At 42.8% G+C, this 57,671-nt stretch carries 49 protein-coding genes and 3 pseudogenes (1 of these 52 running past the window's edge); 35 read left to right on the forward strand and 17 right to left on the reverse strand.

The annotated features are described in order from the left end of the window. Window positions 1-266 precede the first annotated feature (266 nt). Window positions 267-476 carry a DUF2986 domain-containing protein gene (locus ACED45_RS11230; protein ID WP_086714063.1) on the reverse strand — a complete coding sequence of 70 codons (210 nt, stop codon included), beginning with the start codon at window positions 474-476 and terminating at the stop codon, window positions 267-269. 97 nt (window positions 477-573) lie between these two features. On the opposite strand from ACED45_RS11230, the gene ACED45_RS11235 reads away from it, so the two are divergent. Continuing rightward, window positions 574-1,089, forward strand: coding sequence for a GNAT family N-acetyltransferase (locus tag ACED45_RS11235; RefSeq protein WP_285954470.1), 516 nt, complete (start codon window positions 574-576; stop codon window positions 1,087-1,089). Window positions 1,090-1,091: 2 nt separating this feature from the next. Next, window positions 1,092-1,487 carry a nitrous oxide-stimulated promoter family protein gene (locus ACED45_RS11240; RefSeq protein WP_371714055.1) on the forward strand — a complete coding sequence of 132 codons (396 nt, stop codon included), beginning with the start codon at window positions 1,092-1,094 and terminating at the stop codon, window positions 1,485-1,487. Between the two features lie 107 nt (window positions 1,488-1,594). Here ACED45_RS11240 and ACED45_RS11245 read toward each other — a convergent pair whose 3' ends face one another. Further along, a complete protein-coding gene (locus ACED45_RS11245) occupies window positions 1,595-2,992 on the reverse strand; it encodes an MATE family efflux transporter (protein ID WP_371714056.1) in 1,398 nt (465 codons plus the stop codon). Window positions 2,993-3,042: 50 nt separating this feature from the next. Here ACED45_RS11245 and ACED45_RS11250 point away from each other — a divergent pair, with 50 nt between their 5' ends. The 3 genes and pseudogenes from ACED45_RS11250 to ACED45_RS11260 all read left to right on the forward strand — a co-directional run bounded on the left by ACED45_RS11250 (window position 3,043) and on the right by ACED45_RS11260 (window position 4,926). Continuing rightward, a complete protein-coding gene (locus ACED45_RS11250; RefSeq protein ID WP_371714057.1) occupies window positions 3,043-3,936 on the forward strand; it encodes a helix-turn-helix domain-containing protein in 894 nt (297 codons plus the stop codon). Window positions 3,937-4,056: 120 nt separating this feature from the next. Next, a pseudogene (locus ACED45_RS11255) lies at window positions 4,057-4,443 on the forward strand (winged helix-turn-helix domain-containing protein). A 147-nt stretch (window positions 4,444-4,590) separates the two neighbouring features. After that, complete coding sequence (locus tag ACED45_RS11260; protein ID WP_327784940.1) at window positions 4,591-4,926, forward strand: helix-turn-helix domain-containing protein; 336 nt, start codon at window positions 4,591-4,593, stop codon at window positions 4,924-4,926. A gap of 141 nt (window positions 4,927-5,067) precedes the next feature. On the opposite strand, the gene ACED45_RS11265 is transcribed toward ACED45_RS11260, so the two are convergent. Beyond that, window positions 5,068-6,219 carry an MFS transporter gene (locus ACED45_RS11265; protein ID WP_048662820.1) on the reverse strand — a complete coding sequence of 384 codons (1,152 nt, stop codon included), beginning with the start codon at window positions 6,217-6,219 and terminating at the stop codon, window positions 5,068-5,070. Between the two features lie 263 nt (window positions 6,220-6,482). After that, window positions 6,483-7,514 carry an AraC family transcriptional regulator gene (locus tag ACED45_RS11270; protein WP_146490427.1) on the reverse strand — a complete coding sequence of 344 codons (1,032 nt, stop codon included), beginning with the start codon at window positions 7,512-7,514 and terminating at the stop codon, window positions 6,483-6,485. Window positions 7,515-7,903: 389 nt separating this feature from the next. Between ACED45_RS11270 and ACED45_RS11275 the strand changes: the two genes are divergently transcribed. Together ACED45_RS11275 and ACED45_RS11280 are read left to right on the forward strand one after the other, a co-directional pair. Then, the gene (locus ACED45_RS11275) at window positions 7,904-9,490 is read left to right on the forward strand and encodes a long-chain-fatty-acid--CoA ligase (protein WP_371714058.1); all 1,587 of its coding nucleotides are present in this window, start codon (window positions 7,904-7,906) and stop codon (window positions 9,488-9,490) included. Then, window positions 9,483-11,150, forward strand: coding sequence for a GMC family oxidoreductase (locus ACED45_RS11280; RefSeq protein WP_371714059.1), 1,668 nt, complete (start codon window positions 9,483-9,485; stop codon window positions 11,148-11,150). The genes ACED45_RS11275 and ACED45_RS11280 overlap by 8 nt, the downstream gene beginning before the upstream one ends. 109 nt (window positions 11,151-11,259) lie before the next feature. On the opposite strand, the gene trxC is transcribed toward ACED45_RS11280, so the two are convergent. Continuing rightward, window positions 11,260-11,694 (reverse strand): thioredoxin TrxC, encoded by a 435-nt coding sequence (gene trxC, locus ACED45_RS11285; protein ID WP_048660138.1) that lies wholly within the window; start codon window positions 11,692-11,694, stop codon window positions 11,260-11,262. 122 nt (window positions 11,695-11,816) lie between these two features. Here trxC and ACED45_RS11290 point away from each other — a divergent pair, with 122 nt between their 5' ends. The 5 genes from ACED45_RS11290 to ACED45_RS11310 all read left to right on the forward strand — a co-directional run bounded on the left by ACED45_RS11290 (window position 11,817) and on the right by ACED45_RS11310 (window position 15,828). Then, window positions 11,817-12,914, forward strand: coding sequence for a ketoacyl-ACP synthase III (locus tag ACED45_RS11290; RefSeq protein ID WP_017097618.1), 1,098 nt, complete (start codon window positions 11,817-11,819; stop codon window positions 12,912-12,914). 22 nt (window positions 12,915-12,936) lie between these two features. Then, window positions 12,937-13,401 carry a GNAT family N-acetyltransferase gene (locus tag ACED45_RS11295; RefSeq protein ID WP_371714083.1) on the forward strand — a complete coding sequence of 155 codons (465 nt, stop codon included), beginning with the start codon at window positions 12,937-12,939 and terminating at the stop codon, window positions 13,399-13,401. A gap of 99 nt (window positions 13,402-13,500) precedes the next feature. Then, complete coding sequence (locus ACED45_RS11300) at window positions 13,501-14,733, forward strand: glycosyltransferase (RefSeq protein ID WP_048662816.1); 1,233 nt, start codon at window positions 13,501-13,503, stop codon at window positions 14,731-14,733. Between the two features lie 202 nt (window positions 14,734-14,935). Next, window positions 14,936-15,397, forward strand: a complete 462-nt coding sequence (locus ACED45_RS11305; RefSeq protein ID WP_065677066.1) for a YeeE/YedE family protein — start codon at window positions 14,936-14,938, stop codon at window positions 15,395-15,397. Further along, entirely contained in the window at window positions 15,397-15,828 is a 432-nt protein-coding gene (locus ACED45_RS11310; RefSeq protein ID WP_371714060.1) for a DUF6691 family protein, read from the forward strand. Before ACED45_RS11305 ends, ACED45_RS11310 begins: the two co-directional genes overlap by 1 nt. Before the next feature lie 99 nt (window positions 15,829-15,927). Here ACED45_RS11310 and ACED45_RS11315 read toward each other — a convergent pair whose 3' ends face one another. After that, entirely contained in the window at window positions 15,928-16,803 is an 876-nt protein-coding gene (locus ACED45_RS11315; RefSeq protein WP_146490433.1) for an endonuclease/exonuclease/phosphatase family protein, read from the reverse strand. A gap of 303 nt (window positions 16,804-17,106) precedes the next feature. On the opposite strand from ACED45_RS11315, the pseudogene nrdD (ACED45_RS11320) reads away from it, so the two are divergent. The 6 genes and pseudogenes from nrdD (ACED45_RS11320) to ACED45_RS11345 form a co-directional block, all read left to right on the forward strand. Further along, window positions 17,107-17,964 (forward strand): annotated as a pseudogene (gene nrdD / locus ACED45_RS11320) (anaerobic ribonucleoside-triphosphate reductase); the annotation flags it as partial. A 249-nt stretch (window positions 17,965-18,213) separates the two neighbouring features. Further along, window positions 18,214-20,355, forward strand: a complete 2,142-nt coding sequence (gene nrdD / locus ACED45_RS11325) for an anaerobic ribonucleoside-triphosphate reductase (protein WP_371714061.1) — start codon at window positions 18,214-18,216, stop codon at window positions 20,353-20,355. A 6-nt stretch (window positions 20,356-20,361) separates the two neighbouring features. Continuing rightward, window positions 20,362-20,832 carry an anaerobic ribonucleoside-triphosphate reductase-activating protein gene (nrdG, locus tag ACED45_RS11330; protein ID WP_371714062.1) on the forward strand — a complete coding sequence of 157 codons (471 nt, stop codon included), beginning with the start codon at window positions 20,362-20,364 and terminating at the stop codon, window positions 20,830-20,832. 24 nt (window positions 20,833-20,856) lie between these two features. Beyond that, window positions 20,857-21,888 (forward strand): hypothetical protein, encoded by a 1,032-nt coding sequence (locus tag ACED45_RS11335; protein ID WP_371714063.1) that lies wholly within the window; start codon window positions 20,857-20,859, stop codon window positions 21,886-21,888. Window positions 21,889-21,893: 5 nt separating this feature from the next. Further along, the gene (locus tag ACED45_RS11340; RefSeq protein WP_371714064.1) at window positions 21,894-24,122 is read left to right on the forward strand and encodes a ThiF family adenylyltransferase; all 2,229 of its coding nucleotides are present in this window, start codon (window positions 21,894-21,896) and stop codon (window positions 24,120-24,122) included. Further along, a complete protein-coding gene (locus ACED45_RS11345; RefSeq protein ID WP_371714065.1) occupies window positions 24,119-24,616 on the forward strand; it encodes a hypothetical protein in 498 nt (165 codons plus the stop codon). Before ACED45_RS11340 ends, ACED45_RS11345 begins: the two co-directional genes overlap by 4 nt. Window positions 24,617-24,809: 193 nt before the next feature. Here ACED45_RS11345 and ACED45_RS11350 read toward each other — a convergent pair whose 3' ends face one another. Continuing rightward, entirely contained in the window at window positions 24,810-25,874 is a 1,065-nt protein-coding gene (locus ACED45_RS11350; RefSeq protein ID WP_371714066.1) for a lipase family protein, read from the reverse strand. Between the two features lie 113 nt (window positions 25,875-25,987). Here ACED45_RS11350 and ACED45_RS11355 point away from each other — a divergent pair, with 113 nt between their 5' ends. Together ACED45_RS11355 and ACED45_RS11360 are read left to right on the forward strand one after the other, a co-directional pair. Further along, window positions 25,988-26,692: a hypothetical protein gene (locus tag ACED45_RS11355; RefSeq protein WP_371714067.1), complete on the forward strand. Its 705-nt coding sequence runs from the start codon at window positions 25,988-25,990 to the stop codon at window positions 26,690-26,692. 10 nt (window positions 26,693-26,702) lie between these two features. Beyond that, window positions 26,703-26,990 carry a hypothetical protein gene (locus tag ACED45_RS11360; RefSeq protein ID WP_017097606.1) on the forward strand — a complete coding sequence of 96 codons (288 nt, stop codon included), beginning with the start codon at window positions 26,703-26,705 and terminating at the stop codon, window positions 26,988-26,990. 420 nt (window positions 26,991-27,410) lie between these two features. Here the strand turns inward: ACED45_RS11360 and ACED45_RS11365 are convergent, their stop codons facing one another. The 5 genes from ACED45_RS11365 to ACED45_RS11385 form a co-directional block, all read right to left on the reverse strand. Continuing rightward, window positions 27,411-29,822: an AAA family ATPase gene (locus ACED45_RS11365; RefSeq protein ID WP_371714068.1), complete on the reverse strand. Its 2,412-nt coding sequence runs from the start codon at window positions 29,820-29,822 to the stop codon at window positions 27,411-27,413. Further along, window positions 29,809-30,366: a hypothetical protein gene (locus ACED45_RS11370; protein ID WP_371714069.1), complete on the reverse strand. Its 558-nt coding sequence runs from the start codon at window positions 30,364-30,366 to the stop codon at window positions 29,809-29,811. The genes ACED45_RS11365 and ACED45_RS11370 overlap by 14 nt, the downstream gene beginning before the upstream one ends. A 6-nt stretch (window positions 30,367-30,372) precedes the next feature. Further along, window positions 30,373-30,882: a hypothetical protein gene (locus ACED45_RS11375; RefSeq protein WP_371714070.1), complete on the reverse strand. Its 510-nt coding sequence runs from the start codon at window positions 30,880-30,882 to the stop codon at window positions 30,373-30,375. A gap of 97 nt (window positions 30,883-30,979) precedes the next feature. After that, complete coding sequence (locus ACED45_RS11380; protein WP_371714071.1) at window positions 30,980-34,819, reverse strand: hypothetical protein; 3,840 nt, start codon at window positions 34,817-34,819, stop codon at window positions 30,980-30,982. Next, complete coding sequence (locus ACED45_RS11385; protein ID WP_371714072.1) at window positions 34,819-36,324, reverse strand: tyrosine-type recombinase/integrase; 1,506 nt, start codon at window positions 36,322-36,324, stop codon at window positions 34,819-34,821. The genes ACED45_RS11380 and ACED45_RS11385 overlap by 1 nt, the downstream gene beginning before the upstream one ends. A gap of 114 nt (window positions 36,325-36,438) precedes the next feature. Between ACED45_RS11385 and nrdD (ACED45_RS11390) the strand changes: the two are divergent. Both nrdD (ACED45_RS11390) and nrdG (ACED45_RS11395) read left to right on the forward strand, forming a co-directional pair. Further along, window positions 36,439-37,707 (forward strand): annotated as a pseudogene (gene nrdD / locus ACED45_RS11390) (anaerobic ribonucleoside-triphosphate reductase); the annotation flags it as partial. A 154-nt stretch (window positions 37,708-37,861) separates the two neighbouring features. Further along, the gene (gene nrdG / locus ACED45_RS11395) at window positions 37,862-38,332 is read left to right on the forward strand and encodes an anaerobic ribonucleoside-triphosphate reductase-activating protein (protein WP_371714073.1); all 471 of its coding nucleotides are present in this window, start codon (window positions 37,862-37,864) and stop codon (window positions 38,330-38,332) included. 118 nt (window positions 38,333-38,450) lie between these two features. Here nrdG (ACED45_RS11395) and ACED45_RS11400 read toward each other — a convergent pair whose 3' ends face one another. After that, window positions 38,451-39,836, reverse strand: a complete 1,386-nt coding sequence (locus ACED45_RS11400) for an MATE family efflux transporter (protein WP_371714074.1) — start codon at window positions 39,834-39,836, stop codon at window positions 38,451-38,453. A gap of 132 nt (window positions 39,837-39,968) precedes the next feature. Here ACED45_RS11400 and ACED45_RS11405 point away from each other — a divergent pair, with 132 nt between their 5' ends. The 4 genes from ACED45_RS11405 (at window position 39,969) to ACED45_RS11420 (ending at window position 44,837) form a co-directional block, all read left to right on the forward strand. Continuing rightward, entirely contained in the window at window positions 39,969-40,805 is an 837-nt protein-coding gene (locus ACED45_RS11405; RefSeq protein ID WP_371714075.1) for an AraC family transcriptional regulator, read from the forward strand. 217 nt (window positions 40,806-41,022) lie between these two features. Beyond that, the gene (locus ACED45_RS11410) at window positions 41,023-42,207 is read left to right on the forward strand and encodes an amino acid aminotransferase (RefSeq protein ID WP_213864950.1); all 1,185 of its coding nucleotides are present in this window, start codon (window positions 41,023-41,025) and stop codon (window positions 42,205-42,207) included. 11 nt (window positions 42,208-42,218) lie between these two features. After that, on the forward strand, window positions 42,219-42,905 hold the full coding sequence (locus ACED45_RS11415) for a putative ATP-dependent zinc protease (RefSeq protein WP_057622204.1): 687 nt from the start codon (window positions 42,219-42,221) through the stop codon (window positions 42,903-42,905). A gap of 324 nt (window positions 42,906-43,229) precedes the next feature. Further along, on the forward strand, window positions 43,230-44,837 hold the full coding sequence (locus ACED45_RS11420) for an ABC-F family ATPase (protein WP_080967416.1): 1,608 nt from the start codon (window positions 43,230-43,232) through the stop codon (window positions 44,835-44,837). Window positions 44,838-44,997: 160 nt separating this feature from the next. Here the strand turns inward: ACED45_RS11420 and ACED45_RS11425 are convergent, their stop codons facing one another. After that, window positions 44,998-45,522, reverse strand: coding sequence for a hypothetical protein (locus ACED45_RS11425; protein WP_019822713.1), 525 nt, complete (start codon window positions 45,520-45,522; stop codon window positions 44,998-45,000). Between the two features lie 99 nt (window positions 45,523-45,621). Continuing rightward, a complete protein-coding gene (locus ACED45_RS11430) occupies window positions 45,622-45,999 on the reverse strand; it encodes a YgiW/YdeI family stress tolerance OB fold protein (protein WP_061016947.1) in 378 nt (125 codons plus the stop codon). A gap of 296 nt (window positions 46,000-46,295) precedes the next feature. On the opposite strand from ACED45_RS11430, the gene ACED45_RS11435 reads away from it, so the two are divergent. From ACED45_RS11435 to modC, 4 genes are read left to right on the forward strand one after another with little or no spacing between them, the layout of a single operon-like run. After that, a complete protein-coding gene (locus ACED45_RS11435; RefSeq protein ID WP_371714076.1) occupies window positions 46,296-47,774 on the forward strand; it encodes a cobyric acid synthase in 1,479 nt (492 codons plus the stop codon). 43 nt (window positions 47,775-47,817) lie between these two features. Then, a complete protein-coding gene (gene modA, locus ACED45_RS11440; RefSeq protein WP_285954481.1) occupies window positions 47,818-48,576 on the forward strand; it encodes a molybdate ABC transporter substrate-binding protein in 759 nt (252 codons plus the stop codon). Beyond that, window positions 48,577-49,275, forward strand: coding sequence for a molybdate ABC transporter permease subunit (modB, locus tag ACED45_RS11445; protein ID WP_146490443.1), 699 nt, complete (start codon window positions 48,577-48,579; stop codon window positions 49,273-49,275). Next, window positions 49,272-50,378, forward strand: coding sequence for a molybdenum ABC transporter ATP-binding protein ModC (modC, locus tag ACED45_RS11450; protein ID WP_285954482.1), 1,107 nt, complete (start codon window positions 49,272-49,274; stop codon window positions 50,376-50,378). The genes modB and modC overlap by 4 nt, the downstream gene beginning before the upstream one ends. A gap of 379 nt (window positions 50,379-50,757) precedes the next feature. Here the strand turns inward: modC and ACED45_RS11455 are convergent, their stop codons facing one another. Continuing rightward, complete coding sequence (locus ACED45_RS11455; protein WP_004731036.1) at window positions 50,758-51,195, reverse strand: DUF3069 domain-containing protein; 438 nt, start codon at window positions 51,193-51,195, stop codon at window positions 50,758-50,760. A 131-nt stretch (window positions 51,196-51,326) separates the two neighbouring features. Here ACED45_RS11455 and ACED45_RS11460 point away from each other — a divergent pair, with 131 nt between their 5' ends. Both ACED45_RS11460 and ACED45_RS11465 read left to right on the forward strand, forming a co-directional pair. After that, entirely contained in the window at window positions 51,327-52,298 is a 972-nt protein-coding gene (locus tag ACED45_RS11460; protein ID WP_171387816.1) for a diguanylate cyclase, read from the forward strand. A gap of 77 nt (window positions 52,299-52,375) precedes the next feature. Beyond that, entirely contained in the window at window positions 52,376-53,407 is a 1,032-nt protein-coding gene (locus ACED45_RS11465) for a Solitary outer membrane autotransporter beta-barrel domain (protein WP_371714077.1), read from the forward strand. A 32-nt stretch (window positions 53,408-53,439) separates the two neighbouring features. On the opposite strand, the gene ACED45_RS11470 is transcribed toward ACED45_RS11465, so the two are convergent. After that, window positions 53,440-54,681, reverse strand: coding sequence for a GGDEF domain-containing protein (locus ACED45_RS11470; protein ID WP_060981306.1), 1,242 nt, complete (start codon window positions 54,679-54,681; stop codon window positions 53,440-53,442). Window positions 54,682-55,175: 494 nt separating this feature from the next. Here ACED45_RS11470 and ACED45_RS11475 point away from each other — a divergent pair, with 494 nt between their 5' ends. From ACED45_RS11475 to pntA, 3 genes are all read left to right on the forward strand, one after another. Continuing rightward, window positions 55,176-55,544: a late competence development ComFB family protein gene (locus tag ACED45_RS11475; protein WP_371714078.1), complete on the forward strand. Its 369-nt coding sequence runs from the start codon at window positions 55,176-55,178 to the stop codon at window positions 55,542-55,544. 39 nt (window positions 55,545-55,583) lie between these two features. After that, on the forward strand, window positions 55,584-55,865 hold the full coding sequence (locus ACED45_RS11480; RefSeq protein WP_060981308.1) for an HlyU family transcriptional regulator: 282 nt from the start codon (window positions 55,584-55,586) through the stop codon (window positions 55,863-55,865). 299 nt (window positions 55,866-56,164) lie between these two features. After that, a protein-coding gene (gene pntA / locus ACED45_RS11485) for a Re/Si-specific NAD(P)(+) transhydrogenase subunit alpha (protein ID WP_123300859.1) crosses the window boundary here: on the forward strand, window positions 56,165-57,671 show its 5' portion. Its footprint extends 41 nt past the window's final position; 1,507 of the gene's 1,548 nt are visible here — the first part of the coding sequence; its start codon is at window positions 56,165-56,167; its stop codon lies off the right edge, out of view.

The following is a 57,671-nucleotide window of genomic DNA, read 5'->3' on the forward strand; positions in this document are numbered from 1 at the left end:
AGATGATCTGATCGTAGCTTTAAGCATTAGTTCCCTGATTTAGGAAACAAAGCCTTGTGGATTCTGTTGATCGTTGGGGTAGAGCAGGAATCAACGCAAAAGCACCGTTTGCTCGTTGGGAAGTGCAACCTTTCAAAGGTTAGGTGGCTAAAATAAGTGAGCTAATAAACCGCTCGATCAAAAAAGCAACCCAAATAGAGGCTGCTTTTTTTGTTTTTGTTCATCTGCTCTGTGTATTGAGCTAGACAAGGGCTGCGAGTATAAACTTACTCTGCAGTTTTTGTCTCTTCAGCTTCAACAGTTGTTTCGACTGTGCCTTCAGCCTGCTCTTGAGCTGCTTTAGCCTGTTCTTCAGCTTCCATTTTTGCACGGTCAGCTTTAGAAATGTAGCGAGGCTTGTTGCTACTATGCAGTTTAGAATTCGCCTGTTTCTGCTTCTTTTTTAGAATTTGATTGATTTTTTTCTTACGGTTCATTGCTGCATAGCCTTGTATTTAGTTTAGGCGGTGGAGGATAATCATTTTAGCTCTAGAACTCAATATTTACATGGTATTCACCAAGGAAAATATCACTATGCAGGCAGTCGAGACCGAACGCTTACGATTAAGAATGATCACACCTCAAGATGCGGCGTTTATTCAACGATTATACAGCTCAGAAGATTTCCTGCGTTACATTGGTGATAAGGAAATCAGCGACACTGAAAAGGCTGTCGAGTACATCGAAAACAACATTCTTAAGATGCATGAAGAGAAGGGTGTTTGCCTATTGATGGTCGAAATAAAGGATTCCTTAACCCCAATTGGTATTTGCGGATTAATTAAAAGAGATAGCTTAGACTCGCATGATATTGGCTATGGCTTTGTTCCTGAAGTGTATGGGCAAGGGTTTGCTCATGAAGCGGCAAAAGCAATAATCGAACAAGCTAAGCAGAATGCTGACATCGATCATTTAGTTGCCATCACTACCTCTGATAACATTCGAAGCATCGCACTACTGACTAAACTGGGTTTTGCGTTCGAGCGAGTTGAAGACGTGATAAGTGAAAGCGTTAATCTCAATCTGTACAGTCTCTCTCTGGGTAGTTAATCATGTTCCAACATAACAATATTCTACAAGGCGAACTCGCGACGGAGTACAAAACCGTTATTGCGATGGTGCACATCTACTGTAAAGATCACCACGGTGCAGTGCGTCCGAATGGCGGGTTATGTGAAGAGTGTGAGCAATTGTTGCGCTATGCCGAAACACGACTTGATCGCTGCCCTTATGGCGAAGCAAAACCGACCTGCAATAAGTGTCCGATTCATTGCTATAAGCCCGACCCTAAAGAGCAGATGCGTTTAGTGATGCGTTATGCCGGGCCAAGAATGTTACTCAAGCATCCGATTTTAGCGATCAGGCATTTGATACATGAAAAACGAAAAGTGCCCGAGAAGCCGCTGCCGAATGTGTCGAACCGCCATATCCGAATGAACAAGAAGTAACGTATTGTTTGCCGTACAAAACGGTTCAGAAACAAGAAAGGTCTGATTTCTCAGACTTTTTTGTGTTTATATTCGATACCTAAAACTAGAACCTTGAACGTAAGAGATTACGCTGCTTGAGGTTGTTCGTAGGTCACCGTCAGGTTGTTGATCCAGCGTCGGCTTAGGTAACGATGAGAACAAATTGCCAGTTTCACCACTTCTTCTACCAACATCAAACCATAGATGTATTTGAAATCCCATCCAGCGACAAACGCGCCGTAAACACATACTGGAATGCCCACCATCCACATCGCGATGAAGTCCATACGCAGGCAAAATGCATTATCGCCACCAGCGCGAATAATGCCATTGATGATCACCATGTTCAGCATGCGGATCACCACAGCAAAGCACATGATCATCATTGCTGGCGCGGCGAGTGGATACAGTTTCTCGTCTGTTAAGTTCAGCCAACTCAACACGTGCTCTTTGCCTAGGAAGAGAAGAAGGCCAACAACTGCGCCAAACCCAATCACAGCTTTTATGAACGTCAGACCCATGCTCATTGCATCATCAAATTCATCACGGCCGAGTGAGTGGCCAAGCAGTACAGAACACGCCACTGAGATACCAAAGAAGATCGAGTAACACAGCGATTCAAATGGTGCGAGCATCGAAAACACCGCAAGCTCAGTCGTGCCCATGTGACCGAAAATCATTTGATATGCCATGGTACCCATTGCCCACAACACAGCATTCATCGTCAACGGCAAAGCAATGCGACGGTAAGACAACCACAATGACGGGCGATGTGGTGAGCTCGGTGTCGTTAATAGCCAATGTTTACGCATACGCATGTAGCTATACATCAAGCCCACTTGAATCAATCGCGCTAAGGTTGTCGCCAATGCCGCACCTGCGACGCCCATTGCTGGAATGCCGAAAGCACCTTTAATAAGAATGAAGTTAAGCGCAATGTTGAGTGCGATGGTAACGCCACCTAATAACAGCGGAGTTACGGTGTCACCTGATGAGCGCATGCTTGCCTCTACCACGACAACAATGTGAGTCAGAAGTAGAACAGGGAAGCCATACCATAGGTAAGTTGCGCCAAGTTCAATCACGGTTTGATCGCTGGTTTGCAACATCATTAAAAACTGAGAACCAAGAGTGATGATTGCAGTAACAGGCAGCAGAACTTTTAAGCCAAATATCATCGCAATCGATGATACCGTTCGTGCGCTTTTTCGGTCATTTTTCCCCCAGTATTGAGCGACTAATGTACCGTTTGCTGAGGCCAACCCTGCCATAATCATAATAGCAACGAAGTGCCATTTTGACGCAATTCCCACAGCTGCAGCTGCTTCCATACCATAATCACTGACCATTAATACGTCAGCAAGGGCAAGAATAGCCACCAGCGCACTTTGCAAAGCAACAGGCAAGCCAAGTTTAACGATACGAGGAAAGATGCTCTCTGGCTTGTTATTCATAGATGAGTTAGGGTTGATGTTAGTTGTCATAAGCTCTCCGATTTATGGCAGAACTATAGTGATTTGAGTGAAGTAACAACATGTTTAAAAAACAACAAAACCTGTGCAAATCCGTCATTGATTCAATGAGACCAAAATCAACTTGGCATGATGATGTTTTTCTCGCTGAACAGTGCAAAGAACGTTTTTTGACCGTTGAAGATATTCCAGAGATGAAAAGCTTTGGTGTTTATATGGGCGGCATGGCGAAGCTATATGATGGTTATTGGTTTGAGCGTGAATCCGTTAATGTTCATACGTTGATTTTCACTATGGAAGGTGGTGGTGTTCTAACAACCGCAACATCGGTACAAGCGATTACGCCTTATACACTCGTGGTTCTTCCTGCTGAAACCCCATTTCGTTTTGAACTCGATCATCAATATAATTATTGGAAAATGGCGTGGATGTTGACGCCTGATACTAAGCAGTGGCAGCACATCGCAAGTTTAGGTCAGGGGATTGTGCCGTTCGGAGAGTGTGAGCAGATCTGGTCATTAATGAACTTGGTGTACTTTGAGATAGGCGGTAGAGCCAGTTACCGTAAGTTACTCTTGAGTGAAATTATTCGAACCTTGACGGGGTTTGAGCCTAAGTCGACCAGCACCACTGCACGTGTTCAAGCGCTTTATAACGAGATTGAAAGCAGTCTGCACCAGCCATGGACAGTAGCAGGGATGGCCGAAAGAGTGTTCATCAGTGAAGAGCAACTCAACCGAGTCACCAAGACGCTATTTAACCTGTCACCACGCAGCAAATTGATTCAATTACGTATGGATAAAGCCACCAGTCTACTGAAATATCAAGATTGGTCTGTTTCTATGATTGCTAATCGCTTGGGCTACAAGGATCCTTATAACTTTTCGCATCGTTTCAAAAAGCATTTCGGCTTGTCACCCAGTCAGTATCGAAAGAGTCATCGACTGCGCGGTTAGCTTCGCTTGCTTCCTCGTTCAATTACGCAAGATCAAACTTTGCAGTAATATTACGGTATTGAGCTATCTATCAATTTAGTATTTTTAATCTATTCGGTACTATTAGAAATATCTAAAAACATGAATGCATATGCAGTGTGAGGAATAAATGCAACAAGCTATCGGTAAGGTGAATGATTTTACTCTTCCATCAAAGCTCACTTTAAATAATAAAGAGTTTCAATCATGCACGAAAATTGTTCGAAAACAGGGCTGTGGATCAATAATAGGAACGCTTTCTGAGCCTCATCGTAAAGTGCTTTTCTATCTTTACCTGAACAGAGGTCAAGTAGTTAGCAAGCAAATATTGAAGAGCGTAGGCTGGGCTGGTAAAGCTGTGACATCTGCTTCTGTTTTGGTCGCTATTTACGAAATAAGAAGGATTCTTGACTGTCGTTGTATTCAAACAATTTCCAACGAAGGGTATGTCATGGAGTAATAAATAATCTCCTATTGATATCCTATTAATATTTTAATAATAAAAATTTAATCTCTTTACCGTACGAATTCCATTGATTATCGTCAAATCTAAAACGTCCACATATAAGCGACGTTATATAAATACGAACAAATCTGACATTGTCGCTGGCTATATAGTAAGGGAATGATATAAAAATGGACTCTTATCCTGTAATAGAAACGAACCATTCTGAAAACAACGTAATACTTGAATTAAACGGTAAAATTGTTGAACTCAACACCAAACTTGTTCGCAACGTAGAGAACGGCTACGTACTGGCTACCATGCCTTTGGCATACCGAAAGATCATTCTATTTATGAATCGACATAGGGGTGAATTGTTCAGTGTTAGTCAATTAAAGAAGATTGGCTGGGAAAGTGAGAAAGTGACCAACTCATCTGTGATTGTTGCGATATCCGAAATAAGATCGTTATTCGGAGATGGATTAATCATTACCATCACTGGTGAAGGTTACGTATTTCAACCTTAACTTTCTAAAATAATAGACGTTATTGTTATTTGTTGTCGATCTTTCTTACCGTTGGCATAAAACAAAAAGGGCTCTTCGCTTAGACATGAAGTCTTAACTCAGAGCCCTGATGACACGTCTCTTGTGTCTGTCTATTTGAGCTTACTCGCCTGCAATCTGTAGGTGAGAGCGCTTTAGACTAGCAATCAACATGTAGATCGTTGTAGCAAGTAGAGACGCGAACAGGTATGTGAATAATCCTGCTTGTGAATCCATAAAGCTGTCTGCAACGATTGGTCCGGCAACAGAACCGATGCTGTAGCAAAGTAGCATGATCTGAGTCACTGACACCAAGTAGCTTGGGTCAAGGTTTCGGCAACCCAAGTTAATCGCGATTGGGTATAGCGCAAATGTCGCCATGCCTAATACGAACAAGCTCATGCCTAGTACGTAGAAATCGTGATTGATAGTCAGCACACCAATGCTTGCAACGCCTAGCAGGCAGAACAGAGCCATTAATAACACTTGTCCTATGTGGTGAGATAACCAAGTCACCATCGGCTGTACAGCCATGCCACCCATGATAACCAAAGCCATCAAACCGCCAATGTCTTCGTGCGCAATGTTACGTTGAGCAAGTTCAACTGGCATCAAGCCGTAAATCGCACCTAGAGTTAATCCAGACACAATGCAGCCAATTAGCGCGCTGTGGCTTAATTTGCTGATCTGCTTTAAAGACAAAGATTGCGCATCGTGGATCTGTGGTGGTGTTGCTTGTCCGTACATCAGAACAATGATCGCACCAAACAGAAGGGTGAACATTGCGATGAAAGGTACACCACCAGTAATACCTAGGTAACCGATACCAAGCTGACCAACTGCAGAACCACCGTACAGTGAGCACATGTAGATAGCGAGACGTTTTGCGCGTTGTGATTCGTCACCGCTCATTAGCCAAGACTCTACAATCACAAAGATACCTGCAACCGCTACACCAGCCACAAAGCGAGCTAATAGCCATACAGCTTGGTGTGGGATCAATGGCAATACAAGGATCGTTGCGATGAACACACTCAATGCGATTACGAACGCGTCTTTGTGACCAACACGCGCAATGGCACGTTCAATCAATAATGTACCAGCCAGTAGACCTGCATAGAATGCACTCGCCAACCAACTCGATAGATCTTTGTCTAAGCCATACTCAGACAGCATTAATGGTAATGAACTCATTAAGTAGCCTGAAGCGATCGCGTAAAAAGACAATGCAATAACAGGAACAGTTATGCGAGTTGTTGGTTGGATGTTGTCCAATGCAGGAGCCTCTAAATAGTAAAAGAAACGATGAATTTTCCGCGACTATGGGGGAGAAACTGAATTGGGTAAAACGAATAAAAATGGTCGTTAAGATAAAAGAAATTTATCGACTGACTAAGCTAAAATACCGTTGCGAAATTTGGTCATTTGACGAGATTTTATGTGGTCAAAAAGCCGTTAAACCCTTGTTCATTGGCTATTTAATTAAGAGGGTGAAAACAAATTTATTTGTAGCGTTGAAATTAAATTTGAAGTGCAGTTTACGATAAGAGCGCTTCTTTACGGTATTGGCGTGGCGAGTTACCACTCCACTTACGAAAGGCATGTCGAAAGTTAGCACTATCAGAAAAGCCAACTCGTTCAGATATCTCTTCAATACTCATTTGAGTTGAAGAAAGGTAGTGCCGGGAAAGGTGATAGCGAACATGATCAAGTATCTTCTGATAGCTTGTATCAGCAGCCTTTAGGTGACGGCGCAGTGTTCGAGAAGACATGCCGAGTTCTGAAGAAATGGATTCTATCGAAGGGTAACATCCCGGCCTTTCAATCAGCATCTGTGAGACTTTCTCTTTGAGGCTGGTGGGTGCGCTGACTTTTGCCAACATGTCATCACACGACTTTAAGCACATCTGTAAAGTGATGGTATTGGCGGTAGGAAGAGACGAATACAAGGTGGTCGCGTCAAACTCCCATTCAAGACGGTCACTATTGAATTCAACCGGGCAACCAAAAACTTCTGTATAAAGATCCCCGTATTCAGGTTTTGGATAGGGGAATCGGATCACTTGAGAAGGAAAGGGTTGTTGCAAGACTTCTTCGCACAAACTGTGTATCGCCGCGAACCAGTATTCACAACAAAAGGGCAGTAAAGAATCAAGTTCGATCAGTTGCTCTGCCCGAAAGTAGCCAACGTTGTCTTCTACTGACATGGTCTTTCTAAGAACTGGGCCAGCAAGTTGCAGATACTTGAACCCAATCAGTAAAGCATCCAACAGCGTTTCGCTACTGAATACCGCATAACCCAAAACACCAAAGTCACTAAATCGTGCTTGTTGGCCGACTCTTAACCCTAAACCACCTTCATCTGTGTTCGCTAACGCATTACTGAACACAGCAAGCTTTTGCGCCAAAGTGATGTGTGTATCAGGTGTGTTGAGTTGGAGAGCATCGATGTTACTGCCTTCGAGTAACTCTTCGATACAGAGAGCAGGTGATAGGTAACGATGCAGCAACTGAAGATCCAGAATGCCGAATGCTTGCATATCGGGTTCGTAAACTGCGGTGTATTCCATAAGCTGCCTCTTGTTGAATATCGATATTTTAACCGAACTTTTAACATTTATGCCTGTTGCTTGTTCTCACTTTCGCAAGCTTGTTCCAAATTTTGGTTTATGTGTGCAAGGTTTTATTGGGCTTGCGCAGGCTTTGTCCGAATTTCACCGGTTTTTGTCTTTTTGAAACCTGTTCGAAATGTTACCAAAATGTTGTAATTTCTTGGGTTGCACATTGGAGCGTCTCAGACATTTTGCTCAATCACTACTATTTTGCTCAATAAATACTCTTACCTACATGACACACCAATGTGCAGAATTTGATAGCAACAAAGACAACACTTATTACAACGATTAAAACGTCTAAGGCGAATGTGACCGCTAGGTCAAGCCGAATAAGGAGATCATGGATGCACAATCTTGCTGTTAACTTGGAGCGCAGCGCTTCGCTTTTTCCAACTAAAGCCGCTCTGCGTATGGGATCGGATGAAGTCAGCTTTTCTCAGTTAGAACAACTTTCTGGAAACGTGGCCGCGAACCTTAAAAGGCTCGGGTTAAAAAAGGGAGATAAGGTCGCGCTGTCGTGTCCGAACGTCACGTATTTTCCAATCGCTTATTACGGGATTCTAAAAGCGGGCTGTGTGGTGGTGCCTTTGAATGTGTTATTCAAGGCCAGAGAGATCGCTTATCACCTTAATGATTCAGATGCGAAAGCTTATTTATGCTTTGAGGGCAGTGAAGAGTTACCTATCGGACGCTATGGATTACAAGGTTTTGTCCAGGTCGATAACTGCGAACATTTCGTGTCTATGCCAATACCAAACGGCGCAACATCCTTGCTTTCAGAAAACCATGAGCAGCATGAATCAATAGCTGATTGGTTAGCACAACCTTTGACTCCTTTTGAATCTGTGGCTTGTCATGGCGATGATACTGCTGTGATCCTTTATACCTCTGGTACGACTGGGCAGCCAAAAGGGGCTGAGCTTTCCCACACCAACATGCAAACCAATGCGATGTCTTCGCAGTATCTTATGAGATTGGAATATAGCGATACCACAATGGCCACACTTCCTCTATTCCACAGTTTTGGCCAAACTGTGATGATGAACGCGAGCGTGTTAACGGGCTCTACCATGGTGTTGATTCCGCGCTTTGAGCCGTCCTTGGTGATCGAGCAGATCATTAACCATAAAGTCAGTGTGTTTGCGGGCGTTCCTACTATGTATATTGCGCTTCTAAAAGCTGGAGAAGAGTCTTTAGAGCGCTCAGAGCAAGTCAAACACAGCTTGAGGCTTGGTGTGTCTGGTGGTGCTTCGATGCCACTTGAGGTTATTCGACAGTTTGAATCTCGTTTCGAATTACCAGTCTTAGAAGGGTATGGGCTCTCAGAAACGGCGCCGGTTGCGACCTTTAACCATATTGATGGCGATCGTTTGACGGGCAGTGTGGGTCAGCCTTTATGTGGCCACCTCATTAAGATTACTGATATACAAGGCAACTCAGTCGCTATGGGGGATTTGGGAGAAGTCTGCATTAAAAGCCCAAGTGTCATGAAAGGTTATTATCAACGACCTGAAGCAACGGCAGAAGCGATCAGAGACGGCTGGTTTTTAACGGGTGACATCGGACGCGTCGATGAGCACGGTAACTTGTTTATTGTTGATCGTGTTAAAGACATGATCATTCGTGGTGGTTACAACGTTTATCCACGAGAAATTGAAGAAGTATTGATGTGTCACCCTGATGTGGAGATGGTGGCGGTGGTGGGCGAGCACCATGATCAGTTGGGTGAAGAGATTCACGCCCATGTTGTACTTCACGAGCATACCCAGTGTGATAGCAAAGCCTTGATGGCTTGGTGTCGTGAGCAACTCGCGGACTACAAATATCCTCGTAAGGTGTTTATTCGTAGCGCCTTACCCATGACTGCTACCGGAAAAGTCTTAAAACGAGAGCTACACCCTTTAGAAGTTGCGGAGGCAATCAATGGATAACTATGACTTTATCATCGTAGGTGGCGGTTCGGCTGGTTGTGTGATGGCTTCTCGATTGTCGGAAGACCCTAATGTGACGGTTTGCTTGTTAGAAGCTGGCGGTAAAGATACGAGCCCATTTATTCATACGCCGGTTGGCGTTGTGGCTATGATGCCGACAAAGCTCAATAACTGGGCTTTCGAGACAGTCGAACAGCCGGGTTTAAATGGTAGGAAGGGCTATCAACCGAGGGGCAAGACTCTCGGTGGTTCCAGCTCTATCAATGCCATGATGTACGCCCGTGGACATCGTTATGACTATGACACATGGGAGAGCTTAGGCAATGCTGGCTGGAACTATGAATCGTGTCTGCCTTACTTTAAAAAAGCAGAAAATAACGAAGTTCACCAAGATGAGTATCACGGCCAAGGTGGTCCTCTTAATGTGGCAAATCTTAGGTCGCCAAGCCCGATGTTGGAGCGGTATTTAACTGCGTGTGAGTCGATAGGTGTGCCACGCAATGAAGATATAAATGGGGCTGCTCAGTTTGGTGCAATGCCGACTCAGGTCACTCAGCTGAATGGCGAACGGTGCAGTGCTGCCAAGGCTTACCTAACTCCAAACCTGTCACGATCGAATCTTACCGTCGTGACCAAAGCAACCACACATAAGGTTTTGTTTGAAGGTAAGAAAGCGGTAGGTGTTGAATACGGCTCCAATGGCAAACGTTATCAGATCCGATGCAACAAGGAAGTCATTTTGTCTGCAGGTGCTTTTGGCTCTCCCCAATTGCTATTACTGTCTGGTGTCGGTTGTAAAGCTGAACTAGAGACGCATGGTATCGAACAAGTTCATGAATTACCCGGTGTGGGCAAGAACCTGCAAGATCATATCGACTTGGTTCACTCCTATAAGTGCAGCGAAAAGCGCGAAACGTTCGGTATTTCATTGCAAATGGCATCTGAAATGACCAAAGCACTGCCCTTATGGCACAAAGAACGCCGTGGTAAGATGAGCAGTAACTTTGCAGAGGGAATCGGCTTTCTTTGTTCAGATGATCATATCGCGGTGCCTGATTTAGAGTTTGTATTTGTCGTTGCTGTTGTGGATGACCATGCCCGAAAAATCCATACCAGTCATGGCTTTACCTCTCATGTCACATTGTTGCGTCCCAAAAGTAATGGCACTGTAACGCTCAATAGTAGTGATCCCTATGATCCACCTAGGATCGACCCTGCGTTTTTCAGCCATCCTGAAGACATGGAGATCATGATTAAAGGGTGGAAAAAGCAGTATCAAATGCTAGAAAGCGAAGCGTTCGATGATATTCGTGGCAATGCTTTTTATCCTGTTGATGTCAATGATGACAAGGCTATAGAGCAAGACATCCGTAACCGAGCTGATACCCAATATCACCCTGTTGGAACCTGTAAAATGGGGCCTAATAGTGATTCATTAGCCGTGGTAGATAAAGATCTCAAAGTTTATGGATTGGATAACTTGAGAGTCATTGATGCTTCGGTAATGCCGACACTGATTGGGGCAAACACTAATGCGCCAACCATTATGATTGCTGAAAAAGTCGCTGATCAGATTAAAAGCCAATACAACTTAGATAAGAAAGACAGTGTAAATAAGCAGGTCGCGAATGAGAGCGCAGAACACGAAATGACTGGTTAGCCGGAAAGGTTAGAGAAAACAGGCAGATTTACAATAGGTTAGGGAGCCTTATCCATTAAGGTTCCTTAACCTATTTTGTTTGTTGATTGCTGAAAGAATCGAAACAAACTTACTTCGTTAGAGCTTGATTAAGCCATTGATCAAATTGACCTTTTGGTAACGCACCGTTGATCGTGTCGACACGTTTACCGTCTTTAAAGACCATGACCGTCGGAATACTTCTGATTTGATACATTGCAGCAAGCTGTTGCTGAGCTTCAGTATCAATCTTAACGAATCGAACATCTCCAGAGCGTTCTTTTGCAACGTCGCTGAACACAGGCGCGAAGCCTACACATGGGTTACACCATGTCGCCCAGAAGTCGACAACTACAGGCTGTGAACTGTTCAAGATAGATTGGAAATTAAGTGACGTTCCCTCGATAGGAGCGCCATCGAGCAGTGCTGTTTTGCATTTACCACAAGTTGGGCTTTCTGAAATTCTTTCTGAAGGAACTCGGTTTAAGCCATTACAAGAAGGGCAGCGTGTGTTGAATGTAGACATAACTTTCTCTTTTTATTGTAACTCCGTGGCTAACGTGATTTACGAATCACGCACGGAGCGCTTATACTGTTTAAAACTAGAATACGATACTTAAATAAAAACAAACAATAAACAGGTAAATGATGACAAAATTTTACGCCGAAATTACTGGCTGGGGAAAGTGTCTGCCACCAGCCGTGCTGTCCAATGATGATTTAAGCACTTTCATTGATACGTCTGACGAGTGGATTCGTACTCGAACTGGTATCGAAAACCGTCGTATCAGTCATGTAAATACCTCTGAGCTAGCGACTGTTGCTGCTCAACACGCAATGGCGTGCGCTGGCCTTACTGCCGAAGATATCGATCTCGTGATCATCGCAACGTGCAGCCCTGATTCTCTTATTCCAAATACTGCGTCTAAGGTTCAACAGAACCTAGGTATCAAGAGCGCAGCGGCTTTTGACCTTAACGCAGCATGTACAGGCTTCATTTACGGTGTTGAAACCGCAACTCGATTGATTCAAGCGGGCAACTACCGCAATGCAATCGTTGTCGGCGCAGAACGTCTTTCATTCTTCATCGACTGGACCAAGCGTGATACTGCGGTTCTATTCGGTGATGGCGCTGGCGCTGTGGTTCTATCTCGCACTGAAGAACAAGTTGGCCTGCAAGAAGCGCAGATAGGTTGTGACGCAGAAGGCCGCGATATTCTAGCAGTGCCAAAGTTCGGTACATCTATGGATCGCTTCGCTGCTGACAACGGTTACTGGGACTTTGATTTCGTAGGTAAAGAGATCTTCAAACGTGCGGTTAAAGGCATGGGTGCAGCAGCACATACAGTATTGAGCCGTACTGGCATCTCAACAGACAACATTGACGTTGTGATTCCACACCAAGCAAATATCCGAATCATTCAAACTCTGTGCGATATGGCGGGCATTGAACGTGAGAAAGCGTTCGTGAACATTCAAAATTACGGCAACACGTCGGCTGCGACTGTGCCAATTGCATTGTGTGAATCGTTAGAGCAAGGCTTTGTTAAACCGAACTCAAACATCCTTGTAGCGGCATTCGGTGCCGGTTTAACTTGGGGTGCTGGTCATATTAAATGGGGTAGCCGTGTTGAACCGTTAGGTCAGTCGGACGCTAAGCTTCCAGAAGCAGATAAGTCGGCTTTAGAGCTTTTGGAAAGAGCCATTTTACACTGTAAAACGCGTCCTAATTCTGAGAACGAGTAGCAACATGGCGCAAGTTCGTTTTATGGCAAAAGCCGACCTTGATGGTGCGGTTTTAGTTCACCAAGCTACTTTTGTTCGACAGCAAAACTCAAAAGATTGGTTACAATGTAACTTAAGCGCTTCACCACGCTTTCTTAACTTCGTTGCAGAGAGCGAAGGTGAGATTGTTGGCTACATAATTTGGGTGCAAAAGAGTGGGTTTAGACCTGAAGCTGTTTTAGAACTAGAGCAACTTGCCGTGTTACCAAGTGCGCAGGGGAAAGGATTGGGAAAAAAACTGATTCTGGACTCCTTGCCGCAAGTGAAGCAGAAGCTAGCAGAGCAAGGCTCGACGCTAAAACATGTATTAGTGACCACCAGAGCTGACAACTTTGCACAAAAGCTTTATCAATTGACGTTAGGTGCAGAGGTCAAAACCACGATTTCAAACCTGTACTCTGCTGATGAAGTGCTTATGATAGCTCGCAATGTAGGTGAGCGAATCTGATCGCTGAGTTCTTAGAACCAATTATAATCAGCGGTATAAATTGATTTACGTTTAATTAGGGACTTCTACAGTCCCTTTTGTTATTTCTTAGGAAGTGTTTTGAAGAAAGTTTTAGCAATTGGCTACGTTTGGCCAGAACCGAATTCATCGGCGGCTGGCAGCCACATGATGTCTCTTTTGCGTCTATTTAAGAGACAAGGTTGGTCTGTTGAATTCGCAACGCCAGCTCAAGAAACCGAGCACATGATCGACCTCTCAGAAGAGGGCATCACAAGCCAATCTATTCAGCTAAATTGCGATAGCTTTGACCAGTACATCGAAGAGCTGCAACCTGATGTTGTAATGTTTGACCGCTTTATGATGGAAGAGCAATTCGGCTGGCGCGTTGAGAAGGTATGTCCGAATGCCTTTAAGCTACTGGATACTGAAGATTTACAATTCCTACGCAATGCTCGACATGAAGCAGTTAAGAAAGAGACAGAGTTAACGAAAGAATACCTGTACAGTGATTTGGCGAAACGTGAAATTGCCGCGATTCTGCGCTGTGATCTTTCGTTGATCATCTCAAGCTACGAGATGGAACTGCTCCAATCTGAGTTCAATATCGATCCAAAGCTGTTACATCATCTGCCGTTTATGGTTGATCTTAATACGTTACCTGAAAGCACAAAAAGTTTTGAAGAACGTAAGCATTTCATGACGATAGGTAACTTTAGACATGCGCCTAACTGGGATGCGGTGCTTCAGTTACAGAAGATTTGGCCGAAGATTCGTAAGCAGTTGCCTGACACTGAGCTTCATATTTACGGTTCATACCCGCCGCCAAAGGCAACCGCTTTGCATAACCCTAAAACCGGTTTCCACATCAAAGGTTGGGCTAAAGATGCTCAAGAAGTGATGGAACAGGCACGTGTTTGTGTTGCGCCATTACGTTTTGGTGCGGGCATTAAAGGTAAGCTGCTTGATGCGATGAAGCTGCAAACTCCAAACGTGACGAGTGAGATCGGCAGTGAAGGCATGCTACCACAAGGCAAACTGCAATGGCCGGGTGCGGTGGCAGATGATATCGACGAGTTTGTTGAACAAGCTGTCGCTCTCTATAAAGATGAAGATAAGTGGCTTCAAGCTCAAAGCCAGTGTCATTCAATTCTTGAAGCGTACTATGAACAGAATCAACTGGGCGACAAATTGATCGAGCGATTAATTGCGCTAGATTCTGAGCTTGATTCGCATCGACTGGATAATTTCTTCGGTTCAATGCTAAAGCACCACAGCATGGCAAGCACTAAGTACATGTCGCAGTGGATTGCGGAGAAGAATAAGATTAAATAACGGTTCTTTACCACAGACAGAAGAAATCTTAAGCCCTTAGGTTAACACCTAGGGGCTTTTTTCATGGGGGAAGCTTTTTGATTACTGATTTACAAACCGAAACATACTGGTATTACATTAGCATTGACTAATTTATATTTATTAGTAAACTCTAATTTAAATAGCGGTGAGTTAGATTCGAGTTTGTGGATAGGAGAGGCCAGTGGTTAGTTTTATTCCTTGGGATGCTTTTTTCGGTGGCATGTTGTTAGGTGTGTCGGCCATTGTTTTAATGTTGGGCATTGGTCGAGTTGCAGGTATTAGTGGCATTGTCAGCCGTTTATTACCAGTTCGCACCAGCAACAAAGAAAGCAAAGACACGGATGCAGAAAAAACTGAAAAGCATTGGCGTATCGCGTTTGTTGTTGGAATGGTAGTTAGTGGTTGGTTGTTAATTCCTACCGGTTACCAACTCCCTCAATTGGAAGAGATGAACCTTTTGGTAGTCGTTATTGCTGGTCTGTTAGTCGGTTTTGGCACTAAAACGGCAAACGGCTGTACTAGTGGGCATGGCATTGTCGGCATGGCGCGTTTGTCTAAACGCTCCATTATCGCAACGTGTGTATTCATGGGTGTGGCAATAGCAACCGTGCTTATCAAGAACCTGATAGGGTTGGGGGCATAATGAAAAATTCTTCATTTAGTATCGTTGTTGGTTTACTTGCTGGAATCTTGTTTGGCTCGGGTATGATCATCTCAGGTATGGTTGATCCAAAGAAAGTACTTGGCTTCTTAGATGTGACTGGCAATTGGGATATCAGCTTGGCATTCGTCATGGGCGGTGCGCTACTGGTGTTCGCTCCGTTTTATCACCTAGTCATTAAAAAGCGCGCTAAAGCAATCAATGGCGAGCCGTTAGATAGCCGTAACAACCCGCTAATCGACAGAAAACTGATTCTAGGTTCAACAGCGTTTGGACTCGGTTGGGGGCTCGCAGGCTTTTGTCCAGGGCCTGCAGTTACAAGTCTTAGTGGCGGTAACCCAACTGTGTGGGTGTTTATGATAAGCATGCTGGCGGGAATGTGGTTGGCAGGTCGAACGAATAAAATTTGTTAACGTTAAACCTATCGCTGACCGCATAGGCTTGATATGAGTATTGAGAGGCTGACGCTCTTTAATCAGAAGCCAGTCAGCCTCTTTGTACATTTCTATCTATTATTTAATAGTCGTTGATACTGGGCAATGGTCACTGAGTTTGTAGTCCAACACATCTTGCGTTTCAAATACCTTCTGCTTTGCAGGTGATGCACTCAATGAATCGCTAACGACAATGTGGTCAATCACAGAGCGGAATTGGTGTGTGCGGTGGTTATTACGATTTGAGCGAACCTTACAATCCGCACGGGTCTTTCTTGTCGCCAAACGAGCATCCGTGTTTTCAGTTAAATCCTTCCACATCCAATCTCTTGAGTAGGATAGGTTATGGTTGAAGTCGCCTAAGATCGCATAGTCTTCACCGTTACGTTCTCTTTGTTGTATCCACTTATTCAGTTGTTGAGCTTGGTCTTTTAGGCGTGAACAATCGCGGTTAGACTTATACGCGCCGCTGCAGCCTGCCTTTAAATGTACAGACAACATGTGAATTGGTTTCGAGCCTGTTTCAACGACCACGTAACTGGCAAACCTAAGCTTGCTGTTAGTATTCGATTCCAGAGGAAAATCAGCGTAATCGGTGAGTGTGATTCCTTTACGAACTGCGAAGCCTGTGTATTGGTTCACTTCTTTGAACTGATGGTTACTGTTTTCTGGTAATGCTCGGTCAGACATCAATATCTTGTATTGATCGCCAGCCACGCGCTGAATGGCATTTACGTCATCGACTTCTTGAAAGGCGACCACATCCGCATCTAAGGATTGAAAGTATTCTTCAAGTTTGTCGAAATCAGTTTGATCACGTTGGGCAGAAAACTTATTCACAGCCTCGTTGGTTGATAACCATTCGATATTCCAACTGGATATGGTCAAAGGTTCAGCAAATGTCTGGCTACTGAGTAAGCAGCCTAACATTATCCAGTTTTGAAGTCGTTTCATCCCAAATATCCCTGATTTTGTCGTCCAATATAGTTGAGCCGTTATCCTACAACACTTACCAAAAATTCAACTCTTTTTAGCAGTTTTTTTATTGTTACATTGTTTCTTTTCGACTTGAGAACTAGCGTAATAATATTGAATTGATCTTAGTCAGCGTGAGAGTTTTATTGATCTAAATCAATACTCAAAGTTGGTGGTTCTCGTTAAATACGCCACAATATCTAGTGTTAGTTAAACGATAAATCGCTCTATATAGTGTGTTTGTGGATAAGTCTGTGAATACCTCAAGAGTAAGGAGAAGTGGTGAAATCAATCGTAATCAAGCGTGATGGCTCAAGAGCTCCATTCAGTAGAGATCGCATCCAAGCTGCAGTGGAAGCAGCATCAGACAAAGCCGATAAGGAAATTGCTATTTATGCACTGAATGTGGCATTAGCAGTTGAGTTGAAGCTCGAAGACTACGATGAAGTTCATATCTCTGAAATTCAAACCATGGTCGAGAACGAGCTAATGCAGGGACCATACAAGTCTCTGGCTCGTGCTTACATTGAATATCGTCATGACCGCGACATCGCACGTGAAAAGCAAAGTGCTTTAACTCGTGAGATCGAAGGTTTGATCGAAGAAAGCAATGTTGATCTGATCAATGAGAATGCCAACAAAGACGGCAAAGTTATCCCAACTCAGCGTGACTTGCTGGCGGGTATCGTGGCTAAACACTATGCGAAAACTCACATTTTGCCACGTGACATCGTACAAGCTCACGAGTGTGGTGACATTCACTACCACGATCTAGACTACGCACCGTTCTTCCCAATGTTTAACTGTATGCTTATCGATCTGAAAGGCATGTTAACGCATGGCTTCAAGATGGGTAACGCGGAAATTGACACTCCGAAGTCGATCTCTACGGCGACTGCGGTTACAGCGCAAATCATCGCGCAAGTGGCGAGCCATATTTATGGCGGTACTACGATTAACCGTATCGATGAGGTTTTAGAGCCTTACGTGATGGCGAGTTACGAGAAGCATTTATCGTTAGCGAAAGAGTGGGACATTCATAGCCCAGAAGCTTTTGCTATCTCTCGTACAGAGAAAGAGTGTTACGACGCGTTTCAGTCATTGGAATACGAAGTAAACACGCTGCACACTGCTAACGGGCATTATGTTGTAAAGCACTTTATGAAAATTATATGTGTGTGTGCGTACTATCTAGAGCAAGGGGATTTCACCTTAGCCCTTCAAGCCTCTAAAATGTTGGATTTCTCAACAATAGAGAATTCATTTCACCTGGCTGAGTTGGCTGTTTTTTCGGGAGAGTGCTCTCGTGAGTTTCAAAAGAAACAAAACTTACAAAAACAAGCCTTTCAAATTGCAGCTCAGAAGATAAAACTATAAGGAGAAATGAATATGATTATGAAGCAACACGAATTAGCAGTTGTGGTTAAACGTGACGGTGCAAAAGCAACCTTTAACGCACAACTCATTAAGAATGCTGTTCAAGCAGCAGCAGAGAGCATCAACAGCCCTAAGCGCGAACTTGGCGATATTGTAGCCGCTAACGTATGCGAGAAGATGAATGGTAAAGTCGAAATAGAGATTTCCAAGATCCAGTCTCTGGTCGAAAAAGAATTAATGCATGTAGATGAAGATGTAGCTCGTGCTTACATTGAGTATCGTCATGACCGTGATATACAACGTGAAAAAGCAAGTGCATTAAGTGCTGAAATTTCTGGTTTGGTTGATCAAAGCAACGCTGATCTACTGAATGAAAATGCAAATAAGGATGGCAAAGTAATTCCCACGCAGCGCGATCTTCTTGCAGGTATTATCTCTAAGCACTATGCAAAACACCACATGCTACCGCGTGATATTGTTCAAGCACATGAGATTGGTGAGATCCATTACCATGATCTGGATTACTCTCCATTCTTCCCGATGTTCAACTGCATGATTGTAGATCTAGAGAACATGCTGAAGAACGGTTTCCGAATGGGTAATGCAGAAATCGACACACCTAAGTCAATCCAAACAGCAACAGCCGTTACTGCCCAAATCGTAGCGCAAGTAGCTAGCCATACTTATGGTGGTACTACATTGAACCGTCTAGATGAGGTACTAGCACCTTACGTTACAGTAAGTCATGAGAAGCATCTCAATACGGCAAAAGAGTGGGATGTACCAAATCCTGAGGCTTATGCACGTAAACTTACAGAAAAGGAAGTTTACGATGCATTCCAATCTCTTGAGTACGAGATCAATACGCTTTTCTCAAGTAATGGGCAGACTCCGTTCTTGAGTGTGAACCTTGGCCTAGGGACAAGTTGGGAATCTAAACTCATTCAAAAGTCAATTTTCCAGAATAGAATCAAAGGATTAGGTAAAAACAAGAAGACTGCGGTTTTCCCTAAATTGCTATTCACAATCAAAGATGGCATCAACCTTAAAAAAGAAGATCCAAACTACGATATTAAGGAGCTTGCTCTAGAGTGTGCCTCAAAACGTATGTATCCAGACATTCTGAACTACGACAAAGTAGTGGAAGTTACTGGTTCATTCAAAGCACCAATGGGTTGCCGTAGCTTCCTAGGTCGTTATGTAGATGAGAATGGCAATGAAGTTCACGAAGGACGTAACAACCTCGGCGTAGTGAGCCTTAATCTACCTCGGATGGCTATTGAGGCTAATGGTGATGAAGCGAAATTCTACGAAATCATGGAAGAGCGCACTGAACTTGTTCGTCGTGCTCTCGAAACACGCATTGACAGACTCCGTGGCGTAAAGGCACGAGTCGCACCAATCCTATATACAGAAGGCGCTCTGGGTGTTCGACTGAACCCAGATGACGAAGTGTTGGACATCTTCAAGAATGGTCGTGCTTCAATCTCGATGGGATACATTGGTATTCATGAGACCATCAACGCTCTTTACGCTAAAGATGGTGAGCATATTTTTGATGATGAAACTCTTCGTCAGAAAGGTATCCAGATCGTTAAGTTCCTCAAGAACAAAGTCGATGGTTGGAAAGAGCAAAGTGGCTGGGGCTACAGCTTATACAGCACGCCTTCTGAAAATTTGTGTACTCGATTCTGCGCACTAGATACTAAAGAGTTCGGCGTACTAGATAGCGTGACTGACAAAGGTTACTACACGAATAGCTTCCATCTTGATGTGCAGAAGAAAGTTAATCCATACGACAAGATTGACTTCGAGATGCCATACCCTGAACTAGCGAGTGGTGGTTTTATCTGTTACGGCGAGTTCCCTAACATGCAGCGTAATATCGAAGCGCTAGAGAATGTGTGGGACTACAGCTACGACCGAGTTCCTTATTACGGCACTAACACGCCAATTGATGAGTGTTATGAGTGTGGTTTTGCAGGTGAGTTCGAGTGTACGAGCAAAGGTTTTACTTGTCCGAAGTGCGGCAATCATGACCCTAAAAAAGTATCAGTCACACGTCGTGTTTGTGGTTATTTAGGTTCTCCTGACGCTCGCCCGTTTAATTCAGGTAAGCAAGAAGAAGTTATTAGACGTGTTAAGCACATGTAGTATATTATGAATTACCATAAATATCAGCAAGTTGATGTTGTGAATGGTGAAGGTACACGTTGCACTCTGTTTGTAGCAGGGTGCGAACATAACTGCCCAGGTTGCTACAACAAATCAACGTTAAACCCCAATTCTGGTCATCTATTCACTCAAGAGATAGAAGAGCAGATCATCACAGACCTAAAAGATACGCGTATTAAGAGGCGTGGACTGTCACTATCAGGAGGTGATCCTTTACATCCAGCAAATATTGCTAGCATACATAAACTGGTTGTTAGGGTGAAAGAGGAATGTCCTGACAAAGACATATGGATGTGGACTGGCTACACCATCGATGAGCTATCTTCAGAACAAAAAGCGATAGTTGAACACATAGATGTTCTGATTGATGGGAAATTCGAACAAGAGCGATATGATTCTGAGTTACTATGGCGTGGCTCAAGCAATCAGGTAATTCATCGCTTTAAAGACATTTAAATTAATGATAGACAAGGAGCTGTCATGGCAGATTATATTAAATACTTACCCGTCGATAACGGTGATAGCATTTTGATCAAGTCGGGTTATAAGTCGGTTCTTACAGATATTAAATACCGCTCTTCTGATGATGATGTATATGATATTTTTGATGATATTAAAAACGCATGCTCAGACAACAAGCTAAGCCTTTTTGTGTCGACTCATCAAGACCAAGACCATGTGTTAGGCTTTTCCGATGTATTTCATTGTGGTACTCCAGATAACTGGAAAAACGATGGGAAAACGCTACTAGTTTGTGAGATTGCATGTTCTGAACGAGCATTGACAGAAGATAAAACAGACCAGTCAAGAGCGATATTAAACGAAATTCGCCGTCGCAATCGACTTAAAGGCACTAAGGATGCTGATAAGGACGGGAATCGTTTAAATATCGTCAAAGAAGGTGGCAGCCTTTCGATAGGCACTAAACTTAAAGGTAAGGTTTTAGCGCCAAATAGCGAAGAGGTTGAAGGCGAAAGCAGAAATAATAGCAGTGTTGTGGTGCGTTGGATCTATAGTGGCGAAAAGAACAATACAAAGATACTTTTAGGCGGCGACGCTGAATGTGAGGTATGGGAGCGCCTTGATTCTGACTATGAAAAAGAAGATCTTGATTGGCATTTGTGCTCGGCACCACATCACTGTAGTTTGACTCCTTTTGCAAAGAAAGATGACAAAACAGATAAAAACAGTGACTACGTAGATAATGACAAGGCGATTAGCGCCCTTAGTCATCCATTAGGCAAAGCATTTGTTGTTTCTTCTTCCAAGAAAATTAAGCGTGATGATGATAATCCACCTCATTACAAAGCTAAGAATAAGTGGATCTCAATATTGAAGACTTCTGAGAGCGATGAATCTAAAGAACGTTTCTTTTGTACAGCAGACCACGAAGGAGAAACAGCACCGATAGTTTTTACATTAAGTGATAAAGGTATAACCCTAGAGAAGAAGACAAAGAGCAGTAATGCTACTAAAGCGTCCGCAGTCAACAAGCCTACAACATACGGATAATTGAAATGCCAACTCTACCTGATTGGATTGGTTACGATGTAAGGGTATTAGAGCAGCACGAAGAAGTGCTGCTTTCTTCTGTTAAGGTATTGGAGCATACGATTGAGGTTTGTTTTGATATCAAATTCCCGCATTATCCTCAAGCTTGCGACAAGCGTATTCATAATCCAGAACAAATCAAATTAAGTTACTCAAAAACTGACGTGAGAAATGCACCTGATATTCTAGCGATGCGGAACGACTTCCCTAGAGATCTACCTCACTTAAATCCAACTAAGGTGACTTCTCCAGCTTCAATTTGCCTATGGCGAAAAGGTGGAACTGACGCTTTATACATGCAAAAAGGTATCGAAAGTCTTATTGATGTACTTCGAGAATGGTTAGTTGATGCATCTTTGGGGGATCTAAATACTGATGGATGGGAGCCATCCCCTCGAACGAGCTGTGCAAGCCTAGTTGTGAATGCACCTAAGTTGCAAGAGATGGTGTGTAATCATAAAAATGAAGGGATGTTACTTAAACTCAGTACAAAGGTCTTTTTTAGTAGGTTTAGGGAGACGCTATTTGGTGTTTCTGCCTGCAATTCAGATATTAACCTCAAAAACATTAGCAGTTATGTAAATGCAAGAAAAAGTGGTCAATGTGCTACGCAACAGGCAAGTATAGATGGAAAAAAGCTGGAAGATCTAAGTACGTTTGTCATTGTACCCAATCATGATCGTGTAGATGATGTTAACGACTGTCGAGAAATAGAATCTTTAGCTGACCTTAAAGCGTTTACTTGTGATGATAGGTTTAACAGTTTTGCTGATATTTTAGAGTCTGAGTTCTCTCGCTTCAATGAAGATCGAGCAGTTATTATTGTTATTGCTAAACGTAGACCTAAGGCGTTGATCTCCGAAATTATGGGACTTTCTCAAAATGAAGATCATAGAAAAGTAGAGTTACTTCCATTTCTAATCCACTATCGTAGACGAAAAATTCAGGTAGATTTTCTGTCATTACGTTCTCGAATGAGACCGAGAGAGTTAGCTCAAATTTCAGGGGTTGAATCTAACGAAAGTTCGGTTGGTTTTATTGGCGCAGGAGCTTTAGGGTCTGCTATCTCAGATCAGTTGGCTAGATCTGGTGTTTTCAAAATTAAGCAATGGGATAGGGATAGTATAGAATTACACAACTCTGCTCGTCATGTTTGTATCGATCCTACTTTTGAAACACCCGTGCTATCCACTAAAGCAAGAATGGTTGCTGATCGGTTAAAACAGTTGAGTGAAGAACATCGAAAGGGGGTTGAAGGGTTCGATAAGCATTTTGAACTTCAAAATGAAAAACTTATTTGCTCTAAGCTAGATTTACTTGTAGATACGACGGGCACTGACCTCATCGGTTCATGGCAAGAACGTCCTTCATGTGCAGTAACGCGAGTTTATGTTTCCGATAGTGGTCGTATTGGTGTCATCCAATGTCTGCAAAGTAATGGTGAAGGCGCAGATATGCTAGACCTTGATGCATATATGCTCTTGTCTTCGTGTCGGGTTGAAGCATTGCGTCAATGGTTAGTTCGAGATGCCGCCCTAGAATCTAAATTAGTAGGCTTGAGTTGTAGTAGCGAAACTTTGGCCTTACCGTGGTCTTCGGTACTTAATCATGCTTCAACCTTTGTCCCTTTAATTAGAAAGCAAATGTCTCAGTCTACAGCAATGCTGGGAGTCAATGTTTTAGATGATGATGGTCTACCTCGCGGATATGTCCCAGTAGCACTTCAAGACGAATTGTGTTTTGAGGAGAAAAAGGTTACTGATGCTAATGGAATAGAGTGGTATATTACCATTCACTCTTCTGTTATTGAAAAATGCGATTTAGTGACACATGAGTATTCACCAAATGAAGCAGGCGGCTACCTATGTGGACTTGTGAGCATGGAGTTAAACCGTATCTCAATAGTATTTGCATCAAAAGGCACATTTACGTCAACTCCAATAGGTCTGACTTTGGAACCTATTGATAAAGATAGGGAATGTAACGATTTAATGGACAATTGCAATGAGATGTTGTTGCCACTAGGCACATGGCACTCACATCCTTGTTCAACATCTAAAGAGTCGGGCACGGATTTGCGTACATTGAGAGATGTTACGAAACAAAAACAACCTTTGCCATTTGTGATGCTTATCAAAGGAGCTGATGGTATCAACTTGCAAGTAGGGTACAACAGGAATTTTGACTTAAAATGAATGAATTACTCGCTAAGATATCATCTTATAACTTGTTTAATTACTTGTTTCCAGGGGCATTATTTATTGTATTGTTGGAGGAACTTACACAGTTTTCGTTAAGGCAGGAGGATCTAGTTTTAGGTGTATTCTTTTACTATTTCATAGGTTTGGTCATAAGCCGTATTGGCTCAGTATTGGTGGAACCAATACTCAAGAAGCTTCGAATTGTTAAGTTTGCAGACTACACAGACTATGTAACCGCTTCAAAAGAGGACGGGCTTATTGTTACTCTTTCAGAGCAAAACAATATGTTTCGAACTTTGTGCTCTGTGATGTTTTGCCTTAGTTGTGCCAAGGTATGGGAGTTGTACTCGTTAAACGTCTCGTGGCTCAATGACAATATGGAAATTATTGTTATTTCTGGGTTAGGGGGATTGATGGTATTGGCCTATAGAAAACAGACTGCTTATATTCGTGCTAGAATTTCCCGTCATACTAATAAAGGATGTTGATAGTTAGCTTTGTATAGCAACATAGGCAAACTAGCTCTGTATGTTTAGTTTAGATCATATGAATCTACCGCCTTTGATGGGGAGTCTAGTTAGTTGAGTCTAACTTTGGCTAAACACCTAATTCAAACTAATCTATGTAAAGGGAACATAGATTAGTTTGATGGAATCAAGGCCCACATTATACTTTAAAAGCTTAATTACGCTTTATGGCGACGATCTCTAGTTTTTTGCGGTAAATACTGATTGAATGATCAGAGAGAAACTTCTTGTATGGAAGTTTTCCTATTAAAAGGGCTTTTAGCCTGAACAAAAAAGAGACTGAGTAAAGTAGCTGAACATCTTCATATTCACCCTTCTTACAGTTTGTCAAGTAACGCATATTACCGCCGTGCATATATCCACAGAACTTTTCTAATAAGAACTCCTTTGCCTTGACTCCAACCCAAGGTATGAAACTAACCCCCGTACTAATAGCACCAATTGCTAGGCCATTAGGTGGTAGCATCGTCACAGAATCCGCAGCGTTGACAACTCGGTAAATCGGTGTCTTTATTGTAGAAATCCACTCTTTGTCCCCAACTCTTGGTGAACCGAATGTATAGCAGGCTGCTATGCCAAAATCGAATTTTAACCGTTTCGCGGCAATTGTTGCTAATGCGCCACCTAAACTATGACCTGTAATGAATAATGGTTTAGCCTCTGTCAGTTTACTCAGAGCAACACTAAGTTCTTCCTCAACCGATTCAAAAGCTTCATGAAAGCCTTCATGTACTTTTCCTGGGCTTTTACATTTGGTTATTGTAGCTTTGGCGTCTGATTTTATATCGTTAAGGCTCGTAGCTTCAGTTCCTCTAAAAGCCAAAACATAGGAGGTAGGGGTTTCTACCAATATTGCTTGGGTTCCTAGTTCAGTACTGAAGGTTTTTATTAGCTGAGTCTCATTAAGAGTATTTAACTCATTGACTAGTTTATTCTTTTCTTCGTCATGATCCCAGAGTAAACCTTCTATAGTAGATAATGCTTTAGACACATTTATGCTAGTAGATCCATCTGTGAGCCGTTTCAATGCTTCACTTAATCCTATCTTCTGCAATCTGCTTGGTAGTGCTGGATTAAAACGTATATACGCTAGCTCTGAAAAAGTAGCCATTAACCAAGCTGTTCTATCGCTGTATGCTTGGCGATAACTTGGTTGTGTTAAGCCTAATAACGTGGATTTTCGATCTGGTTCAACATTAACACTCTCTAATATAGACATATTCAACAATCTCCTTTGCAATCAAGTTCCTATATGGGTAACATTTAATCAGTCATTAAAGAGACTTTCAATTAATCAATTGAATTAATCACTCAATATATGGAAATGATTAGATGCGCACACTTTTATTAGTTCTGCTCGGAGTACTTGGTGGATGTTCACAAGTTCCAACTCAGTCTGTCGAGCTTTCTGCGACAGTTGGGCGTGACATAGAAAAAATGCACAAATCTCACGTTCAAACCATTAGTATTTTGTACTCACGAATGAGATATGATGTGAATGAGTTTATAGATAATGTCTATACACCCTATGCCATCCGAGAATCGATAAAAAAAGATCGTGCTAGGCTACAAAATGGTCATACCTCGTTTATACGGATGATCTCTAATGGGCTATCCACTGATGCAAGTTCAGAACAACAAGAACAGGCTATAGGTGCTATGGAAATTCTTGTAATAAATGTGACTAAGTCAGTAGATAGGCAGCGCAAGCAATTGCTCGATAATTTAAATGCACAAGAGAGAGAACTCTTGGCTTCTACTAATCGCTCTTACTTAGCTATTCATCAAGCTAACTCAATTGTTACGGGGCATTTGGCTTCAATAGCTCAAGTCCATGACGCTCAAAATGAGTTGTTGAGTGAGATTGGTATTGAGTCTGATGTTGGTGGGTATATTGCGACAAAGTTATCTAAAGCCTCTGATGAGATAGCTGAACTTTCAAAAAAAAGTGAGAAAGAATTGAATGGAATAGGTGGTGTTGAAGGTGCACGAGCAAAGCTTCAAGACTCAATCGATAAACTGAACTTCAAACAATAAGGTATTAAGTATGAGCAGCCTAGAAGATCTAGATAAATTACTCAGCGACGATTTTGAAACTATAGAGGCTACCTTCAATGGTAGGTATGGGGCGGAGTTAACCAAGCTATCTGGATTGTCAATCACAGAACTTAAAAATATACATACAGCAGTCAATATTGTGGAGTACGAAAAATTAAAAGCTGTTGTGCTCAGGGCATCCCAACAAAACCTTAGTCAGGCTGAATTGAAAGCACGTATACATGCTTTGGGCAAAGTTGCGGTCGAGATTGCAAAAATAGCGGATATTGCAGTCTAAATATAAAAACGCGTAACGGTGCGCCTTTGAAGTCGCTCAGGTTCAAAGAGAAGATGGATGAGCTAGGCATTATCTCATAGTATAACAGCCCCAAAGTCGGTGATGATAACCCATATGTCGAGTCGTTGTCCCGCACGCAAAGTGCATTGCGTGCTTGCCGAAAATGGGTTGAAGCCTCTGTTCGCTAGTACAGCAAACAAAATCATATCACGTTTATACAGAGTCAACGTGCGAACGCATGGCTCGCTGCAAAACAGCGAAATCCTGAACGATAGGCAAGCGCTCTAAGAAACTATGAAGCTGTTGGTGAGGTTCACTAAAACCCAAAAAGAAAATCTGCTTAATAAGCAAGCAAATAATGACAACTACCTTGAATAGCACCGTTAGCTTAAAAGCGCAGGAGTAATGGATACTTATTAGTCAAGCATCTAGAAAATGGCACTCTGGCTCAAGGTCAAATCCAGTGCAAATTTTTTTATAGGCTGGCTTATCGTTAATAGCTCTTTTAAGGGTATCCGTATCTCCGATAAAAATAGTAGCCGTTTTTGAACGTGTTAATGCCGTGTAAATCATGCTGTTCTCCATAAATGATGTGGAGGTCGAACTAGGTAGTAGAACGATAGTGTATGCAAACTCAGAGCCTTGGGCTTTATGAATTGTGATACCGTAACAATGTACTAACCCAGTATCAAAACATGCACCTTCATCAATATAGACTGTCTTTTCAGCAAACTGACAGACTAACTTCTTTTGTATGTTTTCACCTGCATCTTCTTGCTCGTAGACAATATCAGTGACAGTTGCCATATCACCGTTGTACAGGTCAAGAGATGCAAAGTTCTGAGTCACAATAACGCGCTCACCCTTGGCAAACCCCCACAGGGTATCAGAGCTACCACTGTATCGCTCGTTTGCTATAAAATGGCTGTTGATGGACACTGTCGATAATGGGTTATCAGCATTAGAGTAAGGTGTGATCACTTGCGATTTATCTAAGCCTAGTTGCTTAGATAATGAATAAGCGTTTTGGATAATTTGTGAGTCACTAATTTGCGAATAGTAGACGCCTGCCTGACCAGAAAAAGAACTCAGGTCTGTTAGCTCGGTTAAAGGATTGTTTGAAAACTCATGTGTTCTGTTGCACCACTCTGATTTTATTGAGTGACCCACAGTTCGCACCAATGTGGCAACTTCTCTGATTGGGTTGCCAGATCCTTGTCTGTGAACTCGCTTAAGCTCGCTGTAAGGTACTGTATCGGCATTTAAGGCACCAAGACTGACTGCGTGCTGCCAAACCACTCCAAACCCAACAGGGGCTATCTGAGCAATATCTCCGACCATTGAGACGCTATACCTGGAAGCGTGCTTATCGAGGAGTGACAAAAACTCTACCACAAGAGATAAATCAAGCATTGACGACTCATCAAAAACAATTAGTGGGTTATCGTTAAGCTGTATTGCCTCCTTGATGTCAGGGTTATTTAAGGTTCGTTCAATCTGTCGAATTAACCCCCTAACCGTATAGCTACAGACCTCATACTCGCTCTCTCCGAAAAGGTTTGTGTTTTGTTTTCGGATAACGCACATTCGTTCTAATTCATCATTAACTCTTTTCTTAGCGATGCCTGCTACTGCCACAAAATATGCAGGTCGGTCTAAACGGTTACATACGTACTTAACACATGCCATAGCTGTGCTTTTCCCTGTACCGCCTTCACCCTGCGCGATTGACAGGTCATTGGTCAGGGTATTGAAAGCGAGTTTTTTTTGTTCTTCGGTGAGGTTAAACCCGTTCATCCTTGATGAGTGTTCGTCAAATTCATTAATGAGAGAAAAGATGCGTTCACTAGGTAATTTACCTTCCCTAGAGGTGGCGATTTTTGAAGCCATTGATCTCTCGACTATACTCTCCAGATTTGCAAGCCCAACGCCCTGATAGTCACCTTTACTCGTTCTGCATATTGCTGTTAGTGAAAGACCCGTATCAATCGCAATATCAATCAAGCCCTCACCAATCAACGATGATAGGGCTACCCTAAACTTCTCCTCAGTGATAGCCGTATGGTTTTGCTTCAGTTCGCGATACACCACGCAATCAATAGCGCCAATCAACCGAATAGGGGAGTCGTCAGGAATACTAATTTCTCTCGTCTTTCTTAGTCGCTCAGCTACGCCCCATGCATTGTTAAAGCGGGTTCCCATGCGTATAGGAGCATAAGGGTTACTTGTTAACAAGCTCTTTGTGGAGCGACCTAACAGCCTGAATAGCCGATGTGCTGTGCGTTTGTCATAACCAGCCTGGTCGATGAATTCAATAGACTCAAACTCAGCATGTACGTTTTGGTATGCTGTTAAAAACGCCACGCCTCGCTCAATGCTGTTGAATGCATCAACGAGGGCAGCGAGGTTTCCGTTTTTTAACTCATTCAGAAATTGCCTTGCAGAGCCTACTCTTTTGATAGCCTTCATAATTCGAGACTTGCCACATCCTATACCTCGGAACTCTGGATGTCCGAGGAATAGCTTTTTAGTTAGAGTTGGCAGTTCATATTGTTTTAATGCTCGCTCGAAGAGCGTAAGCTCTCCCTCTACATCGAATGCGACCAATAATAATTTACCTGAGGTTGCATGATGTTGTGGGCGATAATTAATCAGCTCTTTTTGATTGGTACATGAAAATAGCCACACTTCTGCTTCGCTCGGTTCCTTATACGCGAAAGCTTTTTTGATATAAACAGACAATCGCTTGTTAGTATCGATGCAGTTACCATAAACTATGTATGCGTTCAGCAGAGGATGTACACTGGTAACTAATAATCTAAGTTCGGTCAAATGTTCGCCCCCCACTGAGGATAGAGTTTCTAACCTGCTCTGCATGACACCTCATATGGTCATCAACAGATTGTTTTGAGGCAGCCAATTTCAGTTCCAACTCATGTATCCTTGCATCCCGTTCAGAAACTTCTATTTTCAGCTTCTGTTCCAGTGTTTGAATTTGAGCGTTAAGCGTTACGATTAATTGACCTTGCTCGTTAATATCGCATTGCTGACTGGCAACTAGGTCATCTCGTTTTTTCTCAGTTATGGATCTTGGCTGAGAGTCCTCAATACCGATATTTTTCACATCTCTGGGAAGAGCATCCCTAATGACTGAGTTTTTGTACAGAGTTGCACGATCCTTGAACGCGCACCATCTAGCCAATTTACTGGCATTGATTCCTAGCTCGTTCGTGCCACGCTCATCTCGTGGAAATCTGATTCCCTTCTCCCGCATCTGGCGAATAACTTGTTTATAGCATTCGACGTATAGAGCAGATTTAGCAGTACCTCTCAGTTGTTTTTGTTCAGGGGTCAATCTGATAGGTTCGATATCCATAATAATTTAATCCCTGTGTGAGGTGGGTGTGGTGCGTGCCTGCCATGCTAGATATGGCTGTGTCTGCTCAGAATTGACAAGGGTTTCACCAAAATATTCAATTCGCCCATCTGGCATCAGGTCTAACCCTACATCCTCGTGATCAAGAATTCGAGCTAACGCTCGGCATAGCTTCTCGACATTAATGTCAGCTTGTCTGCTCTTAGTTGCATCTTGTAGCGTCAGTTGTGAGTTCGATGCATCAGAAATAGCAAGTTCTGCCTGTCTTAGTTCAATTTTCAGCTTTTTGATCTCGTTATTTAGAAGCCCAATCTTTGACCTATAGATAGCATCTTGATGTACCCAGTTTTTAGGCTGAGGTTGTGCTAGGGAACCAAGGCTATTCGTGCTAGGCGCGACTTTTATCAAAGCGGTCTCAAGGTATCCTCGGTAGTATCCACCCTTATCCTCACTTTTTAGAAGAGTTGAATAACCAATGCCTGTATCCCGCTCCAATTTTTTTGCAAGCTGATCCATATTAGAAATACCTGCCTTGAGACTAGGCGTTTCGATGTATGTATCTAGAGTTTTAATAACCAACTCTATGCGCCCCTTTAGGGATTGTGTCCTTTTGTTAACCATTAGATAAAGCCTTTGTTACGTTGCTTTGTAGCGGACTTCTCATTAGAGGTTGAGTGTTTGATAAATCACTCTCAATAACCTCCAGAATCTGAGCTTTGGTAATAATATCTGCGTCTAACATACTCATGATTGGGGACATAATATGTCGAGGGTCTAAGGAATCATTTACGAAACAGGCTTCAACATTTTTCATAACCTCATCACTAGCGTTCTTAGAATCGTTTAAGATTTTCTTCTCAATCCTGGCTACAGTTTTTTGGATTTCAGGGCTATTCAGTGAAGGCACGTCACTCATACTGGTCATATGGTTGAGTAACAACTCAGCCAAAGACATTTTGAATGTTTCGCATGATATTGATTCTTTGAGCAGGCGAGGGGCAGGTACAACAAACTTATTAGTATTCTTTTTGCCTAGCAGGCTGATCCGTGTTTGCTCAACAATCCTCAGAGCTGCCTGCCAACCGAGTAGCTCTGACTTTAGAACAGATTCGTTGCGTTTTAGTTGAGCAACTTCGATTTTATGTACAGTTTCGTCAGCGACTTTGTTTCGGTTTAGGTTAATGAGTGATGTTACATTAGTCTTCAAATCTAACTCTAGTCTCTGCACCATCCTTGATATAGAAATCAGGTTATCTACATGGCAGATCTTAATTCGACAAACGCCGCATCGTTGATAACCACCATTTTCAGCTATGATTTCTGAGGGGCATTCCATATTGTGAACACAGATATGAGTTGATGAAAAAGCGATCATGGATAAAGGAGTGGAGGCAACCAGATCCATACCAGTATCTTTAATGATTTCATCACCATCATCGTCAACAGTAACAATTGGAATCGATGTGAAACCGTACAGGCTCATCGTCTCTCTGGGGTTCTGCTTGAACGATTCCCGAACCTGCTCCTGTGAAACATCACTAGTGCACATAGGCATTATCTCATCCTTGTTTTTGTTACCGCGCACTACCATTAGGTTGGCTCTACGATACTCCCCGACCTTACGTGCTCGATCCTCTTCAGTTTCCCTGTTGTAATAGGCGGTTGTACTGATTTGCATGTGACCGATGTTTTTACTGACAGTTTCTATAGGTATATAACCAACCCTGTGGCTAACGTAGGTCGTTCGAGATGAGTGAGGAGTTAGTATCGCCAACAATTTCACACGATGCCCATCAGCATCAAATCCAAGAGTTCGATTTTTACCTGAAACCTTAGCTCGCGTGACGAATTCACTATCAGCAGTGATGGTTCTCTCTACTGTCTGTGCTGTCATCGAGTCTTTAGTGGATAGAGGCACCATTTTAACAAACTCACAGTTTTCCATCATATCAGTGAAGGAACTATTGATAACACCTTGAGAAATCGTAAGGAATATTTTCCAAATGTCGCTCCATACCAGTTCTGAAAATGCCTCTCCTGATGCGTTGCGAAAAAGGGCGTCTATCTCTCTCTCGTCATCATAAGGTACTAGGTGGTCAACATCTGTTCTCAAATTTTGAAATTCTCTTTCTGCTCTTAGCATTGCTATAACATCAATATGAGAACTAGCTTTCCATGGTTTGCGACGACTTTTATCAGTGCTTACCAATAGCTGAACAATACCGTCCTCATTTGCATCATCTACATATTTGTCGAAATGACGTTTGTCTAGGTAGCGGATATGTTTGTGTCGTATTCCTTGTTCAAGAGCTACAATAATGCCCCTGATTGGCCCAAGTAAAGGAGCGACTAACTGCGCCTTATCCGTATCTATGGTTCCATACTTAGTCATCGAGAACGGGTTCTCGATAATTTTCGAGGTTGCGTCCAGCCGCTTGTAGGAGTATTTCAGTTCGTGATCGACGTACCAAACTATTGGAGAAAAGCCTGCACAGTCTTGAGAGTAAACAGCTCTTCTTAGCGCTTTGTTATTGTTCTCCCCAACACGAAGAATGGCATTATAGTGCTCCAATGGCACTGCCCAATGGAAAACATTGGCTAAAGGCTTACTCTCTGCAATATCACCGCTTAAAGGGGAGTTATGTAATTGATATCTCAATATTCCAACAGGCGTAGTGATTTTAGCCCCCATTTCAATCAGCCTAAATGGGTTATCAGTATGGTATAAATTAACGGATCTGAAACCTAGCAGCTCAGGGGTATAACCTTCGAGAATTCGCTCTTGCAGGTATGACCCAAATTTTTCTAGGGCATAACCTACTTGTAGAGATACCGCGTATTCATCCCGTGTAAATACATTCTTCACTGACTCGCTCAGAGAACCGAGTTTGATACCGCGTTGCGACTTATGCCATGCATTAGTGAACTCCTTAGGTTGTAAGAGCTTACCAATGGAGCTTACGTGTTCGTTGTTAAAACGAAAGTTGGTTTCAATAGAGTTAATGGCTGCTTTAACCCATGTGGCAACTGAAACCGACTTGCGCAGTATAAATTCCCCCAATGTGCGTGGCCATTGGTCTGTATCGATGTCCTGGTTGGAAAATGACCGAATTACGAACGTCTCTCTATCCAATTCTCTTAGTGTCGTAGGTGTGGATATAGCTTCGTTTTCAGCCTGTTCTGGAAACATCGCGCACCAGCAGGATATGTACCCAAGGTACTGGTAGATTACGTTCCAACCCCACTTAGGGTTACTAGAAGAGCTTGCAGTCATTGAGCTGAGGTGCTTGTCCTTGTACACATCCCAATTAGTATGGTCAGGCTCATCAATCAAACCACGATTATAAAACTCCTGAGTTGATTGGTAATCATTGTCAGCGAAGAACTCAAAAAGTGCTTCTTCATCCTGTTCGTACATAACCTCTTCAAGGTTGAATTGTGTAGCTGTATTGAGTTGGAGCAGTTCAGATCTATAGGCATTGGTAATGGCATGAGTATGACCAGACAGACTCTCCCGTTTATGACAGCCCAATCTTGAGGCGGCTGTTCTGAACTCATTAAACGCAGCTTTTGCACCTTTGAATGGCATTGTGTTGTTCGACAATTCCTTTAGTGTGTGAGCGTCACAAGGCTTTTGGGAATCATACGTATCGTACAGACAGAATAGTCGTGTTAGGTCGTCGTAGGAACTTACAGTTACGTCTTTTGGTGAGTGTAGCGTGCTACAGTAGAGGATGCTTGCTAATTTGTCATAGCACTTTCCATCCTCTCGTTCCACCAATTTTACCTCCAACGAAGGAGCATTACCTATGTCATTAATTAGTTCCGTGAACTCAAGTCGCAGATTTTCACAGTATTCGTCAGACGCGCCAAACATAGGGGGGCGCGAACGATGGTTAGAAGATTTGAACTTACTAAACTCGTCAAACTTTTCGGAACTTAATTCCAAGTTGACAGTAATGGGGAGGACTACCAAGCTCTCCCTCCAAAGCTTAATAAGAATCAATCTGGAATATAGGATGACGGTTTGGTAGACACCTTTACTGATTTGCACAGGCTCAATTCCTATTGATAGGAATAATTTTTCTATTTGATTAACGAACTCTACTGCTCCGTGATAACCCTTATAGTCAGGTTTTCGTGCATGGGCTTTTCTGGTGGTGAAATTGGCAGCGCTGGCTGTAAGAGATGCAATACTCAACAATGTTTCTGTATCAGAGATGTTTGCTGCTATCTCACATATCACACAACGCACGTCAGCCTTACCTATGCTGAGATTGGAGCTGCGATTCAGGATATCCATCTCTGGAACACTAAATTTGTTTTCAACACCTACATTGGAAAAAAACTTTGACACCTGTTCCCCTAGTTGAAGGGCTATTTCCGCACAGCGTCTATCGGCTTTTTCTTTACCTGAAGGGTAGTAAGCGGAACTAGTAGTGTTGAATGTCATTATTGGTGTACCTCCAGTTTCAGTAGCATCTCATTGACTTTTGTTGCTTTTTCGAGCAATGCATGATGTTCCGCTAACAACTTAGCCTTTTGATCGTCGAGGTTAAGGCGTGTGATATCACGAGATAACTTGTGTTGGCGACCAAGTTCCTCAGAGTCGTCGCGTTTGTATTTTACGGTGCTGGTGTAGTTGACATGACCTATCAGTTTACTGACATCTGGCATATCATAACCAAATTTCAACTCTCCACCCTTAGTGAGGCGCGGGCATTCTTTATGTAGGTAGAAGACCAGAGCGTGACGAGCGAAATGTGGCCCGTGAAGCGAGTCCTTTGAAATTCCAATTGCCATTAAGCCTTTTTTAAAACGCTTGACGATATTGGAGTGGCTACGTTTTTTGTCGGCACGTTGAGTCAGAAGATACGGTCGTCCCCTGTTGATGTTTTTTTCATAGGTGAACAAAAAGTCGTGACTATAATCAGTGACCATGTTCACTAGCAGCTTATCTAGTGATTTCCAAAATATCTCTTCAGCTACACCAAACAGGTGTACCTCATTGTTCAAAGTATTACGGCCTTTCCATGCTGAACATAGCATTTGTTCTTCTGTGGTTAGACCTCGCTTAGAAATATCTTTGGTCAAGAATATTCTTCGTTGCGTGAAATCGATGTGTTTGAGCTGGAGCATCAATGCCTCACTGATACGCAACCCCCCTGCGAAAACTAGTGCGAATAGGGTGCGATCACGATCTGAAAGCGAATCCTGATTGAGAAATGCCTCTATTTGCTCCTGTGTGATTGCGATCTTATCTCTGACAGGGGAGTCTTCAGAGGGCAGGCGTGAAAATACCTGACTTGTTTCACCATGTATATTTTGTACACCTAGAATTCCACCCAGTGCTGTGTATTTCTGCCAAAATAGTTTTTGTGCCTGTGATATCTCGGTAGAGTTCCAAACCTGTTTGAATATTGGTTGGTACTCAGACTCTGACGGTGAGATTCCCATGGATCGAATGAGTCTGTCATGTACTGCTCTGCCATACCGCTCAGAGATATTGATATAGTGCTCGATCGCATTTAAATGCACATTAATTGAATTATTCCCAAGCTTAGGGCGATATCCGTCCATCAGTGCTCTTATCGTCTGAAGCTCATGAGAGGCGTTAATTGGAACTGTTTTTTGAATATATGCGGGATAGCTCGTGACCATCCTATATGCATGATGCAGATTCAAGGGGGTGTCTGTTCCCACTACTCCTGCTTCATGTAAATAGTCGATAAATTTAATCACATGATTTCGATACGTAGCTAGTGTGTTTGCACTCAGGTTTTGCTTTTTAGTGGTGGTCTCTGCTAGGCGAGCAATCTCCTCCTCATATGCACGAAACTCATCGACCTCGGAACCGTCACTAACCCTATATAGGTGATGAGTGGTGGTCTCGATTAAACAAGAGTCTACAAAAGACTTATGATGTTTAGTTTCGTATGTAAGATTCTTTAATTTCATGAGAGTGTATATAACCCTTAAAACTGTATGTATATAAAGTTAACCCACTGTAATTTAAAGATCAACAAAATGATTTCTGTATTAAATTCGTGAGAGCTATTTACTATAATACATAACGGTCAAACACCATTTGTGACGTTTGGTTTTGGTTTAGGCGAAAGCTGGGGTTCAAAACTTATCCAGCAATCTATCTTGAAAAACCGCATTGCAGGTTTGGGTAAGAACCGTAAGACAGCGGTATTCCCTAAACTGGTGTTTGCAATCAAAGATGGTTTGAACCACCAGAAGCAAGATCCGAACTACGACATCAAGCAATTAGCGCTAGAGTGTGCGTCTAAGCGTATGTACCCGGACATTCTAAACTACGACAAAGTAGTAGAAGTGACAGGGTCATTCAAAACACCGATGGGTTGCCGTAGCTTCTTGAATACTTACGAAGAAAACGGTGAGCTGATTCATGAAGGCCGTAACAACCTAGGTGTTGTGAGCTTGAACTTGCCACGTATCGCGATTAACGCAAAGCAAGATATGGCTAAGTTCTACGAACTGCTTGATGAAAAACTCAAGCTTGCTCGTCGTGCATTAGAAACTCGTATTTCTCGTCTAGAAAACGTGAAAGCACGTGTTGCTCCAATCCTATACATGGAAGGTGCGTGTGGTGTTCGCTTGAAAGCAGACGACTCTATTGCTGATATCTTCAAGAACGGCCGTGCATCTGTTTCTCTTGGTTACATTGGTATCCACGAAGCAATGACAGCGCTTTACGGCACTGACGTTCACTTGTACGACGATGGCGAAATGCGTGCTAAAGCGCTTGAGCTGGTGGAATACATGAAGCGTGAAGTGGAATCTTGGACAAAAGAGACAGGTTACGCATTCAGCCTATATGGCACACCAAGTGAAAACCTATGTAGCCGTTTCTGCAGCATCGATACCAAAGAGTTTGGTGTGATCGATGGTGTAACAGACCGCGGTTACTACACTAACAGCTTCCACTTAGATGTGCAGAAGAAAGTGAACCCATACGACAAGATCGATTTCGAGATGCCTTACCCTGAAATCTCTAGCGGTGGTTTCATTTGTTACGGTGAATTCCCTAACATGCAGAAGAACATCGAAGCGCTAGAAAACGTATGGGACTACAGCTACACACGCGTACCTTACTACGGCACCAACACGCCTATTGATGAGTGCTACGAGTGTGGTTACAACGGTGAGTTTGACTGTACAAGTAAGGGCTTTACGTGTCCTAAGTGTGGCAACCATGATTCTACGAAAGTATCGGTAACACGCCGTGTTTGCGGTTACCTTGGTAGCCCAGATGCACGACCATTTAACTTCGGTAAGCAAGAAGAAGTTAAACGTCGCGTGAAGCATCTTTAGTAACCACTAAGATCATTATCTAGCTTACTTAGAAGAGCTAGGTTTCAAGAAATAAGATTGGTATCGGTGTTGTGTCGATACCAATTCTTTCGTTTCAGCTGTGACAGCTCTTCACTTCAAACTATTAAGCAATAACGAGTTTCAATACTGCCTTATGAATTATCACCAATATCACCCAATCGACGTTGTAAATGGCCCAGGAACACGCTGCACTTTGTTTGTGTCGGGTTGTGTACACCAGTGTCGCGGGTGTTATAACCAATCGACGCAAAGGTTGGACTCTGGGTATTTGTTCACTCAAGAACTTCAAGACCACATTATTGCTGATCTCAATGATCCGCGAATCAAGCGTCGTGGTTTGTCGCTTTCTGGTGGTGATCCTCTGCATCCTGCAAACGTGTCTGAAGTGTTTAAGCTTGTTCAGCGTGTAAAAGCAGAATGTGAAGGTAAAGATATTTGGATGTGGACGGGTTACGAACTCGACGAACTCGATGAAAAGCAGAAGCAAGTATTGGAGTACGTTGATACCTTGATTGATGGTCGTTTTGAACAAGACAAAGCGGATCCGATGTTGGATTGGCGTGGCAGTTCAAACCAAATTATCCATCGATTTACTGATATATAACTGCTGTCGTGACTTTGCACACTCGTAAACGAAAAAGGGCGTCATGGTTAGCGCAATGCAACCAATCGGCCCTTGGGTGTGAGTTCTTTTCGTTTGGTTTATTCGCTCAAGCTCGCATTCAAGCTGTGACGTGATCCCGCTCTTCTATTAGGTTGTTGATCCATTTCTTAGAGTGAATTCGCTGGCTAGTTAAAGTGATCTTCGCTAGTTCCTCCAGTAACACAATCATCAGCACCCATTCTAAAGACCAGCCCAGTACTAAAGCGGTGAAATAGGCGAGGGGAATACCAATGGCCCACTGGCCAAATATGTCGATGAAGATGCTGTAGTTGATGTCTCCGCCGCTTTTTAACACGCCACCTATGCCAACCATGTTGAACACTCTCAATATCATCCCTGCGGCCATCACCAAAGCGACGTTGACCGCTGTATCTTTGAGTTCCAGATGCGTTAAATCGATTAATTGAACAATGGCTGGCTTGGCGATAAAGCACAGCACTGCCAATAGTGTCGCAAGTGCACAACTGACAAGTACATAGCCCCAAGCGGTATTTTCAACACGTTGATAATTCTTCGCACCAACCTCATTGCCTAGAATGATCGAAGCGGCAACAGCAAAGCCCAAGAAGGCAGAAATTAAGATGCTTTCCACTGGTGATAACAGTGAGATGATCGCAAGTTCACCAACGCCAATCTGACCTACAATGACGTTGTAAATCAGTATCCCACCAGCCCATGCCGTATCATGAACTAACATAGGAATGGCAATCTTGAAGTACTTCTTCCTGTGCTTGGGTAAGATTGCATCACGCCAACTCTCTATTGTAGGGAATAGATGCGCGTAATGTTTCCTCGCCATAATAAGCAACGCAATGGTCTGAAATAATCGAGAAACTGTGGTGCCTATCGCTGCGCCAACCACGCCGAGTTCTGGAAAACCAAATAGTCCGAAGATCAGCAGGGCATTGAGAATCGCATTAACGATGATTGCCCAAATACTTATCTTGGTGGGCAATTTGGCTTCACCGACAGATCGCAGCGCGCTTTCTAGCGGCACAACGATTGCCGTACCAATAAGGCTGGCTCCTGTTATCCAAAGGTAATCCGTTGCCAAGCGGACGTAATCAGGGTCTGAGGCCACCACAGACACGACTGATTCAGGAACCAGTGTATAAATCAAAACAAAAGGGATGATAGCAAAGATAGACAACGCCCAAGATTGCGACAAGACACGTCGAATGCCATTGAAATCACCCGATCCAAAATATTGCGAAGCTAGCACGCTGACTGCACCGCTAATTCCGGAAACCATGATTAAGTTAAAGAAGAAGATACGGTTGCCAACGCCAACTGCTGCGGTTGCCGCATCACCAAGCTGATTGACCATGAAAATATCGACCACGCCGAGCAATGAGAACAACATAGTTTGCAGTGAGACAGGTAAACCGATGTGTAACAGCTTGTGCCAAAATTCTTTGTCTAAATGACGATATGTCGAGAGCATCGCATTTCCCCTCTAGTGAATATGCGAGAAGTTTATCGGTATTTGTTTTAACTGTATTGTTCAGGTTCATCACAAACTTTTGCCAAACTATCCACTTTGGTAGTTCGGCAACATGAACGAGCTAGCAATGGTATGAGCGAGAAACAAGAACGGTACGAGATCTCTGAAAAGACCCATCAAGAGTTTGTCGATCAAAGCCATGTATTGGCATTCGAAGAACTGGGTATTGTTCAATGTGGGACAGCATCGTGTCGTGATTTCTTTTCTGTTTATCGAAAGAACCAACAAAAACACATGTTGTTGTATACCGTAAGAGGCAAAGGGTGGCTCGAAAGCGAAGGGGGTCGATACATTCTAGAGCCGGGGTCGTGTATTACTGTGCCTGCAGGCGTTGAGAACGGCTTTGGGATTGAAGAAGAGACATGGCAGATAGCTTGGATCTTTCTATCGCCTGATAAGCACTGGGGAAATGTCGTCAATGATGAGGTGAGTTATACGCTCTCTCCGGCAGCAGAAGTTGTTTCGTCTTGCATTCATACCTTGTTAAGAAGCATCGCGTTGCCCATTGATCTCGGTGGAGCGATTGCCATTCACAGCGTAGCCCAAATAGAATTCATGATTAATGCGCCAGTCCCGCAGCAGCAATCTAGAAATTTGATTCGATTAAGAAGAGTGTTCGATAACGTACAAAAGCAGCTGCATAAAGAGTGGAATGTACATGAGCTGGCAAACCTATTCCCGTGTTCAGAGCCGCATTTCCATCGCTTGTGCCAGCGCTATTACTCACACAGCCCAATGACTCATATCATGCGCATGAGAATGGAATACGCAGCACGTTTGTTGAAATCGAGTGATTGGTCGATTCAACATATCGGTGAGATAGTGGGATATCCCAATGCCGCTAACTTCAGTACCCGATTTAAGGCGTGGTCGGGAATGACACCAAGGCAATTCAAACAAAGTGCTTAATAGGGCACATGGGAACATAAGACACATAGAAATAAAGCGCTTTAAATTGTTAAATAGGTCATTAGGTGTATGAAATTTGCACTATTTATCCGTTTGAAATGACCAATCTCTGATTACTTATGGTAACTAAACGCTTCTATTAAAAAATGTTTCTGATTTGTCTACGATAATGTTAACGTGAAACTCATTACTTGAATTTCAAAGGGTTGTGACTTTCATGTTTTCACATCTACCAAAACCAACTTTAGATCCAATTCTATCTCTTTCTGTTGCTTACCGCGGCGATACTCGTACTGATAAAGTCGACTTAGGCATTGGCGTTTACAAAAACGACCAAGGCGAAACACCGATCATGAAAGCCGTTTCTATGGCTCAAGATATCGTTGTTGATACGCAGAAAACCAAAGCTTACGTTGGCCTAGCAGGCTGTGAAGAGTTTAACCAGAGCATGGTTGATCTGCTGCTTAAAGGGACTTCTGCAATGGATCGCGTTGCTGCGATTCAAACACCTGGTGCAAGTGGTGCACTTCGCATGTTGGGTGACTTAATGAAAGTTTCTCAACCAGACACCACAGTTTGGATTTCAAACCCAAGCTACGTTAACCACAAACCGGTGATGGAAGCGGCAGGCTTAAAAGTTCGATACTACAATTACTTCAGTCCTGAAACGAAGCAAGTTGATACTGCAAGAATGTTGGATGACCTTTCGAAAGCGGGTCCATCCGACGTGGTACTACTGCACGGTTGCTGCCATAACCCAACGGGTGCAGATATCGACTTTGAAGCGTGGCAGGAAATCACCAAATTATCTCAGAAGAATGGTTTCTTACCGTTCGTTGATATTGCCTACCAAGGTTTTGGTGATGGCCTAGAAGAAGATGCTAAAGGTCTTCAACACATGGCTAACAACGTCGAAGAGATGTTGATTACGACATCTTGCTCGAAGAACTTCGGTTTATACCGTGAAAGAACGGGTGCCGCTATCGTGATTGGCAAGAACAGCGAACACGTTGGTAATGCTAAAGGTAAGCTTCTTACGCTTGCTCGTTCAACTTATACAATGCCGCCAGATCATGGTGCCGCTTTGGTTAAAACAATTCTTCAGAATCAAGAGCTAACATCGATTTGGAAGCAAGAATTGAGTGAAATGCAGCAACGTTTGTTAAATCTGCGCCAAAGTTTATGTGATGAATTGCGAAATACTTATAACACGTCACAATTTGATTTCATTGAAAGCCATAAAGGCATGTTTAGTGTACTAGGCTTTAAAGAAACTCAAATGAATCAATTACGTGAAGAGTATGGAGTCTATGGTGTTGGTGATGGACGCATCAATATTGCAGGCCTTTCCGAATCTCATATTCCTTATGTAGCTAAAGCGATAGCCAACGTTTCAAAATAGAAGGTGACTGAATGTATAACTGGAAAGCGATTGTAGTTTTAATGCTAAGTGGTGGCCTGTTTGCTTGTTCGACGACGACTCAAGCTCCTGTCGAGCCAGAGCAAAAGCCTCAAGTAGAACAACCTGTTGTGGATGACTCTTCAAAGACTGACGCAACTGAAGGCGAGAAAGTAACGGAACCTACAGAGAAGCCTGAAGAAGTAAAACCAACTGAACCAGAAGTGAAACCAAAGCCTGAAGAAAAGCCAGCTCCAAAGCCGACTAAAACAAGCGATGGCAAACTGATTCTTGGTGAAGAAGAGTGGGTGTTTGTACCAGGTTTGAAAGAAGCGTTTAAAGCACGTGTCGATACAGGCGCAACAACCTCTTCAATCAGTGCGGTTGATATTGTTGATTTTGAACGTGACGGAAAAGACTGGGTTAAGTTCAAAATCGAACATGACGGCATCACTACGGAAGAGATCAGCTTACCGGTAGAGCGTTGGGTTAAGATCAAGCAGTCGAGCGCGGAAGGTACACAACGACGTGCTGTGGTTGTCGCTTCAATTCAAATCGGTGACCTGAAAGACAAAACTGAGTTTACTCTAGCGGACCGAACGCATCTTTCATTCCCACTTCTGTTGGGTAGAAGTTTCTTTAGAGATGTTGCGGTAGTAGATGTAAGCCAAAAATACGTTCAAAAGAAAATAACTAAATAACCGTTCTGCTAGTCATCAAAGCTTTTCGTTTGGAAGAGCTATAGTTTCAAAAGTGACGAGCTTAAAAGACTTTTAGTGTTGATAAATGAAATCCCTGCCGGTTCTGCTGGTGGGGATTTTTCTATTTACACCCCAATAACGTATGAAAAGCATCTAAATGGTCTATGTTTACTATTCGTTTACTGTTTAACCTCGACAACGTGATCGAGATCTCTATATAATCCGCGCTTCGATTTTTGTTTAATCCATACTTTCGTACTTCTTATTTAGGTTATTGAAATAGTCTAATAATTATCTGTCAGTACACGCTTAGGAATTAGTTCTTTGATATCTACCGCGAACATCACAATGCAATTTGGCGCAGAGCCGCTGTTTGAAAACATCTCTGCTAAATTTGGTAACGGCAACCGTTATGGTTTGATCGGCGCCAATGGTTGCGGCAAATCAACGTTCATGAAAATCCTAAGTGGCGCATTAACGCCAAGTTCGGGCAACGTTTCTATCACCCCAGGAGAAAAACTGGGTGTGCTTAGCCAAGATCAGTTCGCTTTCGAACAATACAGCGTTATCGACGTTGTAATCATGGGTGACAGAAAACTGTGGGAAGTAAAACAAGAACGTGACCGTATTTACTCTTTGCCAGAAATGAGCGAAGACGATGGTATGAAAGTCGCTGAACTTGAAAGCGAATTCGCTGAAATGGACGGCTACACAGCAGAAAGCCGTGCGGGTGACATCCTGATTCAAGCAGGTATCGAAGAAGAGTTCCACTTCGGTCTGATGCAGCAAGTTGCTCCAGGTTGGAAACTGCGTGTGCTATTGGCACAAGCGCTATTTGCAAACCCAGATATCTTGCTACTTGATGAACCAACCAACAACTTGGACATTCACACGATCAACTGGCTTGCTGAAGAGCTAAACCAACGTAAATGTACAATGATCATCATCTCGCACGATAGACACTTCCTGAACTCTGTGTGTACGCACATGGCGGACATCGATTACGGTGAACTGCGTATTTACCCAGGTAACTACGAGTACTTCCTAGAAGCATCTGGCTTGATTCGCGAACAACTTCTGGCAAGCAATGCTAAGAAAGCGGCTGAAATCAGCGAGCTTCAAGACTTCGTAAACCGTTTTGGTGCTAACGCATCTAAAGCGAAGCAAGCAAGTTCACGTGCTAAGAAAATGGACAAAATCACGCTTGATGAAGTGAAGTCATCGAGCCGTATGAGCCCATCAATTGATTTCGGTGAAGGCAAGAAACTGCACCGTCAAGCGCTTGAACTTCAAGAACTTGGTCACGGCTTCGATGGTGAAACACTGTTTGCTGGTGGTAATTTATTGCTTGAAGCGGGTACACGCCTTGCGGTTATCGGTGAGAACGGGGTAGGTAAAACAACGCTGCTACGTTGTCTAGTTCAAGAGCTAGAGCAGAACGAAGGTATCGTTAAATGGTCTGAAAATGCTTCTGTAGGTTACTGCCCACAAGACAGCACTAAGGATTTTGATAACGACCTGAGCATCTTTGATTGGATCTCACAATGGCGTACAGCGAAGCACGATGACCTAATGGTGCGCGGTATTCTTGGTCGTCTGTTGTTTACGGCTGACGATGCGAACAAGAAAGCTCGCAACTGTTCTGGTGGTGAGAAGAACCGTCTGTTATTCGGCAAGCTAATGATGCAAGACATCAACGTGCTTGTGATGGACGAACCAACCAACCACATGGACATGGAAGCTATCCAAGCCCTAAACGATGCACTTAAGGTTTACACTGGCACGCTTATCTTCGTGAGCCATGACCGTGAGTTTGTCTCTTCATTGGCAACACACATCATCGATGTGAAAGACCAACAGCTCGTGAGCTTCCAAGGCACTTACGAAGAGTACCTCGATCATCAGAAAAAGATGTTGATGGTTAACTTATAGAGTAAGTTGTTGTTAGTGTGTTGAACGACTAACGGCCAGCGAATCTAACAAAAAAAAGCCCCAAACATTAATATGTTCGGGGCTTTTTTGTTTGTTTGGCTATTTATTACTTAGTGACGAAACCCTAGCTTATTAATAAAACCTAGGTACGAAATCTGGCTTAGAAGCCGAATCTAGCCGACATTAGGATTTGGTGACCGTAAGTGCCGTTGTTTCGCATATCAAGGCCAACAGACAGTTGATCGGTTGAGTGGAAGCGAGCACCAATACCGACAATAGAACGAGTGTCATCATTGTCTATCAGTTGTCCAAGGCGTGCGTTAACTTCAACGTTTGCCATTAACCAAGCTCTTAAGCCAATATTGATTTCTGTTTTAATGTGGTTGTCATCATTACGTTCAATGTTGTGTAACAGCATTTGGCCAGTAACGTCAGCAAATTGACTGATTGGGCCGTTGAATCCCATACCTACTGCGGCATCCCAATCACTTTCAAACTCTGAATCGATACGAGCAACAAAGTGTGAGTTCTGAGTGAACATTGTTGTGACTTCACCACCGAAAGTACTTGGGCTAGTACCCATGCGCAGCTCGAATGTATTGTAGTTAAAGTTGTTTGCAGACGCAGAGAATGAACACAGTGCAGCGAGTCCTAAAAGGACAGTCTTATTCGTGCAACCTAGCATGGTGACTCCATATAAATTGTATTTTTCGGCAGTATAATACAAAAAAGCCTGCAATATGCAGGCCAATTATTTGAAGTCAGTATGTTTTATTATTATCGCTTATAGAACTTGGATATGATCTACTTCGATTTCAGGTGTCTTTCCGCCTTCATATTCGCCGAAGATACGAACCTTTGTATCTGCGGTTAGAGGTTGCGCAAGACGGATATCATCATCCAGTTCGATCTGAATTTCACTCTGCCCATCAGAGAAGACAAACGTATCATTCTTTAGTTGACGAACAATCTTGCCATCCACAATCGCTTCTTGCTCTGCGAACATGCTTGTGTCGGCAAGTAGTGTCGCAACAGAAACGGTTTCAATCGGTCCAGTGTAAGCAATAGAGCTTTCGTGCTTGTTGCTGTGGTGGTCACTAGCCATTGCGAAAGTAGGAGCAAGGATAATAGTAGATGCGATAGCTAATACAGTTTTTTTCATGGTGAATCCCTTAATGTTGTTTTTAGTAGAAACGTTAGTCTTAATTTGAAACTTTTCTTTTCGTTAGTACGTTTTATGCGTTAATGCGCCTGTTATCGTTCACAAGCTTCGTTTCGATGTAGCTATTAAACAACATTGGGGTTGAATCTAGCGTGAGTAACATATTCATTTTCCATTCATTTTATTGAGCATCTACTCGGCAATGACGTTAAGATGGAGGCAGAGAAATGTTGCCTACAGCTAGAAATTGAAAATTAAGAAATTAAGAAATTAAGAAATTAAGGATTTAAGTACAAATGCGAGCACCATTAAGTGCCCTTATGGTTCAAGGGACAACGTCAGATGCCGGGAAAAGTGTTTTGGTGGCAGGTTTATGCCGTGTTTTGGCAAGGAAAGGAATCAAAGTGGCACCTTTTAAGCCACAAAACATGGCGTTAAACAGTGCTGTGACAAAAGATGGTGGTGAAATTGGTCGCGCTCAAGCGGTTCAAGCGCAAGCTTGTAATATTGAGCCAACCGTTCACATGAATCCTGTACTACTAAAACCTAATTCAGATACCGGCGCACAAGTGATTCTGCAAGGCCGAGCGCTGAGTAACATGGAAGCGACGGGTTATCATGATTACAAGAAAGTTGCGATGGATACGGTTGTCGATTCGTTTGATCGACTTTCTGAAGAATACGAAAGTGTAATGATTGAAGGTGCGGGTAGCCCAGCTGAAATCAATCTCCGTGAAAATGATATCGCTAACATGGGATTTGCTGAAAAAGCGGATATCCCAGTGATCATCGTTGCTGATATTGACCGTGGTGGCGTTTTTGCGCACCTCTACGGCACATTGGCTCTGTTATCTGAAACTGAACAAGCTCGCGTAAAAGGTTTTGTGATAAACCGCTTTAGAGGCGATATCGCACTTCTTCAATCTGGCCTAGAGTGGCTAGAGGAAAAAACTGGTAAACCAGTGATTGGTGTCTTGCCGTATCTTCATGGTTTTAACTTAGAAGCTGAAGATGCGATTACCTCTGCTCAAGAGTCTGACGGAGAAGCTAAGCTTAAGGTCGTGGTTCCGGTGTTAACCAGAATCAGCAATCACACGGACTTTGATGCGCTAAGACTGAATCCTTCAATTGATTTACGTTATGTCGGTAAAGGCGAACGTGTAAACAATGCAGATTTGATTATCTTGCCGGGTACAAAATCTGTAAGAGCAGATTTGGATTACCTAAAACAACAAGGCTGGGATAAAGATATTCAACGTCACTTGCGCTTAGGTGGCAAAGTGATGGGGATCTGCGGCGGCTATCAAATGTTAGGTAACATCATCCACGATCCTGATGGCGTTGAAGGTACGCCCGGCAGCAGTGAAGGGTTAGGGTATCTCGATACTGAAACGACTTTAACGCAACAGAAAACCTTAACTAACGTGCGCGGTACCATCACGCTGGATGGAAAATCAGCACAAGTAAAAGGTTATGAAATTCACGTAGGTAGGACTGATGTCAATGAAACAGCCTTACCGGTTCAGTTAGAATCTGGCAGCCTAGACGGCGCTGTAAATCAAGACAACTCGATTTTTGGTACTTACCTGCATGGCGTGTTCGACAACAGTGATGCGTTGTCGCTTATTTGCGAATGGGCAGGAGCCAACGATGTGACAGCGATTGACCACGAACAGCTTAAAGAGCTGGGTATTAATCGAATCGCGGATGCCATCGAAGAGTACTTAAATCTTGACCTGCTTTGGCCAGAATTAACAGCTTTGGCCGCCATTTAGAAGTTAGCTAAAGAACCTAAACGAACATAGATAAGTGATAACAATGAAAAAGCGAGTCTTCCTTTTAACCATGGCCTTAACTTCGGTATTGAGTTCTAGTCATCTTTTGGCTGCCGAAAAGCTACGAGTTTATGCTGCATCTTCAATGACCAATGCAGTCAACTTGTTGGTTGAAGAGTTTGAGAAAGACCATTCTGTCGATGTGATTCCTGTGTATGCGAGCACATCTTCTTTGGTACGACAAATCGAAAGAGGAGCACCAGCCGACATCTTTATCTCGGCAAATGAGAAATGGATGACGTACTTAGTCGATAGTAAATTGGTTTCTAGTGACAATGTCACAAATCTATGTGAAAACGAACTTGTGTTGATAGCCCCAAAAGAGACGTCGATATCACTGAGCCTGTCAAAAGGTGATCAATGGGCTAAACTGCTTACTAATGAGAGACTTGCTGTGGGCAATACCACTTCTGTTCCTGCGGGTATCTACGCTAAAGAGGCGTTAGAAACGTTAGGTGTATGGGACGATGTGAAGACTAGATTAGCACCAAGTAACAATGTTCGTATGGCCTTAGCTTTAGTAGAGCGCAGTGAGGCTAAGCTTGGTATTGTTTATAAAACAGATGCGCTGCTGTCTAAAGAAGTGAACCTAGTAAAGACGTTCCCATCAGATTTACATACGCCAATACGTTACCCTGTAGCGAGATTGAGCGATACAGTCGTTGCAGAAGAGTTCTATACTTTCCTTAATAGCGAAAAAGCGAAGGACACCTTGAACAGTTTTGGATTTGAAGTGCGTTAAATGATGTATTTATCGGAATACGAATATCAAGCCTTATTGCTGAGTTTGAAAGTTGCTGGGTTTGCCATCTTATGGCTTATCCCTATCGGCATTGGCTTAGCCTGGCTGCTTGCTAAGAAGCAATTTGTAGGCAAAAGTATTGTAGAGAGCATTGTCCATTTACCTTTGGTATTGCCACCAGTGGTCATCGGCTATTTACTGTTAGTGATGATGGGTAGGCAAGGCATTATTGGCTCGTGGCTCAATGACGTGTTTGGTATTGTATTCAGCTTTAGCTGGAAGGGCGCGGCACTTGCTTGCGTGGTTGTGGCGTTGCCGTTGATGGTTCGTTCTATCAGGTTGAGCCTAGAAACTGTAGACAGTAAGCTTGAAGAGGCCGCTGCCACACTGGGGGCTTCACCTGTTCGCGTGTTTTTTACGATCACTTTGCCCTTGATGATCCCTGGGATCATTACCGGCACCATGCTTTCATTCGCAAGAAGCCTAGGTGAGTTTGGTGCGACGATCAGCTTCGTTTCAAATATTCCCGGCGAAACTCAAACCATTCCATTGGCCATGTATACCTTTATTGAAACCCCTGGTGCGGAAATGGAAGCAGCGCGTTTGTGTATCATTTCTATTGTGATTGCCCTTAGTTCATTGATGCTATCTGAATGGCTTAACAAAAAGTCTGCACAGCGACTAGGAGGTAATGCATGAGTGCTTTGATCCTCCGGTATCAGCAACAGCTTGGTGAAACATTTTTTGATATCGATTTAGAACTGCCTAGCAGTGGCATTACTGCAATTTTTGGCCGTTCTGGTGCAGGTAAAACCTCACTTATCAATGCGATTAGTGGTCTTAAACAGCCAGATAAAGGTTTGATCAGCGTATCTGGAACCACTCTGTTTGATAGTCAAAATGGCATTAACCTGCCGACTCACAAACGCAATGTGGGCTATGTATTTCAAGAGTCACGCTTGTTCCCACACATGAAGGTAGGGGCTAATCTTAAGTACGGTATGAAAGGTGTTGATAAAGCGCACTTTGAACAAATTGTCTCGCTATTGTCTTTAGGTTCATTGCTTGATCGTTACCCTGCACGTTTGTCTGGCGGTGAGAAGCAACGAGTGGCGATTGGCCGTGCCTTGTTATCAAAGCCAAGTATTTTGTTAATGGATGAGCCATTGGCATCTCTCGACTTGCCCCGTAAGCGCGAAGTAATGCCGTTTCTGGAAAACTTATCCGAAAGCGTGCAAATACCGATCATCTATGTCACTCATAGCCTCAATGAAATTTTACGCTTGGCAAATCACCTTGTGATTATTGACCAAGGTAAAGTTATTTCATCGGGCGTGACGGAAGAGGTATGGGCATCGAGAGCGATGCAACCTTGGCAATCTTTCTCAGAGCAAAGCTCACTGTTTGAAGGAACATTAGCAGAACACAATGATGACTATGCGCTGTCTCGTTTAACGCTAGGTAAATCGACGTCACTTTGGGTTCAGAAAGTATCAAGCAAGCTTGGTGCTACGGTGAGGTTGCAAGTGAGGGCAAATGACGTCTCCATCACGCTAGAACAGCCAACAGGGACTTCGATACGTAATATCCTTCCAGTCACGATTAAAAGCGTAGAGACGCATCAACAAGGCACGAATAAGCAGAGTGTGGCTGTAGAGTTAGAATTGGAGCCTGGATGTTATCTATGGGCAACCATTACATTGTGGGCGCTTGATGAGTTGAACCTAGAAATTGGACAACGTGTTTATGTGCAAATAAAAGGTGTAAGTGTCGCTCAAAGAGATATCGCTGTAACACACTAAGTCCATACGGCAAGTTATCAAATTCTCGTGGCAAGGTATTAAGTTCACGCGGTGTTTTTCGTTCTTATTTTTATTCTATAGTTTGTAAAACTCGATCTTGATTCCATGAATGGATACATGCGTCATTTTTATACGGTATCACTGCCAGTTTTGCGCCACACTGTATGAGTGTTAAGGCATATTACTTATTTGTAGAATGTCAAAAGCGACACTGACAAGAGTTTCAGTGGCAAAAACACAAAGATATTGTGGGCGAAGCTCTCAAGTAACGAACAGAAAAGTAGCAGCCACAAAAAAGCCGCATGTTTTTAAATAACATACGGCTTAATCATTAAGTTTTCGTTAAACATTCAACCTAAATTTAGGTGCGATGAATAGCTTAGCGGATGAAAACTTCTTTGAAATCACGCTTCAAGATAGCATCGCGACGCGCTTTCTTGATTTGCTTAGCCATGTCTTTTACACAGTTATGTAAAATTTGGTCAAGCAGTTGAGCTCGGTACTCTTCTTTTTCTTCATCAGACATGCCTTCTGGAAGTTTAAGAGTAGGGAACTCTTCCATCATGTTTACGCCAGCAAAAGCTTGGCTAACAGAGATTAGAGCGTGGAACTGCTCAAAATTGTCCAAAACATTTTGTGCGCTTGCTGGAAGGCTGCTCCAAGTTTCACGCACTGCTTCTTCAGACACCTCATGAATAGAAGTAACCATGTTGTGCATCTCTTTAGGCACTTCATCAAATTCGATAACTTGGCGAAGCTCTGGTGAGATAGTGGTTAAATCGATTTCTTGTACTTCGTTGTTTGTAGCGTCTGACATAGTATTTCTCTTTAAAAAGAAACAATGCTAAAAAGATCTGTAAAAAAGTCAATATAATATAGAGATTAGGGCATGATTTAAGCTCAAATTTGAGCTACTTTGAATATTCAACACTAGATAAAGGTGATGTGATGATAGAAAAGGGATCTTCGATGCGCATATTGCTGGTTGATGACGTTCAACTAGACAGGATGCAACTTGCTATTCGACTCAAGCAGCTGGGTCATATTGTAGAAGCTGTCGGTAGCGGAAAAGAAGCCCTGAATGTTTATTCTGATTTTGATCCTGAACTTGTGTTGCTTGATATCAGCATGCCAGACATGGATGGTTTTGAGGTTGCTAACGAGGTTCGCAGGCAATTCCCAGAATGGGTTCCTATCATCTTTTTGAGTGGTCATGAAGAACCTGAAATGATTGCGAAAGCGATTGATGCAGGTGGGGATGATTACCTGATAAAGCCTGTGAACAAAGTTGTTTTGAATTCTAAGTTGATTGCGATGCAGCGTATCGCGCATATGAGGCGAGAGTTAAAACAGAGTACCGCCAAGCTCGAAGAGCTGAATATCCTCCTGCAGCAACAAGCCAATGAAGATGGCCTGACTAAATTGTATAACCGTCGATATATGGACACTAAGCTTGAAGAGAGCATAGCGTGGCATGGAAGACGTAATATATCAATGACAGTCATATTACTAGATGTAGACTTCTTTAAGCCTTACAACGATAATTACGGCCATATTCAAGGGGATAAGTGCTTGCAAGAGCTTGCTAATACCTTGAGGCTGCTTTTTGTTCGAGCGGGAGAGTTTGTCGGTCGCTATGGCGGTGAAGAGTTTGTTCTTATTTTAAGTGATACGGATAGTGATGCTGCTATGCAACAGGCGATACGTATAAAAGAAGCGTTACATGAAATGAATTACGTCCACGATTATTCAACGGTGTCCGATAGAGTGACAGCGTCACAAGGTGTGTTGTCATTTGTACCAGAAGGTGGTGAATCTATCGCCTCTATTTACGAAAAGGTTGACCAAGCGCTTTATCAAGCGAAACAAAGTGGCAGAAATACCTTTATACAACGCAACATTTTAGAGCTAGCACGTTAGTTGATGAGCTCTTTTAGATATTTGAATTTATACTTTACTAGCATTTGAGCTAGGAAATGCTTTAAGTGATAAAAGAAATGCCACATTCAAAGTCATTTTCTGTGACTAACACCTATTGGGCGCTTGCGGTTCCTCTATTTTTAACCGCGGCTCCTCTATTTTTAACTACAGTGTCAACCACCGTATATGCCAACTCCCTGTCTGATCTCTTCCGTAAGGAATTAGAGCAGCGCTTTGCTACCAGTGTATTACTTAATGATACTGATGTTTTTACCTTTGGTATCAATAATTTCGATCCAAATAAAGTGTTGAGCTTGGACAATGAAGATATTGGTTCGAATGATTCAGTGAGTCGCCGACAAAACATCACCTCCCTCAGTCTCCCTTATACATTTGAACTACCAAGTTACATTGAAGACAACCATCAAGAGGTAACGCTACGCCTCTCAGCGTTACGAATTGAGAATGATGTGGAATATGCGTCAACAATTAAAAGTGACTTTCAAAAAGAGTCAGTGATTTCTGGTTACGTGGCGTTTGCCAATGTGTCTCAACTTAACGAACACTGGAGTTTCAGCTCTGCAATTGGTAACCATATCTCATATTACCGTAATGACTTTGAATATCGTTCTTCACTGCTTGAACCTATTCAAGATCAATTGGACGGGCTCTATTATAATACTGATGCATGGGCATACATCATTGAGCCTAAGATCAAGCTGACTTTCGAAGACAAGAATGATTGGGGTAAATACAAGCTCAGTACCAGTTGGCACTACTTTAATGGTGTAGGTTGGGGAGAAGCCAATAACGGTGATATCGGAAACCCTGAAGGTTGGTATATCGCTAATGAGGCCAAGATTTTTTATGATCTAGTACGTTGGGATAAAAATATCACATCAATGTACTCAAGTATTAGAAGAATTGATATTGGCGGTGACACCGTGGCTTCTATGGGTACCACTTCTTACTATGAGGGCAGTGTAGGTTGGTTGCTTAATCCAAATCTATTTAATGAATGGGTCGATAATGTGGGAATTGGATTTACGATCAACTACGGAAGTAGTTTAAAAGGAGGGAGCTTAGTTATCTTCTTTAACCAAGATTAAGCTCCCTTTAGTCTAGTTATCAACACTTGCGTTTAGCTATCAACACATAGCTTGTTTCGACCAGTTTCTTTCGCTTTGTAAAGCGCTTTGTCGGCAAGCTTTAATACTTCTTCAGGGTGTTTGGTCGTCGTGCTATCAGACAGTCCAATGCTTACTGTCACATTTACTACTTCCGATGGTTTGCCGTTCTTACCACGCTTTTTCATACCCACTTCATGATCATCAGGACGCTCGTGGCTATTACGAATCGTCATGTCGTAGTTCTGAATCTCGGAAATCAAAGTTTGAAGGTGTTCTTTAACTTGTTCCGAGTATTTGCCTTTAAAAATGATCGTGAACTCTTCACCACCATAGCGATAAGCTTTAGCTCCACCCGTGGTCTCTCTCAATATACGTGCTACTAGCTTCAATACGTCGTCGCCAATGTCATGGCCGTACGTATCGTTAAATTTTTTGAAATGATCGATATCAACCATGGCCATTGAATACTTACGTCCTAGATGCTTCATATCCACTTCTAAGGCATGTCGGCCAGGGATGTTAGTCAATTGGTCATTAAAGGCCATATCGTGGCTGGCAGACATCACATAAACGATGATCAAAGTGCCTGATAACGAGAACATTGTGCTAGAGATATATTGCACGTCAAAGAAGATGAACGTACAAGAAGAAAGCAAGATTGCGCTATAAACGACAACATCAATAGAGCGGTTATACACCAACACAAGAATGGCTGTAAGGCCAAGTAAGCAAAGGCTATATAACACTAGAACCAAAGGCAGTTTTGAGAAATCTCTGACAACAAAAAGAAGGCCTTCACTCCATGATTCAAACCCACCAGCATGGAAGTGAGAAACGATCAATTGTGCCCAAACCATGAAAAGAACCAGAACGATCGCGTAGAGGAGCATGGATTTTGAGTTTACGCCGTTGTCAGGAAATGCATACACCAATAAACAGGTTACAGGAACTAATGCCGCAAGAAGCGATAGTTCTAACAAAGTCGTTCCGGTATTAAGAGGCGTTTGTAAGCGAACTTGGATGATCAGGTATGCTACTAGCATGGTTGATGACACCATGGCCATACGCCCTTGTCTGAATGTATGGCATAGTAAAACGGCAACGCTCAATAGGATATATGGAAGGTTGCTAGCAAACCCTAAGTTTGAATCCGTCACAAGAATGACGTTGTTCATACCAGCGAGTATAATTGCCAATAAAAATAGGGGGAAGCAAAATCGAAACATGCTCGACGTTACAAAAGAAGATGCCATTTATTTGGTGAGCCTAACTATACTGATGATCTTATAATTTAATTTTATACGTAGGATACGGTTAAACAAGCGATTGCCAAGCTTTTTGCCTAAATCAGAGCAAAAACATAGTCATAGGTCGCTACTGGTGCAACTCTTTTTATATGTATTTGAGTTGCTATTAACCATAGAACGAACTACATAGTATATATGAGAAATAAATTAGTCGTTATATATACTTAACAAAATCTTGGTGGTTCTTGCTTGAGGCTTAAAGTCGACATGATGACTTACAATCGAACAACGAAAAATTTGTAACGAAGTTAGGGGAAGTTCGCTATGTTGTATTGGTAAATCTTATCTGCGTTGTAGAAAGTTCAACTATGGAAAGAACCTAGTTACAGAAAGCTGCTCAATTGAATTCTATTAGCTCTCTGTAGCCGCTAGTCAGGACTGCATGAATAAGCTCAGAAACGACTGCTATTAGAAAAAACTGCTACAAATGGAGGTGTGGTATGCAAATTAGTGTTGATGTACATAACTATATGGAAACTCTGGTTGGTCATGTTTTGGCTACCGAGGAATATGTGTCTAATTATACCAACGAACAGCTGGCTGATCTTGCGTGCTTGTCTTTAGGGCAGCTTAAACCTATTTATATTCGTTTCGATATCGATTTTCTTTCGGCATTACCAGAAGACAAACTGGTGCTCTATAAACGAAATAGTGAGATCGCAGTCAAGAATGCGGAAAGCATGATTATTGACGATAGAAGACGCGAACGTGACGACAATGTGCCCGTTATATTTAGTCAACACAATTTTGATGAAGATGTAGAATTGCAATGGTATGAAAAGCCATTGTTGAACCGTAAACACTCATGATAGTTTAGGGTTAATACGGTCATTTAAGGAGTATAAAACGTGGGATTTTTTTCTAGATTATTTGGTGGCAAAGAAAAAACCGAACAAAAAGTAGAGATTGAACCAATCGAATATAAAGGCTTCAATATCTATCAAGATGCCATTGCAGAATCTGGTCAATACCGTGTTGCTGGGCGAATCGAGAAAGAATTCGATGGTGAAATCAAAACCCACCGTTTCATTCGTTCAGATGTTGTTTCAAACAAACAAGATGCCGATGAATTGATGCTTAAAAAATCGCAGATGTTCATCGACCAAATGGGCGACAATATATTTAGCTAACCAATTAGGGTTAGAATTGATGTTGGTCATAATTTAGAGAGCTTTCAGTGTATATGCTGAAAGCTCTTTTTAGTTTTAGGGATAAAGAACAGCTAGAAGGTTGTTATTTAAAGGATTATTTGCAAGTGGTTTGACCTCTTTGTTCGAGAGGCTCGTCATTTCTTCAAATGAAGCGCTCAAAATCCATCCAAATCGTTATAAGTAATAACTTTTCCTGTTCTTTGAACAAAACGCTTGAAGTATTAGTTGTCGTTAGATACAAACGAATAAGTCATTGTGCCAATAGTCAAGGAATAGCTATGCAAATTGGTGTACCAAGAGAAACACTCGCAGGTGAAACGCGAGTCGCTGCTTCGCCGAAATCGGTAGAACAGCTTCTAAAATTAGGATTTGAAGTTTGTGTTGAATCACAAGCAGGTGCGTTAGCAAGTTTTGAAGATGCAGCTTATGAACAAGCTGGAGCAAAAGTTGTAACCGCAGATGAAGCTTGGAAATCCGATATTATCTTTAAAGTTAACGCTCCGATCGTTGACGAGTCTAAAAATGAAATCGATCTACTTAAAGATGGCGCAACATTGGTCAGCTTTATTTGGCCTGCTCAAAATCCAGAATTAATGGAACAATTGTCCAGCCGTAACATCAATGTGATGGCGATGGACTCTGTACCTCGTATTTCAAGAGCTCAAGCGCTAGATGCATTGAGTTCTATGGCTAACATCGCGGGTTATCGTGCTGTGGTTGAAGCGGCGCATGAATTTGGTCGATTCTTCACGGGTCAAATTACCGCTGCAGGTAAAGTTCCACCGGCAAAAGTACTGGTTGCTGGTGCGGGTGTTGCTGGTCTAGCGGCAATTGGCGCTGCGGGTAGTTTGGGTGCGATCGTTCGTTCGTTCGACGTTCGTCCTGAAGTTAAAGAACAAGTCGAGTCTATGGGCGCTGAGTTCTTGGAAGTCGATTTCAAGGAAGATACCAGCGCGGGTGATGGCTACGCAAAAGAGATGTCTGAAGCATTCAACAAGAAAGCGGAAGAGCTTTATGCGGCTCAAGCGAAAGACGTTGACATCATCATTACAACGGCACTGATTCCAGGTCGTCCGGCACCTAAGCTGATTACTAAAGAGATGGTAGACAGCATGAGTGCAGGTAGCGTTATTGTTGACCTTGCAGCTGCGAATGGCGGTAACTGTGAATACACGGTTGCAGATCAAGTGATCACAACCGCTAATGGCGTAAAAGTTGTTGGTTACACCGATATGGTTGGTCGACTGCCGACTCAGTCATCTCAGCTATATGCCACTAACCTAGTCAACCTACTGAAGCTGCTATGTAAAGAGAAAGATGGCAACATCAATATCGACTTTGAAGATGTCGTGCTGCGTGGCGTAACTGTGGTTAAAGAGGGCGAAGTTACTTGGCCTGCGCCACCAATTCAAGTGTCAGCTCAACCACAACAAGTTAAACCTGAAGAAGCTAAAGCTCCACCGAAGGTTCAACAACCTGTGTCTCCAGTCAAGAAAGTCGCCGGCATTGCAATTGCGGTTGGTGCTTTCGCTTGGATAGCGTCGGTTGCTCCTGCTGCGTTCTTATCTCACTTTACCGTTTTTGTTCTCGCTTGTGTGGTGGGTTATTACGTAGTTTGGAATGTAAGCCATTCTCTGCATACGCCTCTGATGTCCGTGACAAACGCGATTTCAGGCATCATTGTAGTCGGTGCACTGTTACAGATAGGACAAGGAAGTGGCGTCGTCACGTTCTTATCATTTATTGCCGTATTAATTGCAAGTATCAATATCTTTGGTGGCTTTA

Origin of the sequence: Vibrio crassostreae, assembly GCF_041439375.1 — a bacterium.
GTDB lineage: Bacteria > Pseudomonadota > Gammaproteobacteria > Enterobacterales > Vibrionaceae > Vibrio > Vibrio crassostreae_D.

Excerpts from the sequence above, each read along its gene's own strand:
- ACED45_RS11230 (WP_086714063.1), bottom strand. The coding sequence starts at position 476 with ATGAACCGTAAGAAAAAAATCAATCAAATTCTAAAAAAGAAGCAGAAA.
- ACED45_RS11235 (WP_285954470.1), top strand. The coding sequence starts at position 574 with ATGCAGGCAGTCGAGACCGAACGCTTACGATTAAGAATGATCACACCT.
- ACED45_RS11240 (WP_371714055.1), top strand. The coding sequence starts at position 1,092 with ATGTTCCAACATAACAATATTCTACAAGGCGAACTCGCGACGGAGTAC.
- ACED45_RS11245 (WP_371714056.1), bottom strand. The coding sequence starts at position 2,992 with ATGACAACTAACATCAACCCTAACTCATCTATGAATAACAAGCCAGAG.
- ACED45_RS11250 (WP_371714057.1), top strand. The coding sequence starts at position 3,043 with ATGTTTAAAAAACAACAAAACCTGTGCAAATCCGTCATTGATTCAATG.
- ACED45_RS11260 (WP_327784940.1), top strand. The coding sequence starts at position 4,591 with ATGGACTCTTATCCTGTAATAGAAACGAACCATTCTGAAAACAACGTA.
- ACED45_RS11270 (WP_146490427.1), bottom strand. The coding sequence starts at position 7,514 with ATGGAATACACCGCAGTTTACGAACCCGATATGCAAGCATTCGGCATT.
- ACED45_RS11275 (WP_371714058.1), top strand. The coding sequence starts at position 7,904 with ATGCACAATCTTGCTGTTAACTTGGAGCGCAGCGCTTCGCTTTTTCCA.
- ACED45_RS11280 (WP_371714059.1), top strand. The coding sequence starts at position 9,483 with ATGGATAACTATGACTTTATCATCGTAGGTGGCGGTTCGGCTGGTTGT.
- trxC (WP_048660138.1), bottom strand. The coding sequence starts at position 11,694 with ATGTCTACATTCAACACACGCTGCCCTTCTTGTAATGGCTTAAACCGA.
- ACED45_RS11290 (WP_017097618.1), top strand. The coding sequence starts at position 11,817 with ATGACAAAATTTTACGCCGAAATTACTGGCTGGGGAAAGTGTCTGCCA.
- ACED45_RS11295 (WP_371714083.1), top strand. The coding sequence starts at position 12,937 with ATGGCAAAAGCCGACCTTGATGGTGCGGTTTTAGTTCACCAAGCTACT.
- ACED45_RS11310 (WP_371714060.1), top strand. The coding sequence starts at position 15,397 with ATGAAAAATTCTTCATTTAGTATCGTTGTTGGTTTACTTGCTGGAATC.
- ACED45_RS11315 (WP_146490433.1), bottom strand. The coding sequence starts at position 16,803 with ATGAAACGACTTCAAAACTGGATAATGTTAGGCTGCTTACTCAGTAGC.
- nrdD (WP_371714061.1), top strand. The coding sequence starts at position 18,214 with ATGATTATGAAGCAACACGAATTAGCAGTTGTGGTTAAACGTGACGGT.
- nrdG (WP_371714062.1), top strand. The coding sequence starts at position 20,362 with ATGAATTACCATAAATATCAGCAAGTTGATGTTGTGAATGGTGAAGGT.
- ACED45_RS11335 (WP_371714063.1), top strand. The coding sequence starts at position 20,857 with ATGGCAGATTATATTAAATACTTACCCGTCGATAACGGTGATAGCATT.
- ACED45_RS11340 (WP_371714064.1), top strand. The coding sequence starts at position 21,894 with ATGCCAACTCTACCTGATTGGATTGGTTACGATGTAAGGGTATTAGAG.
- ACED45_RS11345 (WP_371714065.1), top strand. The coding sequence starts at position 24,119 with ATGAATGAATTACTCGCTAAGATATCATCTTATAACTTGTTTAATTAC.
- ACED45_RS11350 (WP_371714066.1), bottom strand. The coding sequence starts at position 25,874 with ATGTCTATATTAGAGAGTGTTAATGTTGAACCAGATCGAAAATCCACG.
- ACED45_RS11355 (WP_371714067.1), top strand. The coding sequence starts at position 25,988 with ATGCGCACACTTTTATTAGTTCTGCTCGGAGTACTTGGTGGATGTTCA.
- ACED45_RS11360 (WP_017097606.1), top strand. The coding sequence starts at position 26,703 with ATGAGCAGCCTAGAAGATCTAGATAAATTACTCAGCGACGATTTTGAA.
- ACED45_RS11370 (WP_371714069.1), bottom strand. The coding sequence starts at position 30,366 with ATGGATATCGAACCTATCAGATTGACCCCTGAACAAAAACAACTGAGA.
- ACED45_RS11375 (WP_371714070.1), bottom strand. The coding sequence starts at position 30,882 with ATGGATCAGCTTGCAAAAAAATTGGAGCGGGATACAGGCATTGGTTAT.
- ACED45_RS11380 (WP_371714071.1), bottom strand. The coding sequence starts at position 34,819 with ATGACATTCAACACTACTAGTTCCGCTTACTACCCTTCAGGTAAAGAA.
- ACED45_RS11385 (WP_371714072.1), bottom strand. The coding sequence starts at position 36,324 with ATGAAATTAAAGAATCTTACATACGAAACTAAACATCATAAGTCTTTT.
- nrdG (WP_371714073.1), top strand. The coding sequence starts at position 37,862 with ATGAATTATCACCAATATCACCCAATCGACGTTGTAAATGGCCCAGGA.
- ACED45_RS11400 (WP_371714074.1), bottom strand. The coding sequence starts at position 39,836 with ATGCTCTCGACATATCGTCATTTAGACAAAGAATTTTGGCACAAGCTG.
- ACED45_RS11405 (WP_371714075.1), top strand. The coding sequence starts at position 39,969 with ATGAGCGAGAAACAAGAACGGTACGAGATCTCTGAAAAGACCCATCAA.
- ACED45_RS11410 (WP_213864950.1), top strand. The coding sequence starts at position 41,023 with ATGTTTTCACATCTACCAAAACCAACTTTAGATCCAATTCTATCTCTT.
- ACED45_RS11415 (WP_057622204.1), top strand. The coding sequence starts at position 42,219 with ATGTATAACTGGAAAGCGATTGTAGTTTTAATGCTAAGTGGTGGCCTG.
- ACED45_RS11425 (WP_019822713.1), bottom strand. The coding sequence starts at position 45,522 with ATGCTAGGTTGCACGAATAAGACTGTCCTTTTAGGACTCGCTGCACTG.
- ACED45_RS11430 (WP_061016947.1), bottom strand. The coding sequence starts at position 45,999 with ATGAAAAAAACTGTATTAGCTATCGCATCTACTATTATCCTTGCTCCT.
- ACED45_RS11435 (WP_371714076.1), top strand. The coding sequence starts at position 46,296 with ATGCGAGCACCATTAAGTGCCCTTATGGTTCAAGGGACAACGTCAGAT.
- modA (WP_285954481.1), top strand. The coding sequence starts at position 47,818 with ATGAAAAAGCGAGTCTTCCTTTTAACCATGGCCTTAACTTCGGTATTG.
- modB (WP_146490443.1), top strand. The coding sequence starts at position 48,577 with ATGATGTATTTATCGGAATACGAATATCAAGCCTTATTGCTGAGTTTG.
- modC (WP_285954482.1), top strand. The coding sequence starts at position 49,272 with ATGAGTGCTTTGATCCTCCGGTATCAGCAACAGCTTGGTGAAACATTT.
- ACED45_RS11455 (WP_004731036.1), bottom strand. The coding sequence starts at position 51,195 with ATGTCAGACGCTACAAACAACGAAGTACAAGAAATCGATTTAACCACT.
- ACED45_RS11460 (WP_171387816.1), top strand. The coding sequence starts at position 51,327 with ATGATAGAAAAGGGATCTTCGATGCGCATATTGCTGGTTGATGACGTT.
- ACED45_RS11465 (WP_371714077.1), top strand. The coding sequence starts at position 52,376 with ATGCCACATTCAAAGTCATTTTCTGTGACTAACACCTATTGGGCGCTT.
- ACED45_RS11470 (WP_060981306.1), bottom strand. The coding sequence starts at position 54,681 with ATGGCATCTTCTTTTGTAACGTCGAGCATGTTTCGATTTTGCTTCCCC.
- ACED45_RS11475 (WP_371714078.1), top strand. The coding sequence starts at position 55,176 with ATGCAAATTAGTGTTGATGTACATAACTATATGGAAACTCTGGTTGGT.